General features: G+C 70.9%; 59 protein-coding genes (2 of these 59 cut by a window edge). 25 read left to right on the forward strand and 34 right to left on the reverse strand.

What is annotated here, in order from left to right; genetic code table 11:
• Positions 1–1,006 carry the 3' portion of an MFS transporter gene (locus tag AXZ95_RS00895; RefSeq protein ID WP_018189102.1) on the forward strand. Its footprint begins 251 nt before the window's first position, so only the last 1,006 of its 1,257 coding nucleotides appear in the window; its start codon lies beyond the left edge, outside the window; it ends in the stop codon at positions 1,004–1,006.
• Here AXZ95_RS00895 and AXZ95_RS00900 read toward each other — a convergent pair.
• Entirely contained in the window at positions 990–2,009 is a 1,020-nt protein-coding gene (locus tag AXZ95_RS00900; RefSeq protein ID WP_018189103.1) for an NADPH:quinone reductase, read from the reverse strand. The genes AXZ95_RS00895 and AXZ95_RS00900 overlap by 17 nt on opposite strands.
• Before the next feature lie 53 nt (positions 2,010–2,062).
• A complete protein-coding gene (locus AXZ95_RS00905; RefSeq protein WP_018189104.1) occupies positions 2,063–3,250 on the reverse strand; it encodes a MarP family serine protease in 1,188 nt (395 codons plus the stop codon).
• A gap of 135 nt (positions 3,251–3,385) precedes the next feature.
• Here AXZ95_RS00905 and AXZ95_RS19540 point away from each other — a divergent pair, with 135 nt between their 5' ends.
• The gene (locus tag AXZ95_RS19540) at positions 3,386–3,541 is read left to right on the forward strand and encodes a hypothetical protein (protein ID WP_018189105.1); all 156 of its coding nucleotides are present in this window, start codon (positions 3,386–3,388) and stop codon (positions 3,539–3,541) included.
• A gap of 4 nt (positions 3,542–3,545) precedes the next feature.
• On the opposite strand, the gene AXZ95_RS19545 is transcribed toward AXZ95_RS19540, so the two are convergent.
• Positions 3,546–3,689 carry a hypothetical protein gene (locus tag AXZ95_RS19545; protein WP_018189106.1) on the reverse strand — a complete coding sequence of 48 codons (144 nt, stop codon included), beginning with the start codon at positions 3,687–3,689 and terminating at the stop codon, positions 3,546–3,548.
• A gap of 47 nt (positions 3,690–3,736) precedes the next feature.
• Positions 3,737–4,450, reverse strand: coding sequence for a copper resistance CopC family protein (locus AXZ95_RS00910; protein ID WP_018189107.1), 714 nt, complete (start codon positions 4,448–4,450; stop codon positions 3,737–3,739).
• Between the two features lie 114 nt (positions 4,451–4,564).
• Between AXZ95_RS00910 and AXZ95_RS00915 the strand changes: the two genes are divergently transcribed.
• The 3 genes from AXZ95_RS00915 (at position 4,565) to AXZ95_RS00925 (ending at position 8,253) form a co-directional block, all read left to right on the forward strand.
• On the forward strand, positions 4,565–5,239 hold the full coding sequence (locus AXZ95_RS00915) for a response regulator transcription factor (RefSeq protein WP_231371150.1): 675 nt from the start codon (positions 4,565–4,567) through the stop codon (positions 5,237–5,239).
• 3 nt (positions 5,240–5,242) lie between these two features.
• A complete protein-coding gene (locus tag AXZ95_RS00920) occupies positions 5,243–6,919 on the forward strand; it encodes a hypothetical protein (protein ID WP_018189109.1) in 1,677 nt (558 codons plus the stop codon).
• Between the two features lie 329 nt (positions 6,920–7,248).
• The gene (locus tag AXZ95_RS00925) at positions 7,249–8,253 is read left to right on the forward strand and encodes a hypothetical protein (RefSeq protein WP_231374289.1); all 1,005 of its coding nucleotides are present in this window, start codon (positions 7,249–7,251) and stop codon (positions 8,251–8,253) included.
• Between the two features lie 33 nt (positions 8,254–8,286).
• On the opposite strand, the gene AXZ95_RS00930 is transcribed toward AXZ95_RS00925, so the two are convergent.
• The 4 genes from AXZ95_RS00930 to AXZ95_RS00945 are packed head-to-tail and all read right to left on the reverse strand — an operon-like array spanning position 8,287 to position 10,726.
• On the reverse strand, positions 8,287–8,943 hold the full coding sequence (locus AXZ95_RS00930; RefSeq protein ID WP_018189111.1) for an NUDIX domain-containing protein: 657 nt from the start codon (positions 8,941–8,943) through the stop codon (positions 8,287–8,289).
• A 49-nt stretch (positions 8,944–8,992) separates the two neighbouring features.
• A complete protein-coding gene (locus tag AXZ95_RS00935) occupies positions 8,993–10,033 on the reverse strand; it encodes a YihY/virulence factor BrkB family protein (protein WP_018189112.1) in 1,041 nt (346 codons plus the stop codon).
• Positions 10,023–10,301: a hypothetical protein gene (locus tag AXZ95_RS00940; protein ID WP_018189113.1), complete on the reverse strand. Its 279-nt coding sequence runs from the start codon at positions 10,299–10,301 to the stop codon at positions 10,023–10,025. Before AXZ95_RS00940 ends, AXZ95_RS00935 begins: the two co-directional genes overlap by 11 nt.
• On the reverse strand, positions 10,298–10,726 hold the full coding sequence (locus AXZ95_RS00945) for a phage holin family protein (RefSeq protein ID WP_018189114.1): 429 nt from the start codon (positions 10,724–10,726) through the stop codon (positions 10,298–10,300). The genes AXZ95_RS00940 and AXZ95_RS00945 overlap by 4 nt, the downstream gene beginning before the upstream one ends.
• 85 nt (positions 10,727–10,811) lie before the next feature.
• Here AXZ95_RS00945 and AXZ95_RS00950 point away from each other — a divergent pair, with 85 nt between their 5' ends.
• From AXZ95_RS00950 to crcB, 3 genes are read left to right on the forward strand one after another with little or no spacing between them, the layout of a single operon-like run.
• Positions 10,812–11,339 carry a universal stress protein gene (locus AXZ95_RS00950; RefSeq protein WP_018189115.1) on the forward strand — a complete coding sequence of 176 codons (528 nt, stop codon included), beginning with the start codon at positions 10,812–10,814 and terminating at the stop codon, positions 11,337–11,339.
• Entirely contained in the window at positions 11,315–11,779 is a 465-nt protein-coding gene (locus tag AXZ95_RS00955) for a CrcB family protein (protein WP_231374290.1), read from the forward strand. Before AXZ95_RS00950 ends, AXZ95_RS00955 begins: the two co-directional genes overlap by 25 nt.
• The gene (gene crcB, locus AXZ95_RS00960) at positions 11,776–12,153 is read left to right on the forward strand and encodes a fluoride efflux transporter CrcB (protein ID WP_018189117.1); all 378 of its coding nucleotides are present in this window, start codon (positions 11,776–11,778) and stop codon (positions 12,151–12,153) included. The genes AXZ95_RS00955 and crcB overlap by 4 nt, the downstream gene beginning before the upstream one ends.
• A gap of 33 nt (positions 12,154–12,186) precedes the next feature.
• Here crcB and AXZ95_RS00965 read toward each other — a convergent pair whose 3' ends face one another.
• A complete protein-coding gene (locus tag AXZ95_RS00965; RefSeq protein WP_018189118.1) occupies positions 12,187–12,549 on the reverse strand; it encodes a nuclear transport factor 2 family protein in 363 nt (120 codons plus the stop codon).
• A 47-nt stretch (positions 12,550–12,596) separates the two neighbouring features.
• Between AXZ95_RS00965 and AXZ95_RS00970 the strand changes: the two genes are divergently transcribed.
• Positions 12,597–13,100 carry a hypothetical protein gene (locus AXZ95_RS00970; protein WP_018189119.1) on the forward strand — a complete coding sequence of 168 codons (504 nt, stop codon included), beginning with the start codon at positions 12,597–12,599 and terminating at the stop codon, positions 13,098–13,100.
• A gap of 6 nt (positions 13,101–13,106) precedes the next feature.
• Here the strand turns inward: AXZ95_RS00970 and AXZ95_RS00975 are convergent, their stop codons facing one another.
• Entirely contained in the window at positions 13,107–13,559 is a 453-nt protein-coding gene (locus tag AXZ95_RS00975; RefSeq protein WP_018189120.1) for a MarR family transcriptional regulator, read from the reverse strand.
• 124 nt (positions 13,560–13,683) lie between these two features.
• Between AXZ95_RS00975 and AXZ95_RS00980 the strand changes: the two genes are divergently transcribed.
• The 3 genes from AXZ95_RS00980 (at position 13,684) to AXZ95_RS00990 (ending at position 17,643) form a co-directional block, all read left to right on the forward strand.
• Positions 13,684–14,883, forward strand: coding sequence for an MFS transporter (locus AXZ95_RS00980; protein WP_018189121.1), 1,200 nt, complete (start codon positions 13,684–13,686; stop codon positions 14,881–14,883).
• A gap of 51 nt (positions 14,884–14,934) precedes the next feature.
• The gene (locus AXZ95_RS00985) at positions 14,935–15,894 is read left to right on the forward strand and encodes a hypothetical protein (RefSeq protein WP_018189122.1); all 960 of its coding nucleotides are present in this window, start codon (positions 14,935–14,937) and stop codon (positions 15,892–15,894) included.
• Between the two features lie 90 nt (positions 15,895–15,984).
• Complete coding sequence (locus AXZ95_RS00990) at positions 15,985–17,643, forward strand: chaplin family protein (RefSeq protein WP_243737912.1); 1,659 nt, start codon at positions 15,985–15,987, stop codon at positions 17,641–17,643.
• Between the two features lie 105 nt (positions 17,644–17,748).
• On the opposite strand, the gene AXZ95_RS00995 is transcribed toward AXZ95_RS00990, so the two are convergent.
• The 10 genes from AXZ95_RS00995 to AXZ95_RS01040 all read right to left on the reverse strand — a co-directional run bounded on the left by AXZ95_RS00995 (position 17,749) and on the right by AXZ95_RS01040 (position 26,660).
• Positions 17,749–18,033 carry a hypothetical protein gene (locus AXZ95_RS00995; RefSeq protein WP_018189124.1) on the reverse strand — a complete coding sequence of 95 codons (285 nt, stop codon included), beginning with the start codon at positions 18,031–18,033 and terminating at the stop codon, positions 17,749–17,751.
• A gap of 188 nt (positions 18,034–18,221) precedes the next feature.
• A complete protein-coding gene (locus AXZ95_RS01000; protein WP_018189125.1) occupies positions 18,222–19,262 on the reverse strand; it encodes an NAD(P)/FAD-dependent oxidoreductase in 1,041 nt (346 codons plus the stop codon).
• Positions 19,259–19,786, reverse strand: a complete 528-nt coding sequence (locus tag AXZ95_RS01005; protein ID WP_018189126.1) for an isoprenylcysteine carboxyl methyltransferase family protein — start codon at positions 19,784–19,786, stop codon at positions 19,259–19,261. Before AXZ95_RS01005 ends, AXZ95_RS01000 begins: the two co-directional genes overlap by 4 nt.
• A complete protein-coding gene (locus tag AXZ95_RS01010; RefSeq protein WP_026306993.1) occupies positions 19,783–20,973 on the reverse strand; it encodes a stilbene synthase in 1,191 nt (396 codons plus the stop codon). Before AXZ95_RS01010 ends, AXZ95_RS01005 begins: the two co-directional genes overlap by 4 nt.
• Before the next feature lie 96 nt (positions 20,974–21,069).
• Positions 21,070–22,242, reverse strand: coding sequence for a mannitol-1-phosphate 5-dehydrogenase (locus tag AXZ95_RS01015; RefSeq protein WP_018189128.1), 1,173 nt, complete (start codon positions 22,240–22,242; stop codon positions 21,070–21,072).
• On the reverse strand, positions 22,239–22,676 hold the full coding sequence (locus AXZ95_RS01020) for a PTS sugar transporter subunit IIA (RefSeq protein WP_018189129.1): 438 nt from the start codon (positions 22,674–22,676) through the stop codon (positions 22,239–22,241). The genes AXZ95_RS01015 and AXZ95_RS01020 overlap by 4 nt, the downstream gene beginning before the upstream one ends.
• Entirely contained in the window at positions 22,673–24,301 is a 1,629-nt protein-coding gene (locus AXZ95_RS01025) for a PTS mannitol transporter subunit IICB (RefSeq protein ID WP_018189130.1), read from the reverse strand. Before AXZ95_RS01025 ends, AXZ95_RS01020 begins: the two co-directional genes overlap by 4 nt.
• A complete protein-coding gene (gene ptsP, locus AXZ95_RS01030; protein ID WP_018189131.1) occupies positions 24,298–26,007 on the reverse strand; it encodes a phosphoenolpyruvate--protein phosphotransferase in 1,710 nt (569 codons plus the stop codon). Before ptsP ends, AXZ95_RS01025 begins: the two co-directional genes overlap by 4 nt.
• A 14-nt stretch (positions 26,008–26,021) precedes the next feature.
• Positions 26,022–26,288, reverse strand: a complete 267-nt coding sequence (locus tag AXZ95_RS01035; RefSeq protein WP_018189132.1) for an HPr family phosphocarrier protein — start codon at positions 26,286–26,288, stop codon at positions 26,022–26,024.
• A 63-nt stretch (positions 26,289–26,351) separates the two neighbouring features.
• The gene (locus AXZ95_RS01040) at positions 26,352–26,660 is read right to left on the reverse strand and encodes a hypothetical protein (RefSeq protein WP_018189133.1); all 309 of its coding nucleotides are present in this window, start codon (positions 26,658–26,660) and stop codon (positions 26,352–26,354) included.
• Positions 26,661–26,825: 165 nt separating this feature from the next.
• Here AXZ95_RS01040 and AXZ95_RS01045 point away from each other — a divergent pair, with 165 nt between their 5' ends.
• The gene (locus tag AXZ95_RS01045; protein ID WP_018189134.1) at positions 26,826–28,730 is read left to right on the forward strand and encodes a PRD domain-containing protein; all 1,905 of its coding nucleotides are present in this window, start codon (positions 26,826–26,828) and stop codon (positions 28,728–28,730) included.
• Between the two features lie 121 nt (positions 28,731–28,851).
• Here AXZ95_RS01045 and AXZ95_RS01050 read toward each other — a convergent pair whose 3' ends face one another.
• The 4 genes from AXZ95_RS01050 to nucS form a co-directional block, all read right to left on the reverse strand.
• The gene (locus tag AXZ95_RS01050; protein ID WP_018189135.1) at positions 28,852–29,289 is read right to left on the reverse strand and encodes a hypothetical protein; all 438 of its coding nucleotides are present in this window, start codon (positions 29,287–29,289) and stop codon (positions 28,852–28,854) included.
• A 103-nt stretch (positions 29,290–29,392) separates the two neighbouring features.
• Positions 29,393–30,070, reverse strand: coding sequence for an HAD hydrolase-like protein (locus AXZ95_RS01055; RefSeq protein WP_018189136.1), 678 nt, complete (start codon positions 30,068–30,070; stop codon positions 29,393–29,395).
• A 37-nt stretch (positions 30,071–30,107) separates the two neighbouring features.
• Entirely contained in the window at positions 30,108–30,527 is a 420-nt protein-coding gene (locus tag AXZ95_RS01060; RefSeq protein ID WP_018189137.1) for an SseB family protein, read from the reverse strand.
• Positions 30,527–31,222, reverse strand: a complete 696-nt coding sequence (gene nucS / locus AXZ95_RS01065) for an endonuclease NucS (RefSeq protein ID WP_018189138.1) — start codon at positions 31,220–31,222, stop codon at positions 30,527–30,529. The genes AXZ95_RS01060 and nucS overlap by 1 nt, the downstream gene beginning before the upstream one ends.
• Before the next feature lie 45 nt (positions 31,223–31,267).
• Between nucS and AXZ95_RS01070 the strand changes: the two genes are divergently transcribed.
• Positions 31,268–32,314: a lactonase family protein gene (locus AXZ95_RS01070; RefSeq protein WP_018189139.1), complete on the forward strand. Its 1,047-nt coding sequence runs from the start codon at positions 31,268–31,270 to the stop codon at positions 32,312–32,314.
• A gap of 41 nt (positions 32,315–32,355) precedes the next feature.
• On the opposite strand, the gene AXZ95_RS01075 is transcribed toward AXZ95_RS01070, so the two are convergent.
• Positions 32,356–33,618 carry an MFS transporter gene (locus tag AXZ95_RS01075; RefSeq protein WP_018189140.1) on the reverse strand — a complete coding sequence of 421 codons (1,263 nt, stop codon included), beginning with the start codon at positions 33,616–33,618 and terminating at the stop codon, positions 32,356–32,358.
• A 69-nt stretch (positions 33,619–33,687) separates the two neighbouring features.
• Here AXZ95_RS01075 and AXZ95_RS01080 point away from each other — a divergent pair, with 69 nt between their 5' ends.
• Positions 33,688–34,779 (forward strand): LacI family DNA-binding transcriptional regulator, encoded by a 1,092-nt coding sequence (locus AXZ95_RS01080; protein WP_018189141.1) that lies wholly within the window; start codon positions 33,688–33,690, stop codon positions 34,777–34,779.
• 4 nt (positions 34,780–34,783) lie between these two features.
• Positions 34,784–35,992, forward strand: coding sequence for an amidohydrolase (locus tag AXZ95_RS01085; protein WP_018189142.1), 1,209 nt, complete (start codon positions 34,784–34,786; stop codon positions 35,990–35,992).
• Between the two features lie 74 nt (positions 35,993–36,066).
• On the opposite strand, the gene AXZ95_RS01090 is transcribed toward AXZ95_RS01085, so the two are convergent.
• Positions 36,067–37,407 carry an MATE family efflux transporter gene (locus AXZ95_RS01090; RefSeq protein WP_018189143.1) on the reverse strand — a complete coding sequence of 447 codons (1,341 nt, stop codon included), beginning with the start codon at positions 37,405–37,407 and terminating at the stop codon, positions 36,067–36,069.
• A gap of 69 nt (positions 37,408–37,476) precedes the next feature.
• Here AXZ95_RS01090 and AXZ95_RS01095 point away from each other — a divergent pair, with 69 nt between their 5' ends.
• From AXZ95_RS01095 to AXZ95_RS01120, 6 genes are all read left to right on the forward strand, one after another.
• The gene (locus AXZ95_RS01095; protein WP_018189144.1) at positions 37,477–38,112 is read left to right on the forward strand and encodes a hypothetical protein; all 636 of its coding nucleotides are present in this window, start codon (positions 37,477–37,479) and stop codon (positions 38,110–38,112) included.
• A gap of 106 nt (positions 38,113–38,218) precedes the next feature.
• On the forward strand, positions 38,219–39,265 hold the full coding sequence (locus AXZ95_RS01100) for a hypothetical protein (protein WP_051087264.1): 1,047 nt from the start codon (positions 38,219–38,221) through the stop codon (positions 39,263–39,265).
• Between the two features lie 69 nt (positions 39,266–39,334).
• Positions 39,335–40,270, forward strand: coding sequence for an ABC transporter ATP-binding protein (locus AXZ95_RS01105; RefSeq protein WP_026306994.1), 936 nt, complete (start codon positions 39,335–39,337; stop codon positions 40,268–40,270).
• A complete protein-coding gene (locus tag AXZ95_RS01110) occupies positions 40,267–41,961 on the forward strand; it encodes an ABC transporter permease subunit (RefSeq protein ID WP_018189147.1) in 1,695 nt (564 codons plus the stop codon). Before AXZ95_RS01105 ends, AXZ95_RS01110 begins: the two co-directional genes overlap by 4 nt.
• 14 nt (positions 41,962–41,975) lie before the next feature.
• Positions 41,976–42,449 (forward strand): MarR family transcriptional regulator, encoded by a 474-nt coding sequence (locus tag AXZ95_RS01115; RefSeq protein WP_018189148.1) that lies wholly within the window; start codon positions 41,976–41,978, stop codon positions 42,447–42,449.
• A 37-nt stretch (positions 42,450–42,486) separates the two neighbouring features.
• Positions 42,487–42,906: a hypothetical protein gene (locus AXZ95_RS01120; RefSeq protein ID WP_231374292.1), complete on the forward strand. Its 420-nt coding sequence runs from the start codon at positions 42,487–42,489 to the stop codon at positions 42,904–42,906.
• A gap of 13 nt (positions 42,907–42,919) precedes the next feature.
• On the opposite strand, the gene AXZ95_RS01125 is transcribed toward AXZ95_RS01120, so the two are convergent.
• From AXZ95_RS01125 to AXZ95_RS01135, 3 genes are all read right to left on the reverse strand, one after another.
• Entirely contained in the window at positions 42,920–43,828 is a 909-nt protein-coding gene (locus tag AXZ95_RS01125) for a serine hydrolase (protein ID WP_018189150.1), read from the reverse strand.
• A gap of 159 nt (positions 43,829–43,987) precedes the next feature.
• Complete coding sequence (locus AXZ95_RS01130; protein ID WP_018189151.1) at positions 43,988–45,964, reverse strand: M13-type metalloendopeptidase; 1,977 nt, start codon at positions 45,962–45,964, stop codon at positions 43,988–43,990.
• Positions 45,965–45,980: 16 nt separating this feature from the next.
• Positions 45,981–46,382: a hypothetical protein gene (locus tag AXZ95_RS01135; RefSeq protein ID WP_018189152.1), complete on the reverse strand. Its 402-nt coding sequence runs from the start codon at positions 46,380–46,382 to the stop codon at positions 45,981–45,983.
• Between the two features lie 121 nt (positions 46,383–46,503).
• Between AXZ95_RS01135 and AXZ95_RS01140 the strand changes: the two genes are divergently transcribed.
• On the forward strand, positions 46,504–47,664 hold the full coding sequence (locus AXZ95_RS01140; RefSeq protein ID WP_018189153.1) for a PrsW family glutamic-type intramembrane protease: 1,161 nt from the start codon (positions 46,504–46,506) through the stop codon (positions 47,662–47,664).
• On the opposite strand, the gene AXZ95_RS01145 is transcribed toward AXZ95_RS01140, so the two are convergent.
• The gene (locus tag AXZ95_RS01145; protein ID WP_018189154.1) at positions 47,628–48,686 is read right to left on the reverse strand and encodes an NAD-dependent epimerase/dehydratase family protein; all 1,059 of its coding nucleotides are present in this window, start codon (positions 48,684–48,686) and stop codon (positions 47,628–47,630) included. The two genes, AXZ95_RS01140 and AXZ95_RS01145, sit on opposite strands and share 37 nt — an antisense overlap.
• Before the next feature lie 82 nt (positions 48,687–48,768).
• Between AXZ95_RS01145 and AXZ95_RS01150 the strand changes: the two genes are divergently transcribed.
• Both AXZ95_RS01150 and AXZ95_RS01155 read left to right on the forward strand, forming a co-directional pair.
• A complete protein-coding gene (locus AXZ95_RS01150) occupies positions 48,769–49,032 on the forward strand; it encodes a type II toxin-antitoxin system Phd/YefM family antitoxin (RefSeq protein WP_018189155.1) in 264 nt (87 codons plus the stop codon).
• A complete protein-coding gene (locus tag AXZ95_RS01155; RefSeq protein ID WP_018189156.1) occupies positions 49,029–49,286 on the forward strand; it encodes a type II toxin-antitoxin system RelE/ParE family toxin in 258 nt (85 codons plus the stop codon). The genes AXZ95_RS01150 and AXZ95_RS01155 overlap by 4 nt, the downstream gene beginning before the upstream one ends.
• A 37-nt stretch (positions 49,287–49,323) precedes the next feature.
• Here AXZ95_RS01155 and AXZ95_RS01160 read toward each other — a convergent pair whose 3' ends face one another.
• The 4 genes from AXZ95_RS01160 to AXZ95_RS01175 all read right to left on the reverse strand — a co-directional run.
• On the reverse strand, positions 49,324–51,903 hold the full coding sequence (locus tag AXZ95_RS01160) for a DUF2156 domain-containing protein (protein WP_018189157.1): 2,580 nt from the start codon (positions 51,901–51,903) through the stop codon (positions 49,324–49,326).
• 64 nt (positions 51,904–51,967) lie between these two features.
• Positions 51,968–53,356, reverse strand: coding sequence for a glycine--tRNA ligase (locus AXZ95_RS01165; protein ID WP_018189158.1), 1,389 nt, complete (start codon positions 53,354–53,356; stop codon positions 51,968–51,970).
• A 63-nt stretch (positions 53,357–53,419) separates the two neighbouring features.
• Positions 53,420–54,049: a GNAT family protein gene (locus AXZ95_RS01170; RefSeq protein ID WP_018189159.1), complete on the reverse strand. Its 630-nt coding sequence runs from the start codon at positions 54,047–54,049 to the stop codon at positions 53,420–53,422.
• Positions 54,050–54,090: 41 nt separating this feature from the next.
• Positions 54,091–54,841: the 3' portion of a glutamyl-tRNA reductase gene (locus AXZ95_RS01175; protein WP_018189160.1), read on the reverse strand. It continues 554 nt past the right edge of the window; only the last 751 of its 1,305 coding nucleotides appear in the window; the start codon falls outside the window, past its right edge; the stop codon is at positions 54,091–54,093.

Raw genomic sequence — 54,841 nt, forward strand, 5'->3', positions numbered from 1 at the left:
CACGCTCCTCATCGCCGGGTCGCTCTCCGACCACATCGGCCGGCGGCCGGTGCTGATCGGCGCGCTCGCGCTGCAGGTGGTGGCGATGCTGATCTTCCTGTTCGCTCCCGACATCGGGTGGATCATCGGCGCTCGCTCCGTGCAGGGCGTCGCCACGGGTGCCGCGATGAGCACCTTCACCGCCGCCCTGGTCGAGCTCGCTCCCGAGCGCCAGAAGAAGCTGGGTGCGACCATCGGAAGCACGGCGCCCGTCGGCGGCATCGCCATCGGAGCCTTCCTGACCGGACTCGCGGTGCAGTTCGTGCCGCAGCCCACGATCGTCGTGTTCGTCGCGCTCGCTCTGCTGTTCGCCGCCGGCATCGTCGTGATCGCCGTGTCGCCGGAGACGGTCGAGCGTCGGCCCGGTGCGGTGCGATCACTCATCCCTCGCCTGTTCGTGCCGCGGCCCGCCCGCACGGAGTTCGTTCGCGCCATCCCGCTCTTCCTGGCGACGTGGATGCTGGCGGGCCTCTTCATCGGACTCTCGCCGTCGATCCTGCACGGCGTCTTCCACCTCGACAGCGGACTCCTCAACGGTGCCATCGTCGCCGTGCCGCCCGCGGTCGGAGCCGTCGCCGCCCTGATGCTGACCCGCGCTCCCGCCCGGATCACGGCCGTCTGGGCGATGGCGGCCATCCTCGTCGGTGTGGCGCTCGCCGCCATCGGGATCAGCGCGGGCATCCTCGCGCTGCTCTTCGTGGGGGCGACCATCGCGGGCGGCGGCTTCGGCGCCGGCTTCGCGGCGGTCCTCCGCATCCTGGCCCCGCTCGCGCCGAACGATCAGCGGGCGGAGCTCTTCGCCGGGGTGTTCCTCGTCAGCTACCTCGCCTACGGCGTGCCCGCGCTGGTCGCCGGCGAGCTGATCACCGCGATCGGGCTGCTGCCGACGGTACTCGGCTACGCCGCGGCGATCGCCGTCGCCTCAGTGGTCGCGCTCGTCGTCCAGGCCATCAAGCCACGTCGATGAGTACCTTGCCCACGATGCCGTCCTCGACGGCGTCGTGGGCCGCGGCCGTCCGATCGAGCGGGAAGCGTGTGATCGGGAGGCCGTGCTCCTCGCCGACACGCAGTGCGCCGTCGGCGGCAGCGGCGGCGACGGCCCGCACCGCGGCCTCCTTGTTCTCCGGAGCCACCGTGTAGGTGAGCACGAACTGCCAGCGGAGGTTCTTCGACATGCTCGGGCGGACGGGGATGGTCACCTCCTCCGCTCCGGGGGCGTCTGCGTAGCTCGCGATCGTGGCGTTGCGGCCGGCGACCTTCACGTCGAGAGCCGCGTTGGCGATCACGTTCACCTCCACGACGATGTCCACGCCGCGGGGCGCCAGCGCACCGATGGCTTCCGCGGTGTCCGGGTCGGTGTAGTTGACGACGTGGTGCGCGCCGGCGGCTCGCGCGAGCTCCGCCTTCTCATGGCTGCTGACGGTCGCGATGACCGTGGCGCCCGCCCACACGGCGAGCTGGATGGCGGCGTGGCCGACGGCGCCCGCCCCTCCGGCGACGAGCACGGTGCGGCCCTCCAGCGAGCCGGGGGAGAGCTCCGCCGGGGCGTGCTCGTACGAGGTCAGCGCGCGATGGGCGGTGAGCGCCGGGATGCCGAACGACGCACCCTCGTCGAAGCTGACGTCGTCGGGCAGGGCGACCACCAGCTTCTCGGGAAGCACGACCAGTTCCTGCGCCGTTCCGTCGGGACGCTGGTAGGCGGCATCCCACACCCACACGCGGTCGCCCGCACGGAAGGCCGTGACGCCCGCGCCGACCTCGTCGACGACGCCGGCGCCGTCCTGGTTCGGAACCTGCGGCCGGGGAAGCTCCGCCGGGCCGCTGCCCCGCCGCGCCTTCCAGTCGGTGGGATTCACACCGGACACGTGGATGCGGACGCGCACCTCACCCGGTCCGGGGTGCGGCTCCTCGCGCTCGCCGAGGGTCAGGACGTCGGATTCGCCGGTGGAGGAGTAGCTCACAGCCTTCATGTCACCAGCCAACCACGGCGAACGGCGCGACGGGAGAGCGGCTCAGGCGCGTGTCAGCCCGCCGAGCAGGCTCCGGAGCTGATCGGTGCGGAGCCGACGGACGAGAGCACCGGCCGCAGTTCGGCGAGGGTCAGCGCGTAGCCGGTGTCGGGGTTCGTCGCGCTCCGGGCGAACACGACCCCGGCGACCCGGCCATCGGAGTCGAGCAGCGGTCCGCCCGAGTTGCCGGGACGGACGACGCCGCGCAGCGAGTAGATGTCGCGGTCGACCGAGCCGCTCTGGTAGATGTCGGTGCCGCGCGCGACCACCCGATCGCGGACGCGCTGCGGTGCGATGGTGAACGGCCCGTTGCCCGGGTACCCGGCGGCGAACGCGGCGGCGCCGGCGGTCAGATCCGGGCCGATGTCGAGCGCCGGAGCGGTCAGGTCGGTGACGTCGAGCACCGCCAGGTCGCGGGACGGGTCGAAGGCGACGAGGGTCGCGCGCTCGACGTCGGGGCTCCCGGACATCCGCACGACGATGGAGGAGGAACCGGCGACCACGTGCGCGTTGGTCACGACACGACCGCGCTGCACGACCCATCCACTGCCCTCGGAGTCGACACCGCAGGCGGGCTTGGAGGCGAGCACCGTCACCACCGACTGCTCCGAGGCCGAGACGGCGGCGGGCACGGAGCCGTCCGGCGCCGGGACCGCCTTGATGGTCTCGCCGCCCTCGAACACCTTCGGCAGCCCGGCACCGGCGAGGGCGTCGTCCACCGCGCCGAGCACGGTCGACGACGGCAGCGGGGCCATGCTGTTGAGGGTTGAGACGACCCGGGAGGAGTTCGCCGCCTGGACGACGGTCGCGAGGTTGGTCGCCAGAGCGAACCCGGCGAGCAGCCAGACCACGACGGCCCAGGTGGCCAGGCCCAGCACGGCGCCGACGAGGGAGTCGAGCCAGCGGATGGGGCCGTGACGCAGGAGCTTGCCGATGATGCTCGCCAGGGCGCCCGCGATGGCGTACACGACGCCCGCGCACACGATGATGACGACGGCCGCGACGACGGACCGCTGCGTGACCCCGCCGAACCCGGAGTCGGCGAACCAGCCGACGACGATGGGGGCGATGGTCAGCCCCAGCCAGAGACCGAGCCCGAGACCCACGAGGGTGCCGGCCGAACGGATGGCGCCCTTGCTCCAACCGGCCGCGATCGCGAGGATGCCGAGCACCACGAGCACGACGTCGACAACGATCTCCACGGGGCATACCCTGCCCCAGAAGACTGGACGCCCGCTCAACCGCGGCTCTGCGGCGGCTGGCGATCCCCTGTCGGCGCGGGTGGCGCAGGTCTACCGTTCGAAGCTCCACCGCATCCCGAGACGAAGGAGCACCCCATGCCCGGATCCCGATCCGACGAGCCGATCGCGAACGGCGACGACGAGCGCGAGGACCTCGACGCCGGCGAGCGCCAGTACACGAGCGCCGATCTGACGGCGCACGACTCGGAGCACGGACAGCTTGAGGAGTCGGGCGAGGGCGAGGCGCCCTAGCCGCTCAGAGGCGGCCGTCCTCCTCGTCGCCGTCATCGACGGAGTCGGGCGCGGGCTGGGGAGCCGGGACGATGTCCGGATCCATCTGCTCCTCGGGCACGACGTCCGGGAAGTCCTCGGTCTGCTGGTCGGTCGTCTGTCTGGCCATGCGCGAACGCTACGCCAGCAACTCAGGAGCCGAAAGCCCCATCCGCCTCAGAGATCGTCCTGAGAGCTCTCTAAGTGCGCGTCGTCGTCCGCATCCGTGGCGGAAGGGCGGCGGCGCCGAGAGGTGAGGAGGACGATCACGACACCGATGACCGCCAGCACGACGATGGCGACGGCGATGCCGATCACCAGGCCCAGGTCGGTGCCGGAGGTCTGCGTCGTCGGCTGCGGAGTGGATGCGGCGGCCGTCGCGGTGGGCCCGGAGCCCGCCTGCGGGGTCGGCGCCGTCGGGCCCATCGTTGCCGGCGCTGTCGACCCTCCCGCACCGCAGCCGGGTGTCTCGGAGCCCGCGGCCGCCGCGGCGCCGGACGGCGGCTGGTAGGTGAACGGGTAGGACGACGAGACCGTGTGGCCGTCGGCCGACACGATCTGGTACGTGACTGTGTACTGACCGGCCCCGCCGAGGGCGACCGGCGCGCTGAGCGTGGTGTCGGCGACGGTGGCGCATCCCGTCTCGAAATGACGGGTCCCTGCGTCGGGACCGGTCACGGTGAGCAGGTTCGTCGATCCGGTCCCGGAGAGGTCGAGCACGCGGTCGTTGAAGGTCACGGTCACCGTGTCGAGTGCCGTCGTCACCGTGGAGCCGGCGGCCGGGTCGCTGCCGACCACGTAGTCGTGGGCCGATGCGGCGGACACGGGAGCGAGCGCGAGGACGGCGGCCGCGGCGAAGCCGGCGGCCGCGGCGAGCAGCCTGGTCGTCATGCCGAGAACCCTACGCTGCGGTCCTGCGGGGGTGGCGTACGCGGGGCGAACGGGACCACAACGGGGGCCGCCGGACCAGCGGGAACGCCCGGCGTGTCGCGTTATCCTGGCCGGGTGGCGGAGTCTGGTCGGGCGGGGGAGAGCACCTGGCTCCGGCGCGCGCTCGTGGTGGAGGATCACGCCCTCATGCGCTCCCTGGTCTCCGACGCCTTCCGCGCCCGAGGCTTCGAGGTCGCGTCGGCCGAGTCCGCTCCGGAGGCCCTCGCCCTGGCCGACGCCTTCGATCCGGACCTTCTGGTGACGGACATCGACCTCCGCCAGCGACCGAACGGTGTGGAGTTGGCCACCATCCTGCGGTCCCGTGCACCGCATGTCGCCATCCTCTTCCTGAGCAACCTGTCCCGTGAGGCCGCCTCCGCGCAGGCGCAGAGCACCGTCACCGGCGCCTCGTTCGTCAACAAGGCAGCGGTCGAATCTGTCGACGAGCTGGTGGATGCGGCGGAGGCCGTGCTCGCCGATCGGCCGGTGTCCCGCGACCTCGCCGCCTCGGACGCCCAGGCGCGACTCCTCCGGCTGACCGCCGCGCAGCTGGAGACCACCCGGCTGCTCGCCGCCGGCCTGTCGAACGCCGAGATCGCCCGGCGGCGGGGCGTGTCGGTGCGCGCCGTGGAGAAGAGCGTCGAGCGGGTGTTCGCCGCGCTCGGGCTCGGCGGTGAGCGCACGACACCGCGCGTCGCCGCCGCGACGCTCTACACGACGACGTTCGGCGATCCCGCCTCGGGGCTCTGAGCCGTGCTGCTCACGAACTTCCGTCGCTCCTTCGCACGCGTCTACGGGCCGTCGGCGATCACCGTCTGGTCGTGGCTCATCACGCTCCCGTTCGCGGTGACCGTCATGTCGGGGCTGCAGTACGTCGGCGGCGGGCCGCTCGAGGTGTTCGCGGTCTCGGGTCTCGCCCATGTCATCCTCGGCGGCGTGCTGCTCGCCGGGGCCGCACTGCTTCGCGTCGTGCACGGACGGGCGCGACCCGTCGTGGTCTTCGCGTTCTTCGCCGTGGCGGGTGGGCTCCGGCCCATCCTCTTCCTGGAGGCGGGCGGCCTCCTCTCCATCCCGGTCGCGCCTGGCGACCTGGCCGGCCGGATCGGCATCAACGTCGTCGCCCTCGTCGTCGCCTTCTCGCTGATCGCCGTCGGCGTCGATCTCGTCCGCGAGCACCGCGGGGTCTTCCGGCGGCTGCGGACGGCGCAACGCGCGTCGCAACTCGATGTGGAGAACGCCTCGGAGCGCCTCCGGCAGTTGCGCGCCGACACCGTGGACGGCGTCGTGGCGGCGCTGGAGGAGGCCGCGGCCTCGGCCGCCTCCCGGCCGATGGAGCCGAGTGCTGCCGCCCGGCTGCTGCGGACGCTCGCCGAGGACGTCGTGCGGCCCGCCAGCCATCGCGTCTACGCCTCTCCCGCACCGGACGCGGTGCCGGAAGGCGCAGTGGCGGGAGCGCGGGAGTGGTCGGCGAGCGTCCTGGGCGGGATGCGTGCCGCCCCGCCGATCGCGACCGCCACACTCTTCTCCGCCCTGGTGGTGCCGTTCGGTGTGCTCCTGTTCGGTGCGATCAGCCTCCTCCCGCTCGTCGTCGGTCTCGTGGTGCTCCTGGTGGCCAACACCGTGGTCGCGCGACTCCGCCTCCCGCACCGGCCCGTCCTGAGGTTGCTCTTTCTTCTCGGCATCTACGCCCTGGTCGGGGTACTGCTCGCGCTCAGTGGCGAGACGACCCTCCTGCTCGTGGGGGTGCGGCCGGAGTCCGTCTGGTTCGAGGCGGCGACCTACCCGCTCATCGCCGTGGCGGTGGCCTTCGTGGGCTCTCTGGCCGTCCGCACGCGTCTCGATCAGGCGGAGCTGGAGACGGCGCTGCAGTCCAACGTCGCCACCGCCGCCCGGATCCGCAGCGAGTACGAGCGAGAGCGCGCCTCCCTCGCCCGGCTGCTGCACGCGGGCGTGCAGTCCGAGCTGATCGCCGGTGCGCTCTCGCTGACCGTCTCCGGCGGCCCGAACGACGCCGGCGCACGGACGGCCGAGATCGTCGGCCGTGCGCGCGATGCCCTCCGCGGCGCCAACGACGAGCCGGACGCGGCCGAGCAGGTGCGGACGCTGCTCGACAGCTGGTCCTCCGCCATCGGCCTGACGGTCGGCATCGGCGACGGCGTCTGGGAGCGTCTGGGGGATGCGTCGCGCACCGCCGCGGTGGTCGACGCGATCTCGGAAGGGCTCGCGAACGCGGTCCGGCACGGCGACGGCTCGCCTGTCGCGCTGGAGTTGCGGCCGGCCGCGTCCGGCGGCGTCGAGGTCGTGGTCCTCTCCGGCGGAGCGCTCGCCGCCTCCGAGGCCGGGATCGGTCTCAAGCAGCTGTCGGAGCGCGGAACGGTCGCCCTCCGCGAACGGTCCGGGCGTGTCGAACTGGCGGTCGCCATCCCCTGACCGGATGCTGAACGGCCGGTCGTGCCAGCCGTATCCCGTCACCCCGCGATCCGTTGCGACGCCTACGTTTTCAGAGGACGGACGACGGTGCCGACCCCGGTCCCGGGTGGGGGCCCCTGCGTGACCCGAACGCGCGGGATGGGCCCCCGACCGGGATCCATTCGTCTGCATTGATGGAACATCCAGGCGGAATCGGGTAGAAAGGATCGGTACGCTTTCGCGCCCATCCCCCCGGCGCGATCCTCCGACCGTCTCGCCAAGGAAGTACCAGCAGCTTGCCCCAGTCCACTCCCTCAGTGCGGCCTCGCCGCAGTTTCAGGGCACCCGTCGTGGTGGATGTGGACCAGCAGCATGAACTCTCGGACGACCCGGTCAGCGCGTTCACCACGGCCGAGGAGCTGACCGCGACGCAGACCTTCCCGAGCCGCCGCGCCGCCCTCGAGGCGGAGCGCAGCCGGCCGGCGAAGCGCGAGCGCGTCGTCGTGCGCCCGACCCGCGACCGACGCGACGCTAAAGCCGCCGCCCGTGCGGAGCGCGCCAACCGTCCGCCGCGCCGCACACGGACACCGCGGTCGGCCCGCCCGGCTCGCACCGAGGGCCGGCGCTGGGGCGTCCACGCCGTCGTCATGCTGGCGCTGGCCGCCTTCTTCGGCACTGCAGCACTCCCGGCCTATGCGACGACGGGCGAGGGCTCCACGGTCGGTGCCGCACGGACCGCCCTCGCGGTGCAGACGTTGACCGGCGGCGGTGTGACCCAGGTGGTCGCCCGTGACGGCCTCGACATCCAGGAGAGCCCGCAGGCGCTCGACTCCACCACCAACACGACGGTGTCTCCGACGGTCCAGGCCCTCGCCGTCCAGCTCATGGGAGCGGTCGCGGCCGGTCGCCTGGTCGGCTCGACGCCGAACCACATCCCCGAGATCGCCGACCTCGCCGAAGGCCGCGCGGTCCCCGGCTGCGGGATCGACTACCGCGTTCTGCAGGCCATCTCGATCGCGCTCGACAACTTCAACCAGGTCGGCGTGAGCGACATCAACCGTCGCTGCACCGGCCAGATCGAGGGAGCGGGAACCGAGTCCGCCCACTATGCGGACGGCGGCGGTCACGCCCTCGACTTCTACCTGCTCAACGGCTCGCCCCTCACCGGTGGCGACGCGAAGTCGGTGCAGCTCATCAAGATCCTCGACCCGATCGTGCCGGACGGCACGGGTCTCGGTCAGATCGGCTGCCGCTCCTCCATGGACCTCACCAACTTCAAGCCGTTCGACGACACGTGCAACCACCTGCACATCGACTTCCTCAAGTCGGACGGTCCCGCGCTCCGTTACGGCTGATCGCCCACTCGGCCCGATCGGGCGTTCGCAGACTCAGCCGAAGAGGTTGAGCGCCGCCCACTGCAGCAGGATGACCGTCTTGCCGTCGGCGATCCGGCCGTCCGCGACCAGCTGGAGCGCCTCGTCGTAGGGGACGACGACCGGTTCGATCTCCTCGCCCTCCTCCTCGACACCTCCGCCGCCGACCACCTCGGCGGGCACATAGGGCGCCGCGTAGAAGTGCGCACGCTCGGTGACCGAACCGGGGCTCATGTAGAGGTCGAACAGGTGCGTCAGTTCGCCGATGCTCACCCCGAGCTCCTCCGCGGCCTCCCGCCGGATCGCCTCCTCCGGCGAGTCGCCGTCGAGGAGCCCGGCCGCCGATTCGATCAGCATCCCGTCCGGATGTCCATTGACGTAGGCGGGGAAGCGAAACTGGCGCGTCAGCAGGAGCGTTCGGCCGGCCGGGTCGTACAGCAGCACGGTGGCCCCGTTGCCGCGGTCGTACGTCTCGCGCGTCTGCGTCGTCCACCGTCCGTCGCGTCCGCGGTAATCGAAGGTGGTGCGCCGGAGCACGTGCCAGCCGTCGGAGGTGACCTCGACCTCCCGCACCCGGACGTCCGGGTTGCCGTCGAGGTCGAGCCCTGTCCGGTGGAGTCCCGACCGTCCGCGTGCGTCGGGGAGGTCGTGGCCGGGTCGCTGGTCGCTCATGCTTCGAGACTAGCTTCGCGGGGGACGAGGCCCGGCGCCGGCCCCGGTGTCAGCGGTAACGGCGGCGAAGCTCTCGCGCGGCGAGGATATCGCCCGCGTGCGCCTCACGAGCCTTGAGCAGTGCCTTGTCCGACTTGAGCGGCAGCCGCAGCACGTCGTCCGCCTCGATGCCCGCGACGAGCTCCCGCGCGCGCTCGACCTCCGAGTCGAGCTCGGCGCCGAACAGCAGAGCGTTGTTGGCGATCCAGATCCACAGCAGGAACACGATGATGCCGGCCAGCGCGCCATAGGTGCGGTCGTAGTTGCCGAAGTTGCCGACGTAGAAGGCGAAGAGGGCCGACGCGATGCCGAGCACGATGATCGCGGCGAGCGAGCCCGGCGTCAGCCAGCGGAACCGCGGATGCTTCACGTTCGGCGTCGACGCGTACAGCACGGCGAGCAGCAGCACCAGGACGATGATGACGACCGGCCAGCGGAGGATCGACCATGCCACCTGGAACGCCTCGTCGAGCCCGATCAGGCCGCCGAGGAACGACAGCACGGGGCCGGACACCACGAGCATCAGGGCGAGCAGTGAGATCAGCACCAGCGTGAGCAGCGTGACGCCGAGCTGGACCGGGCGGAGCACCAGGGCAGTGCGCCCCTCGGGCACGCCGTACACGCGGTTGAGCGCCCGGCCGAAGCCGCCGACGTATCCGGACGCCGACCACACGGCGCCGACGATTCCGATGACCAGCGCCCAACCGGTGGCGGGAGAGGACGCAAGACCCTCGATCGGCCCCTTCAGGACGTCGGTCATCCCGGGCGCCAGCTCGTTGACCATCCCGAACAGGGCGTCGATCCCGGCCTGGCTCTGGCCGACGATGCCCAGGATGCTGACGAGCGCCAGCAGCGCAGGGAACAGCGACAGAACGGCGAAGTAGGTCAGTCCGGCGGCGAGGTCGGTGCACTGGTCGGTGCTGAAGCTGCGCATCGTCCGCTTGAGGATGAATCCCCACGGCAGCCGGTACCAGGGCAGACTGTGGCGATCCTCGATCCGCCGGACCGCCTTGGCGCGGTCGCTCCCGACGCCGCCCTGGTCAGCGGGCACGCCCGCGTCTCCGCAGGAGGAGCGCAGCGATTCCCGCCGCCGCCCCGGTCAGTGCGAGGAAGAGCCCGACGAAGAACGTGGGATGCGACCGGATCTGCACCCGGATGTTGAAGGTGGCGAAGAGGTCGTCGAGCGTGGTCGCGAGCTCCTCCCTGGTCACCTCCAGGTCGAGCTTCAGCGAGTTGATGCCGGCGCCCTTGGGGAGCGGCGGGCGTCCGGCAGGGCGCTGGCCCTGGCGGCTCACCGATGGTGTGGTGTCCGAGGTCACGGCTGCTCTCCCTTCAGGGCCTTCGCGTCGGCGCTCAGCTCGCTACCCAGGTCGTCGGGCACCGGCGGGACGCCCTTCTTCAGACTGCTCCAGCCGATGAGGCCGAGAACGACGGCGATCAGGATGAGGATGCCCGCGACGATGAGCGCCGCCAGCCAGGCGGGGAGGATGAGCGCGAAGCCGAGGACGGCGGCGGTCACCAGCACTCCGAACGCGAAGAACAGGAACAGCAGGGCTCCGACGAGAAGCCCTGCGCCGATCCCCGCCGCCTTCGCCTTGGCGGTCATCTCCGCCTTGAAGAGGGCGATCTCCGACGCGACGAGGCGGCGCAGCTGAGCGACGAGGTCCTTCGTCAACTCAGGGAGCGGACGGAGTCCGCGGGTGGTACGGCGGCGCTCGCGCGGCAGCGGAGGCGTATGGGCCATCGGTTCGGGCTCCCTTCGGACGCTGTATGGCCGAACGTACCCCACCCGTCGGTACGAGTGAACCCGGATGGTGCACACTAGGGGCATGAACGGCAATGCGCTCTCCGGCCGGGGTGGCATCCTGGTGGCCGTCGTCCCCGGTCAGCCGATCGCGGTGCTGGAGGAGGCCGCCCGTCTCGCCGACGACTTGGACGTCCCGCTCGTCTGCGCCAACGTCGACCCGGACCGGTACCTCGTCTCGAGCTACGTCGACGGAACGGTGGTCGCCTTGCCGTACGACCCCGATCTGCCCGAGACGGAGGAGGCGCGGTTCGACCCGGACCTGGAAGCGCACATCCGGCGGTTCCTCGACGGTCGCGGCATCCCCTATTTCCTGCAGCAGCTCGCCGGTGACCCCGCGTGGTCGCTGTCGCGGCTGGCGGACGACATGGAGGCGCGCTACATCGTCGTCGGGACGCGCGAGGCCGGACTGCGCGGCAGCCTGCGCGAGTTCTTCAACGGCTCCGTCGGCGTGCACCTTGCGCACCGGCAGCACCGCCCGGTCGTTGTGGTGCCGCTGAATCCGGTGCCGGGTGCCCAGAAGCTCCCGTGGGAAGAGCCGCCGGTCTCGTGACGACCCGCGCGCCCGCGCCCGTGCACCTGCACTGGCGCTCGATCCTGCTCGTGTTCGTGGGTGGTGCGCTCGGTGCCGCCGTGCGGTACCTGCTCACGCTGTCGGTGCCGCCCGTCGCGGGCGTGCCGCTCATCACGTTCCTGATCAATGTGACGGGCGCCTTCGTGCTCGGGTGGCTCCTGCAGTCGCTCGCGTTGCGCGGACCGGACGAGGGCCGGCGGCGCGATCTCCGGCTGTTCGTCGGCACCGGCATCCTCGGCGGGTACACCACGTACAGCTCGCTCGCGGTGGACACGGACGGCCTGATCGCCGCTCAGAGTGTCGGCCTCAGCATCCTGTACGCCGTCGCCACGGTGGCCGTCGGCGCCATCGCGTCCGTCGCGGGCATCGCCCTGGCGTCCGGCATCGCGCGACGCCGGGCCGACCGGAGCGGCCGATGACCGCGCTGCTGGTGGTCGCCGTCGCGGTGGCCGGCGGGCTGGGCGCGGTCGCCCGGCTGGTGCTCGACGGCGTCCTCAAGGCACGGGTGCGGGTCTCGTTCCCGCTCGGCACGACGGTGATCAACGTCACCGGATCGTTCCTGCTCGGCCTGGTCACCGGGCTCGCGCTCGCCCACGGCCTGCCCCCGGAGTGGCGCGCCGTGCTGGGGACGGGCTTCCTGGGCGGCTACACCACGTTCAGCACCGCGAGCTACGAGACGGTCCGCCTGGCGCAGCAGCGACGCTATCGGGCGGCGCTGTTCAACGGCGTCGGGATGCTGGTGCTGGCGCTCGCCGCAGCCGGCCTCGGCCTGTGGCTCGGTCAGCTCGCGTGACGACCGCCGGATCCGGCGGACCGGCGTGCCGGGTCAGTCCTGGTCGGGCTCCTGCTCCATCCACCACTCGGTGAACTCCTCGGCGCGGCCGTCCTCTGCGAGCCGGATGATCCACAGGTTGCTGTAGATCGGGCCGTCGCGGTAGTCGGTCACGCCCTCGACGAAGTACACGGGGCCGTCCTGCCCGACCAGGCGCCACTCGAAGGTGGCCGCGCCCGGGTCGTCCTGGGCGTCGAGCCAGCCCTCCACGATCTCGATGTGACCGTCCCACGGTTCGGCGAACGGCTCGGTGCGGTAGCTGGCGTCTTCGGTGAAGAGTGCGCGGATGTCGTCGGGCTCGTTGCTCTCCCATGCGCGTCGGTAGCGGTCGATCCAGGTGGTGAGCGCGTCGGCCATGTCCCCGTTATACGCCCTGGCCGCTGGGCACCGCTACGCTGGCGCCCATGGAGGAGCCCTTCGCGTCGTGGTCGGAGTTCAATGTCGCGGTCGCCGGGGCGGGCGCCGCCCTCGGCGGTCTGCTGATCGTCGCCCTGTCGGTCAACATCAGGACCATCGCCGAGTCGCGGGGACTCGCGGCCCGGGCGGGAGCATCCATCGCCGGCCTGATCCTGGGCGTCGCGCTGTCGTGCGCGGCGCTCATCCCGGGTCAGGGCACGATCGGGTACGGCGTCCAGGTGCTCATCGGCACCGCGCTGTGCGCCGTCGTGGTGGTGCGTTCCGCTGTGGCGGTGCAGCGGGATGCGGCCCAGACCGGATTCCGCGGCTACACCGCGGAGCGGGTCGCGCTGTTCGCCCTTCCGCCCGCGGTCTACGCGGTGGGCGGGCTCGTGCTCGTGTTCGCGCCGACGCTGCCGCTCGGGCTGGTCCTGGTGGCCGTCGGCACCATCCTGGCCATCGTCACGACCGTGCTGTTCTCGTGGGTCGCCCTGGTCGAGGTGCTGCGCTGACCCGGTTCAGGCGGGCTGCACGCTGAGCTGGGGGAGGGCGTCCACCAGCGGGGCGAGCTCCGGCACCTCGCGAGCGCCGTCGAGCGCGCGCGAGAGCGCGGCGTCGTGGACGGGGCGGGCGGTGTCGAGCAGGCCGTGCCCGTCCGCCGTCAGCTCGGTGTAGATCCCGCGGCGGTCGTCGTCGCACAGGATGCGGGTGAGAAGGCCGCGGTCTTCGAGACGGTTGACGAGACGGGTGGTCGCGCTCGGGCTGAGGGCGCTCGCGCGGGCGAGCTGCTGCATGCGCATGTGCCAGCCGTCCTGGCGGGCCAGCGCGTCGAGCACCGTGTACTCGACGACCGACAGCTGGACCGCCTTGCTCAGCTCGCGCTCCAGCTCCGCCTCGATGTACCCGTGCAGCGCGGCGAGCGTGCGCCAGCCGTGCGCGCGCACCTCCACGGCGTCGTCGGCGATGCCCATGGGGCGCCCCTTCCCGGTCGTCTCGGCAGACGGGTTGCGCGAAGTAGTTGCACGTGCAAGTATTTATAGCGCGTCTGCAACTAACAGAGTAGCGCACCACCCCCGCATCCCGAAGGAGACATCCATGCCCGCTGGCCTGATCGCCCTCGCACTCGGAGGGTTCGGCATCGGACTCACCGAGTTCGTGATCGCCGGGCTCCTGCCCGAGGTCGCCGCCGACTTCCACGTCGACGAGGCGACCGCCGGCTGGCTGATCTCGGGGTACGCGCTCGCGGTGGTCGTCGGCGCGCTCGGCCTCACCGCCGCCGCAACGCGCATCCCGCGCAAGGCGGCACTGCTCGGGCTGATGGTGCTCTTCATCGTGGGCAACCTGCTCTCGGCGATCGCGCCGGACTACGGCGTCATGCTCGCCGGGCGCATCCTCGCCGCACTGTGCCACGGCGCGTTCTTCGGCATCGGCTCGGTGGTCGCCGCCGGTCTCGTCGCTCCGGAGAAGCAGGCGCGTGCCATCGCCGTCATGTTCACCGGGCTCACCGCCGCGAACGTGCTCGGCGTGCCGTTCGGCACCCTCCTCGGCCAGGCCTTCGGCTGGCGGTCGACGTTCTGGGCCATCACGGTGATCGGAGTGGCCGCGATGATCGGCGTCGCCCTGCTCGTGCCGCGCGACGCCGGGGAGCGGCCGACCGGCGGTCTCCGCGGCGAGCTGTCGGCGTTCCGCTCCGGACAGGTTTGGCTCTCGTTGGCCGCGACCGTGCTGGGATTCGGCGGGATGTTCGGCGCCTTCACCTACATCGCCTACACGCTCACCGGCGTCTCCGGATTCCCCTCGTCCGCGGTTCCGTGGCTCCTCATCCTCTTCGGGCTCGGGCTGTTCGCGGGCAACTGGGTCGGCGGCCGCCTGGCCGACCGCTCCATCGACGGGACGCTGCTCTGGCTGCTCGGTGCTCTCGCCGTCGTGCTGGTGGGCTTCGCCCTGGTCGCCGGGATCCCGGTCGGTGCGGTGATCGCCCTCGTGCTCATGGGAGCGTTCGGCTTCGCGACCGTCCCGGCCCTCCAGCTGCGGGTTCTCTCCTACGCCTCCCACGCACCGACCCTCGCCTCGGGCGGGAACATCGCCGCCTTCAACCTCGGCAACGCTCTGGGCGCCTGGCTGGGCGGTCTCACCATCGCGGCGGGTCTCGGCTACACGTCGCCCCTGTGGGTGGGCGCCGCGATGACGGTGGGCGCCCTCGTCGTCATCGCGATCGCAGCCGCGGCATCCCGCCGTTCGTCGCGCGACGAACGCGCCGAGATCGCGACTTCGGACGCATCGCTTCCGTTCTAGTAGACGGCGGAGTACAGTCCCCCTTGTCTCGAACGGTCAGGGGGTGATCGTATGCCGGATGCTGCTCAGCAGCTGCACCCGCGCCAGGTCAGCCCTGCGCGCGTGCTGATCGGCTCTCTGATCGCCGGCGCCGGCCTGACCGTCCTCGGCTTCCTGATGGGAGGCTCGCCGGCCTCTGCGGCCGAACCGGCCCCGCCGTCCTCGCCCGTCTCGGCGGTCGTATCGAACGCGACCGGAGCCGTGGGACACGTCCTCGGATCGGTCACCTCGGCCGTCGCGCCGGCCGTCCCCGAGCCCGTGCAGCAGGTCGTCTCCGCGGTCGTGACCCCGGTCACCGACACGGTCGACCAGGTCGTCGAGCAGTCGCCGGTCTCGAGCACGGTCGACCCGGTGGTGGATGTGGTGGACCAGGTCGTCGCGCAGGTGCCGATCGTCAGCGACATCCTCCCGCCGGCCCCGGTCTCATCGGTCACGCAGCCGGTCACCGGTGGCGTCGACCAGGCGGTGTCGGATGTCGTGGGCGCGGTCGACACGGCCGTGACGCCGCTGACTCCTCCCGCCGCGGCGCTTCCCGTGCCCGACCCGGGCACCACGGTGTCGGACGGTACGGACCTCCTCGGATCCCTTCTCTCGCCTGGTGCGGCGGCCGGTCCGGCCACTGCAGCAGTGCCGGCCGGTGCCGCTCTCGAGCTGCTCGCCGCGACCGGTGCCACGTCCTTCGTCGCGGGCGCGGGGCTCGTCGCCCCGTCTGGAGCCGGCGCCGGTGGTGCGCCCTCAGACGCGCCCGGAGGTCTTCCGGGCGGTGGCCTGCCCGGCGGTGGTCTGCCGGGTGGCGGGACCGCCGGTACGACCGGTGGGTCCGGTGGCCCGGGCGGAGTTGCGCCCGGTGCGGCCGCGACGGCCGACGGTTTCCTCCTGCCCGGCTCCGCGTGGAGCGGGCGCATCGGCGCTGCCGCGGATGACCGCATCCCCGCGGCTCCCGTCGCCGATCACGACATCAGCCCCGACTGAGTGGGTCGCCGCTGCCCTCTGAGGCAGCACGCGACCATTCGCCCGGCATCCTCATGCCCGGGTGCAGACACTCATTCGAAAGGCTTGATCATGAACAAGTACGTATCCAGAGGGATGTGGTTCACCCTCTGCGTCGGCGGCCTGTGGCTCGCCGGAACGGCCGCGGCCAACGCGGCCGAGGCTCCCAGCAGCGACGGCGTCGCGAGCGGCGACCAGGCGGTCGTCGGCGTCACGGTTCCGGTGTCCCTCTCGGGCAACGGCATCTCGGTCCTCGGCGACTCGACGAGCAGCGGCTCCACGGCCGCGGCTCCGGCGGCACCGGCGGCTCCCTCGGTGTCCATCTCGCCCGACTCGATCGGCGGCGTCCTCAGCGGCGACCAGGCGGTGCCCTCGGTCAGCGTCCCGGTGACGGTGGCGGGGAACTCGGTGAGCGTCCTCGGCGACTCCACCAGTTCCGGATCCGATTCGGCTGCCGCTCCGGCGCCCGCCGACTCGGGAGCGAGCGCCACCTCCGATGGTTCGGACGGCGTGGCGTCGGGCATCCAGGCACCTGTGGCGGTGGAGGTTCCGGTGACCGCCGGTGGCAACGCCATCTCGGTCCTCGGCGACTCGACGTCGACCGATTCGTCGGCCACGGCGCCCGCCGCGGGTTCCGGCTCGTCGGCGACGGCGTCGAGCTCCGCCTCGGACGGCGGACTGCTCTCCGACATCCAGGCTCCGATCGACGCCGCAGTGCCGGTGACGGTCGGCGGCAATGCGATCTCCGTCCTCGGCGACTCGCAGTCCTCGGGCTCGGAGACGACCGCTCCGGCTGCCGGTAGCGGGAGCACCACGTCGGGTTCTGGTTCGGATGGCGGGCTGCTGTCCGGTATCCAGGCTCCGATCGATGCTGCTGTGCCGGTGACGGCGGGCGGTAACGCGGTTTCGGTGGTCGGTGACTCGACGACGTCGGGTTCGGACACGGCGGCTCCGGCTGCCGGTAGCGGGAGCACCACGTCGGGTTCTGGTTCGGACGGCGGGCTGCTGTCCGGCATCCAGGCTCCGGTCGATGCTGCTGTGCCGGTGACGGCGGGCGGTAACGCGGTTTCGGTGGTCGGTGACTCGACGACGTCGGGTTCGGACACGGCGGCTCCGGCTGCCGGTAGCGGGAGCACCACGTCGGGTTCTGGTTCGGACGGCGGCATCCTGTCCGGCATCCAGGCTCCGATCGATGCTGCTGTGCCGGTGACGGCGGGCGGTAACGCGGTCTCGGTGGTCGGTGACTCCACCTCGGCCGGATCCTCCACCAGCGCCCCGGCTACCGGCGGTGGGACGACCGGTGGGACCACCGGCGACGGGACCCTCGGCGGCATCGACCTGCCGATCGGTGTGGATGTTCCGGTGACCGTCGGCGGCAACGCGATCAGCGTCGTCGGCGACAGCACCACCACCGGCTCCACCACGACGCCGACCGACCCGACCACCCCGACGGACCCGACTGACCCGACCACCCCGACCACGCCCACGACTCCGACCACCCCGACGACTCCGACCACCCCGACCACGGGTGGCACCGGAGCCGGCACGGTGACGGCGTCCGCGGGCGGGGCAATGTCGCTGGCCGCGGGCAGCGGGTCGGGGGCTGCGGCCCTCGCCTCCACCGGTTCCAACGAGCTGGGTGTCGGCGCCCTGGGCGCCCTCCTCGCTCTCCTCGGAGTGATGCTTGCGTTCGTGTCCGCCAACCGGACGCGCCGCCACCACACCCGGTGATCGACGCCCGCTGATCGCGGGTCGGACGCTTCCCGGCACGTCGACGCTCCCCAGCCGTCGACGTGCCGGGAGTTCGTCGTGTCTGGAATGCGTCGGGAGCGCGGTTCAGAACCCGATCGGTCGCCCGGGCGTCAGCGGTTCGTCGTTGCCCACGAAGACCTTGCCCTCGTTGTAGGCCTTCTCGCGACGCTGCACTTCGGCCAGCAGGGCCTTGTTCAGCATCTCCGACCAACTGCCGTCGCGTTCGTCGAACGAGGTCTGGCGGTAGGCGGCGCGTGCACGATTCCGCATGGCGTCGGTCAGGTAGAAGGTCACCGTCGTGCGCTTCTTGACCGCCTTCTGCGCGGGGGCGGTCGCGTCGTCCACGGGGCCGGGTGCGGATGCGTTCATGTCTCACCTTTCGGCATATCCGATTTCGATGCTCGATTCCAGATACTAATCGGTCTACCCGTGCGGAGACCACATTCCACAGGTGCTAAGCATGCTTTAAATGCCCGAGTATGCAGGCATAACGCTCGACGACCGCCGCCTCCCGAGCGCGGAAGCGTGAGGAGGCGCGCCGGGCCCGGAAGAGGGCGTCAGTGCGAGAGGCGCTCCACGATCGAGCCGAACAGCTCGGGGCGACGAGCGGCGGTCGGCACGATCCGCGGCCGGAAGCGCGAGCGCGCCGCCACGACCAGAGCGGAGGTGAGCATGCGGAAATCCCGTGTCGTCGCCCGCCAGGCCCGCTCGTACTGCTCTGTGTTCCCCATCGTGACCGCGGCGACGGCCGCCCGCGCCTGAGCGAAGCCCACGCGCATCCCCTCGCCGGTCAGGGCGTCCACATAGCCGGAGGCGTCGCCCGCCAGCAGCACCCGCCCCGAGGCCCGCGAGCGCGCCCGCTGCAGCAGCGGTCCTGCCCCGCGAGGGTCGGTCACCACCTCGGCGCCGTGCAGGCGTTCGGCGAGCTCGGGGATGCCCGCGATCACCTCATCCACATCGAGGGGCCGCGAGCCGAGCACGGCGACGCCGACCAGGCGCTCGTCGACGGGGGTCACGTATGCCTCGGCCCCAGCAGACCAGTGCACCTCCACCAGCGACGTCCATGGTTCGACGGCGAAGTGCTTCCGCAGACCGAACCGCCTCCGCGTGCCGGGCTGCGCACGCCCGTCCAGCCGGAGCATGCGGCGCACCGGTGAGTGCAAGCCGTCGGCCGCGATCACCCAGGGTGCACGCAGTGTCTCGCCGTCGCTCAGGGTCAGATCGACACCGCCGGCGTCCTGGCTGAGTCCGGTGACCCTGGCGTGGATGCGCTGAGCGCCCAGCTCGGACGCCCGCTCCGCCAGAGCCTGGTGCAGCACGGTGCGACGAACGCCCCTTCCTGGGCGCTCCGCGAAGCGGTGCTCGACGCGGGATCCCGCGTCGATGTACGCGACGCCGTCGAGCCGCCTCCCGGCGGGATCGACTCCGATCCGGTGCAGTGCGGCCAGCGCTCCGGGCATCAGGCCCTCTCCGCACGCCTTGTCGATCGGCCCCACCCGCGGCTCCACGAGGACGACCTCCAGGCCGTCCACGCGTGCCTCGATGGCGCAGGCGAGGCCGATGGGGCCGCCCCCGACCACGACGACCTGCGGGTTCATGCGCGTGCCGGTGCGGCGAGCACGGTGGCGAGCGCCCGGTTCTCGCAGCGGATGCGCACCACGAGCAGCCAGGCGTTCAGCACGGTGAAGACGAGTGCCGTGATCCAGGCCGTGTGAACCAGCGGGAGGGCGAAGCCCTCGACGACCACCGCCACGTAGTTCGGGTGCTTCAGCCAGCGGTACGGCCCGCCGGTCACCAGCGGCAGGTCGCGGACGACGATCACGCGCGTGTTCCAGCGCGGACCGAGCGTGGCGATGCACCACCAGCGCAGCGCCTGGCTGGCGAGCACCAGCACGAGCATCGGCCAGCCGAGCCACGGAAGGAACGGCCGGTCGGCGAACCAGACCTCCGCCAGACACGCCAGCAGCAGCCCGGTGTGGAGCGCGACCATCGGCGGGAAGTGCCCCTTGCCGAACTCCACGCCGCCGCGGGCGAACGACCACTTCGCGTTGCGGGTCGAGACGATCAGCTCGGCGATGCGTTCTGCGCCCGTCGCGAGGACGAGAACGGTGTACCAGATCACGGGACCGGGTCGATCATGGCGGCCGCGGGAAGCGCGGCGGGGGCGGTGGATGCGGCGGGCGCGCCAGCCTCGACCGCGGCGGGCAGCGCGGCCGGCACGGAGACCAGCCCCGACCGCTCCGCGCCATCCGCCCAGCGCAGCAGGACGAGCTCGCTCGTCACCCCCGGGCCGAGCGCGAACAGCAGCCCGATGGTGCCGGCTGCGTGCGCATCCAGCTGTTCCGCCAGCACGTGCAGCACCGCCGCCGAGGACAGGTTGCCGACGTTCGCGAGCGAGCGCCAGCTGGCGTCGAGGGCGCCATCGGGCAGGTCGAGGGCCTGCGAGAACGCTTCCAGCACCTTCGGCCCACCGGGATGCGCGGCCCAGGCGCCGACGTCCGACACCTCCAGATCGTGGGCGGCGAGGATGCCGCGGGCATCTCCGGCGAAGTTGCGCTCGATGACCTCCGGAACGCCCGCGCTCAGGACGATCCGGAAGCCGGTGCCGCCGATGTCCCAGCCGATCACGTCGGCGGTGTCCGGGTAGATGTGGCTGCGCGAGTCGACGACATCGGGTCCGGCGAGGCCGAGCTTTTCAGCGCGCCGGTCGCCGACCATCACGACGGCCGCGGCGCCGTCGCCGAACAGGCCACTCGCGACGATGTTCGCCATGGAGTCGTCGCTCGCCTGCACGGTGAGCGAGCACAGCTCCACGGACAACAGGATGGCCACCTCGTCCGGGTGGCCAGCGAGGTAGTCGTTGACGCGGGCGATCCCGGCGGCGCCGGCGACGCATCCCAGCCCGAAGCTCGGGAGACGCTTGACGTCGGTGCGCAGGCCCAGCCGCGACACCAGCTGCGCGTCGATGGAGGGGGCGGCGATGCCGGTCACCGACGTGAAGAGCAGGAAGTCGACGTCGGTGGGCACGAGACCGGCGGAGTCGAGGGCCGCGGTCACGGCGCGCTCGGCCAGCGTCGTCCCCTCGGCGATGAAGAAGTCGTTCGACTCCTGGAACGACGCCAGCGAGCTGTAACGCTCGAGGGGCATCACGAGGCTGCGGGTCTGCACACCGGAGGAGGCGTGGATGCGGCGCATCACCTGCTGCCTGGCGGGGTCCGACGTGATCATCGCGAGCAGCGCGGCGGTGATCTCCCCTTGGCTGTAGCTCCGGGCGGGGAGCACCGGGGCCACCGACACGATTCGGCTCACATGCGAAACGTACCACCAGCCCCGCGCGCTGTGATCTGCGGTCGGCGGATGCTCAGGGGCGGCCGGACGGCGGGGGGAGCCGCCCGGCCGCAGCTGTCAGAGCGCCGCGTCCAAGCGCTCCTGCTGAGCCAGGGTCACGGTCTCGACGAGCGGCTCGTGGAGCGGTTCGCCGGGCTCAACGCCCATGACCTCTTCGACGATCGCGGCCGGCTCGGCCTCGTCGAGCAGCTTGAGCAGCTCGACGCTCTGTGTGTCCTCGGGCACATCGAACCGCAGGGCGGAGCCGACAGCCTGGATCAGGGCCGTCGGGATGCCGCCGACGTGCTCCGCGTAGTCGGAGGCCGGACCGATGAAGCGGTCGTTCCTGCCGAGCTTGCGGATCGGCTCCCGCCCGACGCGGGTGACCTCGTCGACCAGGTAGGGGTTCGCGAACCTGCCCAGGATCTTCGCGCGGTACGCGGCGAGCTCCTCCTCCGGCAGCCCGTGCTTGGCGGTGAGCGCCGCCGAGGTCTCGCGCAGAGCGGCCTCCGCCGCCTCCCGGACGGCTGGGATCGCGATGGCCTCGCTGATCGTGGTGGCCCCGTGAAGGAAGCCCGTGTATGCGACGGTCGCATGCCCGGTGTTGACCGTGAACAGCTTCCGCTCGATGTACGGGCCGAGCGAGTCGACGAAGTGGGCGCCCGGGATCTCGGGCGCGTGCCCGGCGAACGGCGAACGGTCGACGACCCACTCGTAGAACGTCTCGACGGTCACGTCGATCCCGGCGTCCGCCGCCTGCGCTGGGACGATGCGGTCGACGGCGGTGTTCGCGAACACCGCACGCGCAGCCAGCTGCTCGCGGGTGTCGTCGTCCGGGAGCCCGTCCATGAGCTCCGCCGCCAGCAGGTCCGAGGCGCCGATCGCGTTCTCGCAGGCCATCACGGCCAGGCGGGGCGCATCGTCCGCCCGAGCGGCCAGACCGCGGGCGATCACGGGGGCGACGAAACGGAGGATGCGGGGGCCGACCGCCGTCGTCACAACGTCGGCCGAGGCTATCTCGGCGACCAGCGCATCCTCTTCGGTCGCGCTGTTGATCGCGCGGAACCCGGTGACGGTCTTCGTCTCCGAGTCCTCACCGACCAGGTGGACGCGATACGAGTCCGCCGCGGCGAGGGCGTCGATGAGCTCGGCATTGACGTCCGCGAACACGACCTCGTACCCGGCTTCGTGGAGCAGGAGCCCCACGAAGCCACGTCCGATGTTGCCGGCTCCGAAGTGGACGGCCTTCACTCGTTCACATCTCCCAACAGCGTGTACAGCGCTTCGGCGTCGGGGGCGTCGAGCAGCTTCTGGACATCGTCCTCCTCCGAGAACAGGATGGCGATCTTCGACAGGATCTCGAGGTGCTCGTTGTTCTGACCGGCGATGCCGACCACGAACCGCACCTCCTCGCCGCCCCAGTCGAGCGGCGAGGAGTAGCGGATGAAGGAGAGCGCGGACCGCTTGATCTCGTCCTTGGACTCGTTGGTGCCGTGCGGGATGGCGAGGCCGTTCCCCATGAAGGTGGAGACGGTGTTCTCGCGCTCCTGCATCGAGTCGACGTAGCCCGGCTCGACGGCGCCCGCCTGCACGAGCAGCTCACCCGCCTCCCGGATCGCGTCCTCCCGCGTGGTCGCGGTGCCCGCGGCCACGACGTTCGCCCGGTCGAGAATCGTGTCGGTCATTTGTTGGCGTCCTCCGTGGTCTTCTGCTGGCTGGCGACGAGGTCCACGACCTCGTCGTACTTGGGGCTGTTCATGAAGTTGTCGACGGACACGTGCACCGAGTTCGGCGACTGCCCCTTTGCACGATCGGTCAGCTCGCGCTGCGTGATGACCAGGTCTGCCGTGCCGTCGAGATTGCTGATCGCCTGGTTGGTGACCGTCACACCCTCGATGCCCGCCTTCTTGATCTTGTTGCGCAGCACGGACGCGCCCATCGCGCTTGAGCCCATCCCAGCGTCGCACGCGAACACGATGTTCTGCACCAGTCGCTTTGTGGCGTCGCCCTGGGCGTCACCGGTGTCGTGCTCGCCCTCCTGGACCAGGCCCTCGAGCACCGAGGACTGCTTGCCCTTGTTGGCCTCGGTCTGAGCGACCGCGGCGGAGAGATCGCCGGCGTTTCCCGCGGCGAGGTCGCGCTTGCGGCTTGCTCGCAGGATGATCGACGCGACGATGAAGGACACGGCCGCGGCCAGCACGACGGAGAGGGTCACCCCGATGAAGCTGTCGGCCGGCGTCTGAAGGAGCACGGCAATGATCGATCCCGGAGAGGCCGGTGCGCGAAGACCCGAGCCGAAGGTCACGTTCACCGCGATGCCGGTCATGCCGCCGAGGATCGCCGCGATGATGATCATGGGCTTCATGAGCACGTACGGGAAGTAGATCTCGTGGATGCCGCCGACGAACTGGATGAGTGCGGCGCCCGGCGCGCTGGCGCGAGCGATGCCGAGGCCGAAGATCGAGTAAGCGATCAGGATGCCGAACCCGGGACCGGGGTTGGCCTCCAAGAGGAACAGGATCGACTTGCCCGTCTGCTGCGCCTGCTCGACGCCGAGCGGGGTCAGCACGCCGTGGTTGATGGCGTTGTTGAGGAACAGCACCTTGCCCGGCTCGATGAGGATGCTCGCGAACGGCAGCAGGTGCGCCGAGATGAGCCAATTGACCGCGCCGCCGAGCACCGAGCTCAGCCATTCGACGATCGGTGCTATGCCGAAGAAGGCGCCGATCGAGAGCAGCATGCCCACGATTCCTGCGGAGAAGTTGTTGACCAGCATCTCGAAGCCGGCCTTGATCTTGCCCTCCCACAGCATGTCGATCCGCTTCATGATCCACGCGCCGAGCGGGCCGAGGATCATGGCGCCGATGAACATCGGGATGGTGGAGCCCACGATCACGCCCATGGTTGCGATGCTGCCGACCACACCACCACGCACGCCGTAGACCATGCGGCCGCCGGTGTTCGCGATGAGGAGAGGCAGCAGGTAGGTGATCATCGGGCTGACGAGGCCGACGTACTGCTGGAAGGTATGGCCGCTCGGGTCCTGCTGGAGCACGGTCGCAGCGCCCTGCCAACCGATCTTCGCCTGGTCGCCGAAGCCACCGAGGATCGGGCTGATTGCCCATCCGGTGCTCTGCAGCCAACCGGTCGCGATGAAGAGCGCGGTGATGAAGCCCCAGGCGATGAATGCCGGGATGTTGGGCATCACCATGTTGGAGAGGAAGGTGCCGAACCGCTGCACGTGGACGCGCGCGCTGTTGGGCTTCTTCGGGGCCGACGCCGTCGCCGACGTCTGTGTCGCCGATGTCATTGTGGTGCCTCGTTTCTGTTGTCGGGGGCTGGTGAGGTGAAACGGTCGGCGGCCTCACGGACCGCCGCCCGCGCTTCGGCCGCGCCATCGGCGGCCAGGGCGGTCTCGGCCAGCGAACGGGCCTGGCCGAGGGTGTAGCGCTTGAGGGAGAGCCGCACGTCGGCGATCGCCGCGGGCGACATCGAGAGCGTCGTCGCGCCGAGGCCGACGAGCACGACGGCGAGCAGGGGGTCCGCCGCCGCCTCACCGCAGATGCCGACGGGCTTGCCCGAAGCCGCGCCTGCCGCGCCGACCTCGCCGATGAGGCGGAGGACAGCCGGATGCCACGGGTCCTGGAACCCGGCGACCGAACCGAGCAGGCGGTCGGCCGCGAGCGTGTACTGCGTGAGGTCGTTGGTGCCGATCGAGGCGAAGTCCGCGATCTGGAGCACACGGTCGGCGAGAAGCGCCGCCGAGGGGACCTCGACCATGACGCCGACGGTCTTCAGGCCGTACTCGCGGCCGAGCTCCGTGAAGTAGCGGGTCTCCTCGACGGTCGAGACCATCGGTGCCATGACCCAGAGGTCCGCGTCGGTCTGCGCGTCGGCTTCGGCGAGGGCGGTGAGCTGCTCGCGGAGGATGTCCTCGTTGGCGCGCAGCGAGCGGAGCCCGCGCAGCCCGAGTGCCGGATTGTCCTCGTGCGCGTCGTTGAGGAACTCGAGCGGCTTGTCCGCGCCGGCGTCGAGCACCCGGACGACCACCTTGCGGCCGCCGCCGAACGCGCTGAGCAGCTTCACGTACTGCTCGCGCTGCTGAGCGACATCGGGCGCCAGGCGCTGGTCGAGGAAGAGGAACTCCGTGCGGAACAGTCCGACGCCCTCGGCGCCTGCGGCCAGCGCGTCCTCGGCCCCCGCGGCCGAGCCGAGGTTCGCGAGCAGCGGGACGGCGGTGCCGTCCGCGAGCGCGCCCGGCTCGACCCCGCCGGCGAGGGCGGCGGCGCGCTCCTCGATGCGACGGAGCGCGTCCGCGCGCTGGGTCTCGGTCGGTGAGACGGTGACCGTGCCGGCCGCCGCATCCACTACGACCTCGTCGCCGTCGGCCAGGCTCCCGGCGCCGGCCGCACCGACGACCGCGACGATGGACTTCTCCCGCGCCAGGATGGCGGTGTGCGAGGTGGGGCCGCCCTCGGTGGTCACGAGCCCGAGCACCTTGGTCAGGTCGAGCAGCGCCGTGTCCGCGGGGGCGAGATCGTGCGCGACCAGGACGAACGGGGTCTCCGACTGCGGCACGCCGGGAGCCGGCTTGCCCTCCAGGGCCGCCACGACGCGCTGCGAGACGTCGTCGAGGTCGCCGGCGCGCTCGCCCATGTAGCCGCCCAGCTCCTTGAGCATGTCGCGGAAGACGGCGAAGCCCTCGAAGACGGCGCGCTCTGCGGTCTTCCCTCCGTCGATGCGGGAGGCGACGTCGTCGGCGAGGGTCGAGTCCTCCGCCATCATCGACTGCGCCTCCAGCACATCCGCCGCCGTGCCCTGGACAGTGGATGCGCGCTCGCGCAGGTCCGCCGCGACCGTGGCGACGGCCTGCTGCACGCGGGCCTTCTCCTCGTCGGGGGTGCGTGTGCTCGGCTGGTCCGACGGCTCGGGCAGCGGGGCCGACATCCGCAGGACAGGCCCGACAGCGACGCCTTGGCCGATGCCGGCGCCGGTGAGGATGTTCGTGTCGCTCATGATGCGTCCGCCGCTCAGGCGTCGTGGTCCGTGGCCAGGATCACCGCGAGGTCGTCGAGGACCGCCTCGCCGTTGTCCGCGTCGGTGGTGAGCACGATCTTGTCGCCGTGATCGATGCCCAGCGAGATCACGCCGAGGATGCTGCCGGCGTCGACGGTCTTGCCGCCCTCCTTGGTCAGCTTCACCTTCGCGCCCGAGCTGTTGACCGCCTCCACGAAGAGCTTCGCCGGGCGGGCGTGCAGCCCGTGCGTCGATCCGACCGTGATGATCCGTTCAGCCATGGTTGTGCTCTCCTTCGTTCCGTGATGGCCTGGTGGCCGCCGCCATTCCGTATGCGGCTCTGCTCATAGTGCCGCCGCCTTGGCGTCGAGAGCCAGGTCCAGGGCGCGCTCGCCGTCGAGGGCGGCCGGGGAGACGGGGGGAAGCACGGCGACGGCGGTGCCGGTGGCGGCGGCCCGCTCACGGATCGCCGGGACGGCCGACTCGAGGTGTGCGCCGACGAGGACGACATCCACTCCGGCGAGGGACTCCAGCTGGCTCGCACTCCCCGGCTGGACCTCGATGATCGCCCCGCGCTCACGGGCGGCACTGCGCAGCTTGACGGCCACGAAGGTGCTGGACGCACCGGCGCCGCAGACGACCACGATCTTCATCGATCCTTGCCTTTCGTGCTGGGTGGAGCTCATGGAACGTCAGCAATGCTCGCTCGCTGTGCGCCCGCGCTCCAGCAGCGTTTCTTCCGGGGGTGCGGAAAATTGGCCGGAAGCGCACGGCGGCACCCTACGGGGTGGTTGACTCGTCGGGAAAGGTGGTCGCTGGTGGCGCTCTCGGCGAAGCAGACGAGGATGCTCGACATCCTCGCGCGTCGTGCTGCCTGGGTGACGGCTGCCGAGCTCGCGCACGACATCGGGGTGACGACCCGGAGCATCCGCAGCTACGCGGCAGCGCTCGGCGATGTCGTCGAGTCCGGATCGAACGGCTACCGGGTGAAGCCCGAGGCCTACGCCGCCTACCTGGCGGGCGACGGCACGTCGGAGACCGGAACGGCGGGCTCCCCGCAGGAACGGCTCGTCTTCCTCGCCCGGCGCCTGCTTGACGAGCCGGACGGGATCGACGTCTACGAGACGGCCGAGAGCCTGTTCGTCAGCGACTCCACGATCGAGTCGGACCTGACGAGGATGCGCGGCCTCCTCTCCGGCACGGAGCTCGCCCTCGAACGCCACGGCGCCGTGGTGCAGCTCCTCGGGCCCGAGATCGCGCGGCGGAAGCTGCTCAGCCGGTTGTTCCGCGACGAGATGCGGCAGAGCGTCGTCGACGTCGCCCGCATCCAGGAGGCGTTCGGATCGAGCGGTCTGGTCGACTTCAAGTCCGACCTCGTCGCGATGCTCGACGCGCGCGGCTTCTTCGTCAACGAGTACGGCATCAACGACGTCCTCCTGCACATGGCGGTCGCTCTCGACCGCGTCGCGAAGGATCGGGTGCTCCCCGCTGTCGAGGAGCCGGAGGCGAGCGAGACCATCCGCTCACTCGCGCATGACCTGGGGCAGCTGATCGAGCGGCATTTCGGCACGGCGCTCGACACGACCGAGCTGCGCTACCTGGCCATCCTCATGCGCACGCGCGTCATCGCACCCGGCGCCGGGCGCGACACGGTGGAGGAGTTCGTCAGCCCGGCCGACCTGGCGGTGGTCCGCGGCATCGTGGACCGCGCATCCACCGAGTACCTCGTCGACCTCCATGACGAGAACTTCATCGTCCGCCTCACCCTGCACGTGCAGAACCTGGTGGCCCGGGCGCACGAGAACACCTACTCGCGCAACCCGCTCACCCGGTCGATCAAGAGCTCGTACCCGATGATCTACGAGCTCGCCGTCTACATCGCCAGCCGGCTGCAGTCGGCCGAGGGCATCGAGGTCAACGACGACGAGATCGCCTACATCGCGATGCACGTCGGCGCCTACCTCGAGCAGCAGTCACGGCGGCGGGATGCGGTCACCTGTGCGGTGGTGTGCCCCAACTACTACGACATGCACATCCTGCTGCGCGACCGACTGGAGAGCACCCTCGGCGACGAGCTCGACATCACCAGCGTCATCACGTCGACCGACGCCGACTGGGACGCCATCGATGCCGACCTGGTGCTGACCACCATCGACCCGCGCGGGCGGCGCGAGAACACGGTCATCGTGCAGCCGTTCCTCACCGAGACCGACGTGGAGCACATCCGTCAGGCCGCGTCCCGCATCCGCCGTCAGCGCCACCGCGCGCGGATCAAGAGCGAGCTGCTGGAGTACTTCGACGAGAGCCTGTTCCTGCGGAACTTCTACGCACGCGACCCGATCACGATGATCCGCGCCCTCGGCGACCGGATGATCGCGGCTGGCGCGATCGACCAGGAGTACGTCGACCAGACCGTCGAGCGCGAGCAGATGTCGTCCACGGCGTTCACCGACTCCCTCGCGGTGCCGCACGCCATGACGATGAGCGCACACCGCACCGCGATCGCGATCGTCGTCAACGACACGGCGATCGACTGGGGCGACGCCCGGGTCAACGTGATCGCGTTCATCGCCTTCTCGGCGGCGGGTCGCGCGTCCTTCCAGACGGTCTTCGACCAGTTCGTCGAGGTGTTCTCCGACCGCGAGACCGTGCTCGGCCTCATCCGCCGTGCCGACACCTTCACCGCCTTCATCGACGAGCTCGTCCGCATCATCGACGCCTGACCGTGTCGCCCCCTACGCACAACCGCCCACCGTCGAGTCCGCAAAAACTGACCGGAAATCGCGTGATTCCGTGCAGTCTTTGCGTAGTCGACGGTGGGCGGCGGAGTGCGAGAAGGAGGTGTTACTGGTTGGCGGTGACGTTGTACGTCACGGAGACGCCAGGAGTCTTCACCGAGACCGTGTAGGTGTCGTTGGTGTAGACGGCGGACGTGTCGGTGGCGCCGGGCTGCTGCGTGAAGCCCTTGCCCTCGAGCGCGGACTTCGCGTCGGCGAAGCCGTTCTTGCCCGACGGCTGGACGGTGACCGACCAACCGTTCTCCTTGTCGCCACGGGCGACGACGACGGTGCCGTCGACGATGGGCACTTCGTCCTTCGGGAAGTCGGAGGGCAGTTCCTCGGACTTCGCGTCCTCGGACGAACCGGCCGCCGACGAGGACGACGACGCGGGCGTGTGCGAGGAGACGTAGTTGGTGTTGCCGCCGCTGGAGCAGGCCGCCAGCGAGCCGATGGTGAGGGCCGCCACGATGGCAGCCGGAACGAACGGATTACGTGTGCGCATATGGATTCCTAGTGCTGTATTAAGTGCGGTTTCGCAACACATCAGCCTACCCGTGAGCGCACCGGGCCGCCTAGTCCGTGTCGGTGAACAGTGGCGGAAGCGGTCAGCCGAGCAGCAGAGCGCTCAGCTGGTCGGCGGAGTGCACGACGGCGATCGCCCCGGCGGCCTCGGCCGGCGAACCGTAGCCCCACTCGACGAGGATGGTGGGCAGACCGTGCGCGCCTGCACCCTCGACGTCGTACTGGCGGTCGCCCACCATGACGGTGTGCTCGAGGTCGACGCCGCGCTCGCCGAGGCGGCGCAGAGCCTCGGCGACCACATCCGCTTTGGCGCTGCGGCTCTCGTCGTCGGTCGCGCCGGTGATGACGTCGAAGTACTCGGCCAGGCCGAAGTGCTCGAGGATGCGGGTCGCCTGCGCTTCGGGCTTGCTGGTCGCGATGGCGAGGGGGATCCCGGCCGCGTGCAGACGCTGCAGCAGGCCGCGCACTCCGGGGAAGACGGCGGAGTCGAACGCGCCGTGGGCGGCGTAGTCCTCGCGGTAGACGGCGAGGGCGTGGCGAGCGGCCGGCTCGGTCATGCCGCCCAGGCTCTGCAGCGAGTCGAGCAGCGGCGGGCCGACGTACTCGAGGAGCTGGGCGGGGGACGGCACCGGCTGACCGATCGTCGCGAACATGCGGGCGAGCGACGACGTGATGCCGGGTGCCGAGTCGGTGAGGGTGCCGTCGAGGTCGAAGAGGACGCAGGTCCAGGTCCGGGTGACGGTGGTGGTCGGGTTGGTCATAGCGGTCCTATGGTATGTGACGTATCTGAAGCGCAGGTCAGCGCTCGCCGAGGGCGGATTCGATGTGGGACCGCGCGACGACCATGGTGTGCGCGGCTCCCGGGTCGAACTGCACGGCGACGAACTCGGCGGTGTGGATGAATCCCAGCGCCTCGAGCGCCGGCACGATGACCGCCTGCACGCGCGCTCCCTCGCCCTCCGCCGACTGGGCGACGGCCGCCCGGAGCGCGTTCATCGACGTGAAGAGCGGGAGCACCGCCTCGCCGGTGGTGGAGCTGATGGTGCGCAGCCGGGTGTCCTGCGGAGTGGAGCCGGTCACATCCACCACCAGGCCGCCCTTCACCGCGGTGGCGAGCAGCGCATCCAGGTTCTCCAGAGTCGGCTCGGCGGCGAGAGCGGTCAGGGCCGTGCGGACCGGGACGTTCTCGTAGCTCTGGGGGAAACGCGGCTGGGCCATCAGAACAGCCTGCTGTCGCTGTCGTCGAGGCCGCGCATGGCGTCGTAGTCGAGCACCAGGCAGCGGATGCCGCGGTCCTCCGCCAGCGTGCGCGCCTGCGGCTTGATCTCCTGAGCGGCGAACACGCCGGTGACCGGGGCGAGGTGCGGGTCGCGGTTCATCAGCTCCAGGTAGCGCGTCAGCTGCTCGACGCCGTCGATGTCGCCCCGTCGCTTCAGCTCGACGGCGACCGCAGCTCCCGCGGAGTCGCGGGCGAGGATGTCGACCGGGCCGATCGCGGTCATGTACTCCCGGCGGACCAGCACGTGGCCGTCGCCGAGAAGGTGGATCTGCTCGGCGAGGAGCTTCTGCAGGTGCGCCTCCACGCCATCCTTCTGCAGCCCCGGGTCGATGCCGAGGTCGTGCGCGGTGTCGCTGATGATCTCGTGGATGGACACGACGAGCATGTCGGCGGTCTTCGCCTGGGTGACGCGCCAGACCTCGCGGATCCCGGCCGCGCGCTGCAGCTCGTCGGGCTCGTCGACGGTCAGCGTGCACGGCGGGCTCATCCAGTTGAGCGGCTTGTACGACCCGCCGTCGGAGTGGACGAGGAGGCTGCCGTCGGCCTTCAGCATCAGCAGCCGTGTCGCCAGCGGCAGGTGCGCGCTGAGCCGCCCCGCATAGTCGACGGAGCAGTTGGCAATGACGAGGCGCACCGCAACATCCTAAGTGCAGCCGGGGACGGTGGTTGGATGGTCGGCATGGCCCACGAGCTCCTCATCGGCACCTACACCGAACGCCTCCCGCACGTCGACGGTCACGCCGAGGGGGTGCTCAGCGCCCGCTTCGACGGGTCGGACGTGACCGATGTGTCGGTCGCGGCGCGGGTGGCGAACCCGTCCTGGGTGACGGCCGCGCCCGGTGGTGAGCACGTGTACGCGGTGACCGAGACGGAGCCCGACGGTGGCCTCGTCGCCTTTGCGCGCGCGGCCGACGGCTCGCTGACGGAGCTGGGCTCGGCGTCGAGCGGCGGGCCGTCTCCGGCGCACGCGGTGGTGCACCCGAGCGGGCGATTCCTTATCGCGGGGACGTACGGCGGCGGCACGGTGTCGGTGTTCGCGCTCGCCGCTGACGGATCGCTCGGAGAGCGCACCGCGTTCGTGCGGCACGAGGGCCGCGGACCCGACCCGGAGCGGCAGGATGCGCCGCACGTGCACCAGCTGAGCGTCGACCCCGTGAGCGGCGATGTCGTGGTCGTGGATCTCGGCATCGGCGAGGTGCGCTGGTACGCGTTCTCGGATGCCGGCGCGCTGACCCTCCGCCCCGAGGCGACCGTTGTGCTCGGTTCGGCGGGCCCGCGGCACCTGGCGTTCCATCCCGACGGCCGTCACGTGGTGCTGGTGAACGAGCTCGATTCCAGCGCCGACGTGCTGCGGCGGGAGGGCGACCGCTTCGTGCGGGTGCAGAGCACGACGACCCGGGCCGACGGGGCCGACGGCGACAACCTGACCGCCGCCGTGTGCATCAGCGACTCCGGCCGCACGGTGCTGGTGAGCAACCGCGGGGATGACGCGGTCGCGATCTTCGCGTTCGACGCCGAGGCGTCGCGGCTGAGTCTGGTGGACTCCGTCGCGGTCGGTGGCCGCACGCCGCGTGACCTCGTGATCGCGCCCGGGGGCGACCGGGTGCTGGCGGCCTGCCAGGACAGCGACGAGATCGCGGTGCTGGCGTTCGACGATGCCGAGCGCAGCCTCCGTCTGCTCGGGACCTCGCCCGTCCCGACCCCGGTCTGCCTCCGCTTCGTCTAGCGCGGCGTCAGGTCGAGCGCTGCATCAGGTCGAGCGTGGCATCAGGCGGGGTCGGGGGAGGCGGCGCGGCGCTCCGTGGGTGCGTCGACCGGGCGCACGGCGGGTGCCGCCAGGAACGCGGCGACCAGCAGCGCGAGCACGAGGAACAGCGCGTTCAGGAGGCCGAAGTGCTGGCCGAGGAAGCCGATCAGCGGCGGACCGGCCAGGAAGGCGCAGTAGCCGATGATCGCGACCGCGGAGACGCGTGCGGCGGGGTTCGCGGCGCCGTCGGCGGCCGCCGACATCCCGAGCGGGAAGCCGAGCGAGACGCCGAAGCCCCAGAGCACGGTTCCGATGACGACCAGCCACATCGGGCCGCCCACGATGAACAGCACGAGGCCGACGGCGCCCATGCCGGCGGTGATCCGGATGGCATTGACGCGGCCGATGCGGTCGACGATCGGGCCGCCGACGACCCGGCCGACGGTCATCGCGACAACGAAGAAGCCGAACACGAGCGCGCCGACGGAGTTGGCCTGACCATGACCGTCGACGACGGCCAGCGAAATCCAGTCGTTCGCCGAGCCCTCGCCGAACGCCATGCCGAGCATGACGACGCCGATGAGGATGAGTCGCCAATCGGCCCACACGGCGAGCGAGGTGCGCATGCGCTCGCCGAACGGGATGCGCTCCTTCTCGGCCGCCTCGTCGCCGAGTTCGGCCTCGCGCGGGATGTAGCGGACGGCCACGATCGCGATCGCGACGATGACCACGGCTGTCCCGAGCAGGTGCCAGACGACCGCGACGCCCAGCGCTGCGGCCGCGGCACCGATCCCTGCGCCGAGCACCGTGCCGAGACTGAAGCACGCGTGCATGAGCGGCAGAAGCGTCTTCCCGATCTCACGCTCGACGGCGGTGGCCTCGACGTTCATCATCACGTCGACCATGCCGTTGCCGAAGCCGAGCAGGATGAGCCCGACGGCGACCGAGGGGATGGAGTGGAAGGTCGTCGCTCCGAAGCCGATGAACAGGATGCCGATGGCGACGATCACGAGGCCGGCGACCATCCCGCGATGCGGACCGAAGCGGACCAGGAGGGGGGAGGAGACGGTGAGGCCGAGGATGGCGCCCACCGACATCCCGAGGATGAGGAGCCCGACCGCCGAGGGGTCCTTGCCCAGTCCCAGGTCGTCGCGGATGCCCGGGATGCGGGCCACCCAGGTCGCGAGGGCGAGCCCGGAGAGGATGAAGATGACGAAGACCGCGTTGCGCCAGGCGGTGAGCTCGCGACGGGAGCGCGTGGTGGTCGAGATCGGCTGTGACATCGGGCGAATTCCTGTGGGTTCGTCTGCTCGAATCGTTTCGATCGAAACGATTCGACTAAGCTATCACACGTGAACGAACCCAGCACAGCCCCTGCGGCCGTCCGGCCCACCCTGGCCGCGGTCGCCCGCCTGGCCGGTGTGTCGAACTCCACCGCATCGCTCGCGTTCTCCGGAACAGGCCCGGTCTCCGACGCCACCCGCGAGCGCGTGCTCGCCGCCGCGAAGCGCCTCAACTACGCCGGGCCCGACCCGCGGGCGCGGTCGCTGCGCCGCGGCCGCTCCGGCATCGTCGGTGTCGTGATGGAGGAGCGCGTGCGCGACGCCTTCCGCGACCCCATCAAGATCGCCCTGCTCGACGGCATCACGGAGGAGATCGGCGCGATCGACGCGGGCCTCCTCATCCTCACCGACGCCGGCGAGGCCGCGCAGCGGATCGAGGACGCCCCGATGGATGCGGTCGTGCTTGTCGGCTGCAGCCCGCGTCTCGACGAGTCGGTGGCGACTCTCCGCCAGCGCGGCATCCCGCTCGTCGCGATCGAGGGAGACCCGGCCGACGGCGTCCCGACGATCGGTCAGGACAACCGGGAGGCGACCCGCGTCGCCGCCCAGCACCTCTACGACCTCGGCCACCGCGACGTCTCGGTGGTGACGCTGTCGCTCACACGTGATCGCGCGCGCGGACCGCTGACACCGGACCGCCTGGCGGCGGCCAGCTCCACCACCGCGCTCGACCGGCTCGCCGGCGCCCGGGACGTCTTCCCGGACGCCCCCGGCTGGGTCACGCGCGGGTCGTTCGTGGAGGAAGGACGCGCCGCCGGCCGTGCCCTCCTCGCCGACGCGCGGCACCGGCCGACCGCCGTCATCGCCCAGAGCGACCTGTTGGCCGCGGGCGTCATCCGTGCGGCCGAGGAGCTGGGTCTGGAAGTGCCGTGGGATGTCAGCGTCGTCGGTTTCGACGGCGTGCGCGTCGACGGCCTCTGGCCGTACGATCTCACGACGCTCGTTCAGCCCGCCGTCGAGAAGGGACGTGCCGCGGGACGGGCGGTCGTCGAGATGCTGGAGGGCGGGGAGCCGATTCCCTCCACATTCACGAGCGTTTTCCACCAGGGCAACACAACGGCGGCTCCACGGGTCTCCTCGGGGGCGCCGGTCGTAGGCTGACGGCATGGATCTCGAAGCCCTCTACCGCGACCTTCACGCCCACCCCGAACTCGCCTTCACCGAGCACCGCACGGCCGGCATCGTCGCCGAGCGGCTGACCGAACTGGGGCTCGAGGTGCACACCGGCATCGCCACGACCGGCGTCGTGGGCGTCCTGCGCAACGGCGACGGCCCGACCGTGCTGCTCCGAGCCGACATGGATGCGCTCCCCGTTCGCGAGCAGACCGGGCTCCCGTGGGCCTCGACCGAGACGGTGACCGACGAGGCGGGCAACGCCGTGCCGCTGATGCACGCGTGCGGCCACGACATCCACATCACCTGCCTGCTCGGTGCCGTCGAGGCGCTGAACGACTCGCGCGGCGAGTGGTCCGGAACCCTCGTCGCCCTCTTCCAGCCTGCTGAGGAGCACGGCGGCGGAGCTCAGGTGATGGTCGACGACGGTCTGTATGAGAAGGTGCCGGTTCCGGATGTCGTGCTGGGGCAGCACGTGCTGCCGTACCCGGCCGGGATGGTCGGCGCGCACCCCGGTGCGGCCATGGCGGCGGTCGACACGATGGAGGTCACGCTCCACGGGCGCGGCGGTCACGGATCCCGGCCCGAGACGACGATCGATCCGGTGGTGATGGCGGCGGCGACGGTCATGCGCTTGCAGACGGTCGTGTCGCGCGAGATCTCGCCGCAGGACACCGCGGTGGTGACGGTCGGCAGCCTCCACGCCGGTACGAAGAACAACATCATCGCGGCCGAAGCCACGCTCGGGATCAGTGTGCGCAGCTTCAACGAGGAGGTCCGGCAGCGCGTGCTGGACGGCGTCCACCGCGTCATCGCGGCGGAGTCGCAGGCGTCCGGCGCCCCGAAGGCTCCGGATATGGAGTGGGGGGAGCGCTACCCCGTCACTGTGAACGACCCCGAGTCGACCGAGCGGGTCAACGCGGCCTTCGCGGCCGAGTTCGGGGCCGATCGGGTGCTGCACCCCGGCGCGCTCTCCGGCAGTGAGGACGTCGGCAATCTCGCGACGGCGGCCGGTGCCCCGCTGGTCTACTGGATGCTCGGAGGGGCCGACCCGGAGACGGTGCTCACCGCGATGGCGGCGGGCACGGTCGACACCGATATCCCGACCAACCACTCGCCGTTCTTCGCGCCGCTTCCGCAGCCGACGATCGACACCGGGGTCCGGGCGCTCGTGGTCGCTGCGCGGGAGTGGCTGGCGTAGGGGCTCACTGGGAGCATCGGCGCTCCCGTGCCGCCTGCGCCGGCGGTGGAGGCGTAGCGGCCGAAGCGTGAGGGTCAGATTGTCGCGCCCGCACGCATCCACGTGCGGGAGCGAGCGCGCAGACCGAGCGTGAGCGCGCGGGCGCCGATGTAGCCGAAGGCGAACGCTGCGGTCAGGGCGGCCAGGCCGGTCGCATCGTGCCCGCCCCAGACGGCGGCGGCGACCGCGAGCGGGACGAACACAGCCACGTTCGCGAGGCCGGTGAGGGCGAGATACCGGGCGTCTCCGGCGCCGATGAGCACCCCGTCGAGCACGAACACGTACCCGCCCAGCGGGGCGCCTGCGCCCACGATCGCCAGCGACAGGGGCAGCAGCGCGGCGACCGACGGATCGCTCGTGAAGACGCGCGCCGCGACAGGGCTCAGCGCGATCGTCACCAGGCCGAGAACCGCGCCCGCGCCGATTCCCCACTGCACGCACCGGCGCAGCACCGCACGGACGTTCTCGAGGTCGCCGGCCCCCAACCCCTTCCCGATGAGTGCCTGCGCGGCGATGGCGAGGGCGTCGAGGGCGAAGGCGAGAGTCGCGAACACGGTCATCGTGACCTGGAAGGCGGCGAGTTCGTCCGGTCCGAGACGGGTTGCGGCGAAGACCGCCAGAAGCATGGCCGCACGCAGGCTCGCCGTGCGGAGGAACAGCCAGCCGCCGGCACGCGCCGTCCGGCCGATGCCGGTGTGATGGGGGAGGAGGGAGGCTCCGACCCGGCGGGCGTGACGGGCGACGATGATCGCGTACACCAGCACCATCGCCCACTGCGCCGCGACGGTGCCGAGCGCCGACCCGCGGATGCCCAGTCCGGCAACGTAGATGAACAGATAGTTGAGCACGATGTTCGCGGCGAAGCCCGCGACCGCGACGGCGAGCGGCGTGCGGGTGTCCTGGAGTCCGCGCAGCAGCCCGGTCGCGGCGTAGACCAGCAACATGGCCGGGAGCCCGAGCATGGACAGGCTCAGGTACTGCGTCGCCTGCTCGCTGACCTCGGACGACGCTCCGAACAGACTCACCAGGAACGGCGAGGCCGCCCACCCCGCGCCGGCGAGCACCACTCCGAGCACGAGCGCGAGCCAGCAGCCGTCCACGCCCGCCGCGACCGCACCGCGCTCGTCGCCCGCTCCCAGCCGCCGCGCGACAGCGGGAGTCGTGCTGTAGGCGAGGAACACCATCAGCCCAACGATCGTCTGCAGCACCGCACTCGCGATGCCGAGACCCGCGAGGGGCGCGACCCCGAGGTGCCCGACCATCGCCGAGTCGGCCAGCAGGAAGATCGGCTCCGCCACCAGAGCCCCGAGAGCGGGAACGGCGAGGCGGAGGATCTCGCGGTCGACCGGGCGGCGGAGAAGGGTGCTCACGACCATCCACGCTAGCCCGCGCCGCCGACGTCGTGTCGTCGGACCGATGTCGGTGGCCCTTCCTACAGTGGAGCCATGAGCCACCTGATGCCGGAACCCCTCGCGACCTGGACCTGGCGGCTCGAGCGCGTGCGCAACGGTCGCACGGTGCTCACCCGGGCCCAGGCGGCGACCGCGCGCACCGACCTCGTGAACGACCGCGCCGCGCATCCGGCCGACTACGCCGACTACGAGGAGGAGTACGCGACGGCTCTCGACGAGCTCGAGGTGCTGTCGCGGCAGGCCAACCGGCACGACGACCTCCTGTCGGTCATGGCAGCGGACCGGCGAGCGGCCGAGCGAGAGGCCGCCGCGAGCGGGACGGCGTCGGCGGGTGGGTCGACGAGCACGTCGGCAGCTCGCTCCCTCACCTCCCTCGCGACCGAGCACGACCGGGTGGCAAAGGGGCTGCCGGAGGCGCTCGACCAGTGGGTGCACCGGCTGATCCGGTACCGCGCGGGCGTGAAGATCATCACACCGATCGAGGCGGCGCGGGCTGAGATCCGTCTGCGCAACGAGGCAGACCTGCAGCCCGCCGCATACCGCACGGGCGTCGCCGCGGCGTACTACAACCGGGTGATCCGTGAACTCGGCGAGATCGCCACGGCGGAGCGTCCGGGCCGACGGGATGCTCCCGGGCTGGCGCGCGGGCTCGGCGCGGCGCTCGTCTGATCGGTTCCCGCATGGGGTCGCGCCGGCCGTGTCCTCAATGGCGGGGCGCGGCTCGGCGAACCGCCACTACGATCGAGCCATACGCGTGAGCTGAACGGGGGGCGCGGTGAGTCCGAACGAGGCGGCAGAACTGCTGGGGGTGTCGCCGGGAGCGACAAGCGACGAGGTGGAGCGCACCTATCAGGCGCGGCTCGCTGAGGCTGGTGGTGACCCGCAGCGCCGTGATGCCTTGACGGCGGCACGGGATGCGCTGGTCGCGGCATCCGCCTGGCAGCCGCCCTACCCGCAGAACGCGCCGACGCAGCCGTATCCGCCACAGAACGGGCCCGCGCAGCCGTATCCGCCGCAGAACGCGCCCGCTCAACCGACGCAGCCGTATCCGCCGCAGAGCGCGCCGACCCAGCCGCAGCCTCCCTTCGCCCCGCAGCAGCCGTACGGCGCGGCCCCCCAGCCGCCGAGCGGAGGGCCATACCCCGGCGCAGCGCAGGGCGGCTACCCGACGCCCGGCTATCCGCAACAGGGCTACGCCCGGGCCGGCCAGCCGCAACCCGGCCGGCCCCAGCCCGGCCAGCCCCAGCCCGGGCAACCCGCGCCGGGCTACGGCCCCGGTGCCTTCGGTGCGTACCAGGGCTACCCGTCCCCGCCACCCCGCAAGCGCATGTCGACCGGCGCCATCGTGGGCATCACGGTCGGCGGGATCGTCGGCGGCCTCGCCATCCTGCTGGTCGCGGTGCTCGTCATCGTCTCGATCGGCGCCAGCACCAGCCGGATCGCGCAGGCCGAGAGCAGTTCCAGCGCCTCGCCGTACGAGAGCGACCCGGGCGACGGCTCGTCCGACGACCCGTCCGAGGAGCCATCGGACCCGGGCTCCGGCGACCCCGGTTCCGAGGATTCCGAGGTCGACGACTACGACGTCGACGGCGTTCACGTCCACTACGTCGACGGCTGGACCTTCGAGCTCACGCCCGGCCAGACCTGCGCCGGCGCGACCGTCACCGCCACGTTCGCCGACACCCCGGAGGGCGAGACGCTCGACTCGTGGACCACCACGGTCGACCTCGAGGCCGGGGTCCCGTACGACCTGACCATCCCCGACAGCGCCTCCGAGTACGACTACGCGGGCATCGAGTCGGTCCAGTGCGGCCAGGCGTGACACGGCGGCGCTGACACGCCAGAAAACACAACTTTCACAAATTACTGAAAAAGGCGTAGCATCCCGCCCATGGATGCAGTGATCGACGTCGCCGGTCTCGAGAAGAGATTCGGCCGCGTACGTGCTCTCGATGGCCTCGACCTGACGGTGACGCCGGGCGAGGTTCACGGCTTCCTCGGCCCGAACGGAGCGGGGAAGTCGACCACGATCCGAGTCCTGCTGGGTCTCGCCCGGGCCGACGGCGGCCACGCCACCGTCTTCGGGGGCGACCCGTGGAAGGACGCGGTCGCTCTGCACCGCCGCCTCGCGTACGTCCCGGGCGACGTGAGCCTCTGGCCCAACCTCTCCGGCGGAGAGGCGATCGACCTCCTCGCGCGTCTGCGCGGCGGCACCGCCGATCATGCGCAGTACGCCGCGCGCAAGAAGCGCCTCATCGACGTGTTCCAGCTCGATCCGACCAAGAAGGGCCGCGCCTACTCGAAGGGCAACCGGCAGAAGGTGGCCCTGGTCGCCGCGTTCGCGACGCCGGCCGACCTGTACATCCTCGACGAGCCGACCAGCGGACTCGATCCGTTGATGGAGGCGGTGTTCGACGCCGAGATCCAGCGCGTCGCGGCGGAGGGCGCCACGGTACTGCTGTCGAGCCACATCCTGTCGGAGGTGGAGCAGCTCTGCGACCGGGTCAGCATCATCCGTGCCGGCCGGACGGTCGAGACCGGGACCCTCGACGAGCTGCGCCACCTGACCCGCACCGAGTTCTCGTTCAGCGCGGAGGGCGTCGCACAGGATGCGCTGGCGGCCCTCCCTGCGACGCACGACCTGAACGTGGTCAGCGGCCGGGTGCGGTTCACGGCGGACAGCGACGCCGTGCCATCGCTGCTCGGCGCGCTCTCCCGGTTGGAGGTGCGCGGCCTCACCGTCGCGCCGCCGTCGCTGGAGGAGCTGTTCCTCCGTCACTACGGCGACGACGTCACCGCCGACGAACGTGTCGGGGCGTCACGATGAGCACGACCACCGCGCCGGACCGTCCGGCGCGCACCGGCGAGGCCGTCCCCCGCGCGACCGCGGGCGCCGTCCTCGGTGCGCTGATGCGCCAGCGCCTGCGCCGCGACCGCTGGCAGATCCTGATCTGGCTCCTGTGCATCGCCCTTCTTGCGATGTTCTCGGCATCCGCCATCGATCAGACCTACGGGGACGCGAACGCGCGCGCGCAGTTGATCCGCCTCGCGATCGCCGACCCGACCATCATCGTGCTCCGGGGGCTGCCGCAGGGCACGTCGCTGGCGGCGGTCGCCTTCTTCGAGATCTACACGTTCCTGGCCCTGCTCGCGGGGCTGATGAACACCTTCCTGGCCGTCCGCCATTCGCGAGCGGAGGAGGAGTCCGGCCGTGCCGAGCTGGTCGGTTCGACGCCCGCGGGGCGCCTGTTGCCGACCACCGCGACGGTTCTGCATGCTCTCGCGGTGAATGTTGCCCTCGCCCTCCTGACGGCTCTCGGATTCATCGGCGGCGGGCTCCCGGCGTACGGGTCGTTCGTCGCCGGCGCTGCGACCGCCGGGGCCGGGTTCGCCTTCTTCGCGGTCGGCCTGCTGCTCGCCCAGCTGATGAGCACCTCCCGCGGCGCCAACGGCTTCGCGGCCGCGGTCGTCGTCCTCGCCTACCTCGTGCGCGGGATCGGGGATGCGATGGGCACGCCTTTCGGCGACGGGACGCACCTGCGTTCCGCGTGGCCCACCTGGCTCAGCCCGATCGGATGGGGCGAGCAGTTCGCGCCGTACACCGGTGACGACTGGCGGCCACTGCTCCTGCAGCTCGGTCTCGCCGTCCTGCTGATCGCCGCCGTGTTCGGGCTGCAGGCCGTCCGTGACTCGGGTGCCGGACTCATCCCGGAGCGGGCCGGTCGCGCGACCGCGCGCCCGACACTCGGCGGCGTTTTCGGCCTCGCGTGGCGGTTACAGTGGCCGACCGTGCTCGGCTGGACGATCGGTGGAGCCCTCGGCGGCCTTCTCGCGGGCGCGCTGGGCAGCGTCATCAACAGCTCGATCGCCGACAACCCGGCGCTCTCGGGCATCCGCGACGCGATCGGCCGCATCGGCGGTGGCGGTTCCGGTCCGCTGACCCAGCTGTTCATCTCCGCGATCTTCTCCATCATCGGTGTGCTCGCGGCGGCGTGTGCGGTGCAGACGGTCATCCGGCTCCGGCAGGAGGAGGCCTCCGGCACGGCCGAACTGGTGATGTCGGCCCCGGTGACCCGGATGCGGTGGCTGTTCTCGTACGTCGCCGTCGGCGTCATCGCCGTGCTGGCTGTGCTGCTCGCGGGGGCCATCGCCTCCGGGCTGTCGGCAGTCGCCGCGGGAGAGGGCGCATCCACCTTCGGCGACTCGTTCGCGGCCGCCGCGGCGCAGGTGCCCGTCGCCCTCGTCTACCTCGGGGTGCTCACGCTGGTGTTCGTGCTCGTCCCGAGCTGGACGGCCCCGGTCGGCTGGGCGGCGCTCGGACTCGGGGCGTTCGTCGGCATCTTCGGCGGGTTGGTCAAGCTGCCGGAGGGCGTGCGGCACCTTTCGCCGTTCGCGGATGCGCCGGTCGTTGTCGGCGACGTCGACTGGACCGGTGGATACTGGATGCTCGGCATCACGGTCGTCGCGCTCGTCGGCGCCGCGGCCCTGATCCGCCGCCGGGATTTCGCGATCGGATAGACGGGACGGTGCCCATGGCCCAGGACGAGGCGGCGCTCGCCGAGGTGATGGAGCACTCCGCTGCCGTACTGACGGCCGCCGGGTTCCCGAAGATGCCGGCGCGCGTGCTGATGGCCCTCACTGTGACGGAGACGCCCGGGCTGACGGCCGCCGAGCTCGCCGAGCGCCTCGAGGTGAGCCCGGCGGCCATCTCGGGAGCCGTCCGCTACCTGCAGACCCTGGGGATCATCCGGCGTCTTTCGCAGACCGGGAGCCGGCGCGACCGGTACGAGATCCCGAGCGACTGGTACGCCCTCATGGTGCGCAACAGCCCCATCTACGGTGTGCTCGCCGACCAGGCGGAAGCGGGCCTCGCGGCGGTCGGAGACCCGGATTCGCCGGCGACCGAGCGGCTGCGCGACATGGCCGGGTTCTACCGCTTCATCCAGGGCCGCCTTCCCGGGATGATCGCCGAGTGGGAGCAGGTGCGCAGCGCCCGCCAGCAGTGACCGCACTCGGTCGGAGCCGCGCCGTTATGCTGTTCGCGTGCCACCGGTAGCCGACCTCGGGATGGCGACGGTGGGCCTGTGCGCCGCAGCCGTCGCGGCCTTCATCGTCGTGGTCGTACGCCGCCGCCGCTCGGCTGCCGAAGCGGCCGACACCGTGGCCCGGGCGACTGCCCGCATCGACGCCCTCACCGGCACGACGTTCGACACCGTCCGCTACCGCGGCGAGGTCCCGCAGCTGGTCTTCGAGGGCGACCTGACGCAGGTGATGACGGTGGATCGGCTCCCGACGGTCGTCCGTGGTTCGTCCATTCTTCGAGCGGGCCAGCCGGGTCACCGCCAGGCTCTGGCGGACCTGCGCGGGGAGACGGTCTTCGTCGCGCGCTTCTCGGCCGAGGGCGAACTGGTGCTCGAGTTCGGCACCGGGTCGCTCGTCATCGAGCCCTCGACGTCGGCGTGAGCCGGGCGGCGATTCAGAACACGTACTCCAGCAGGTCGAGGCCGACCGCGCGCATCCCCTCGATGACCGCCAGGCGCTCGGGCAGGCTCGTGTCGTCGAAGTAGGTCGAGACGGCGTAGGTGACCCCGGAACGCGGGCCGCGGAGCACGCCGACCTCGCTGCGCACGCCCTCATCCGTCCCCGTCTTGTTGACCAGCAGGATGCCGTGCTCCGGGTGGCGGTGGGAATGCGGGTCGAGGCCGAACGCACTGGAGACGAGCGAGAAGTCGCTGTTGAGAGACAGCCACGAGATGACCCGCTGGCTGGTGGCCGGGTTGACGATCTCGCCGCGGGCCAGCGCCGAGAACAGCCAGGTCAGCTCGTTCGCGCTGCCGACGGAGAGCTGCGGGGCGTCGTCCGGGCCGCGGTGGTCGCGCACCAGGTCGAGGAGGGCCGTGCGCGTCAGCCCGAGCGACTCGGTGCGAGCGCTGACCGCCTCGAGACCCACCCGACGGAGGAGCACGTTCGTGGCGAGGTTGTCGCTGGTTGCACCGACGAGGGCGGCCAGGTCGGCGACCGGGAGGGACGGGACGTGCAGGTGCTGCCAGATGCCGGACTCGCCGGCGATGTCGCGGGTGTCGCGGTCGAGGTGCGCCAGCGGACTGAGCTGACCGGACTGCAGGCGTGCCGCCACCTCGACCAGCAGCAGCACCTTGCCGATGCTCGCGGTCGGCATGACGACGTGATCGTCGACCGAGAACAGCACGGCGCCGGTGGACAAATCCGTCGCCCGGGCGGAGACCTGCACCCCCGAGACGGCGAGCCGGCCGAGTGCGTCGAACCCGCGGCTGAAGGTCTCGGTCGATCCCGGCGCGCGGTGACGGCCGCGGCGGGTGGCTGCCTGCCGGGCCCTCCGTGAGGACTCTTGCGCCTGGATCGTCACTGTGTCGCTGGGTCTTTCTTCCGAGTGCGGTGTACCGGAACTGCGGCGACCGTGCACCGGCCCCGCGGTCGGGGCCGCAGGGGTGCCCGCGGCGACGACAGGGACGATGTTACCCCGTGATCGGGGGTCATGGAGCGGCACGTCTCGACGGTCGCCGGCTCACCAGATGGTGACGCGCTCGGCCGGCGGAAGCCACAGCCGGTCGCCGTCGCCGACCTGGAAGGTGTCGTAGAAGGCGTCGATGTTGCGGACGATCTGGTTGCAGCGGAACTCGTTCGGCGCGTGCGGGTCGATCGCCAGCAGGCGGATGACCTCCTCGTCGCGGCCCTTCTGCTGCCAGGCCTGCGCCCAGGAGAGGAAGAACCGCTCGGCGCCCGTGAGCCCGTCGATGACGGGGGGCTCTTCGCCGTTCAGCGAGAGCAGGTAGGCCTTCCAGGCGATGCCGAGGCCGCCGAGGTCGCCGATGTTCTCTCCGATGGTGAGGGCGCCGTTGACATGATGCTCGGGCACCTGGGCCGGGGCGAGCGCGTTGTACTGCTCGATCAGGCTGGCCGTGCGCTCCTCGAAGGCCGCACGGTCCGCCTCGGTCCACCAGTCCTCGAGGCGGCCGTCGCCGTCGAACTTGGAGCCCTGGTCGTCGAAGCCGTGGCCGATCTCGTGCCCGATGACCGCTCCGATGGCGCCGTAGTTGGCTGCGGCATCCCTGTCGGCATCGAAGAACGGGAACTGCAGGATGGCCGCGGGGAACACGATCTCGTTGAAGCCGGGGTTGTAGTACGCGTTGATCGTCTGCGGGGTCATGAACCACTCGTCGCGGTCGATCGGCGAGCCGATCTTGCCCAGCTCGCGCTCGAACTCGAAGAGCGCGGCGGCGCGCACGTTGCCGACGAGGTTCGTCGGGTCGATCTCGAGACGCGAGTAGTCCCGCCACTTCACCGGGTAGCCGATCTTGGGCGTGAACTTCTCGAGCTTGTCGAGGGCGCGCTCCTTGGTCTCCTCGCCCATCCAGTCGAGGGTGCGGATGCTCTGGCGGTACGCCTCGATCAGGTTGGCGACCAGCTCGTCCATCTGCTGCTTGGCTGCGGGCGGGAAGTGGTGCTCGACGTAGATGCGGCCGACCGCTTCGCCCATCGCGCCCTCGACCAGCGAGACGCCGCGCTTCCAGCGCACGCGCATCTGCGGGGTTCCGGTCAGCGTGCGGCCGTAGAAGTCGAAGTTCGCCTCGACGAAGTCGCCCGACAGGTAGGGGGCGGCGCCGTGGATGACCTGCCAGGTCAGCCAGTCGCGCCACGACTCGAGGCGGTCGTCGGTGAGGAGCTCCGCCAGCCCGGCGGTGAACGACGGCTGGCGGAGGACCACCTCGGTCAGCGCTCCCTGCGGGGCGTCCAGCGCCTCCGCCCAGACGTCGAGGTCGGCGGCTTGTCCGTCGGCGGCTCCGCCGGTGAACACGGCCTTGGCGTCGGCCCAGTCGTAGAGGTTGTAGGTCTTCTCCGAGTCGCGGGAGGCGACGTTGTCCCAGTGCTTGCCGGCGATCGCGGTCTCGAGGTCGAACACGCGCTGGGCCCGCTCGGGGGCGTCGTCGTAGCCGGCGAGCTCGAACATCTTCTGGATGTGCGCGACGAAGGCCTCGCGGACGGGCGCGAAGCGCTCTTCGCGGAAGTACGACTCGTCCGGCAGCGAGATGCCCGCCTGCTCGAGGAAGACGAGGTAGCGCCCCGGGTCGCCGGGGTCGTTGTCGACGAACAGCTGGTAGAACCCGCCGAGGCCGCGACGCTCCAGCTTCGCGACGGTCTGCAGCAGGCTCGGGATGCTGTCGACGCCCTCCGCGAAGGTCAGCTCGTCGCGGATCGCCTCCACGCCGAGAGCGTCGATGCGCTCCTCGTCCATGAAGCTCGTGTAGAGGTCGCCGAATTTGCGCTCCTCGGTGCCCTCCGGCGCGTTCTGCGCCTTCTCGACGATCTCGTGGACGGCGGTCTCCGACTCCTCGGCGAGGATCATGAACGAGCCCCAGCGCGCCTTGTCGGCCGGAATCTCGGTGGCCTCGAGCCACTTCCCGTTCACGTGCCGGAAGAGGTCGTCCTGCGGACGGACGGCCGGGTCGAGTTCGTCGGTGCGGATGCCGGAGTCGAGCGTCATGCGCCCAGCCTACGGGTCAGGCGGTGGCGCGGGCCACCGAGCTGAGCCGGAGGAACGAGAGCGCGAAGAGCGAGGCCAGCGCGAGCTCGGCGAGGATCGACACGGTTCCGGACAGGCTGCCGAATCCGGCGAACGACAGCACGATGTTGACGATGGCGAGCAGCCCGTAGCCGGCAGCGAGCACACCGCTCAGCAGCGGCCGGTTGGTCATGCGCCACCAGGGTCTCGCGGCGGCCACCGGCTCACCCGGGCCGCGGAACACCCGCGTGACGAGGTACCACCCGAGCGTCTGCAGCACGGTGAGGACGATGGATGCGGGCTCCGAGTGGAGGGCGTCGAACAGCAGCACGAGCACCAGGGTCACCGCGAGGAGGACGACGATCACGATCGTCTTCTCGCGCGGGGTGGTGAAGCGCATGGTGTTTCCTCCTGGTGTTCAGCATCCAGGATGTCAGGGCGGCCCGGCGCGTCGCCGCAGGCTCGCCGTGTCGCCCGGACGGGGAGGCGTGCCGCGGGCGCGGAATTCGTATGCTTGCCCGGTGACCATCGCACCGTCCGACAGCTCTGCCGGCCAGAGCTCCGCCGACCACAGCTCCGCCGGCCAGACCGCGCCCGCGTGGACCCCGCCTCCCGGCTGGTACGGCGACCCGTACGACGCGCGCTCGCTGCGCTGGTGGAGCGGGGCGGAGTGGACCGCCTACACGTATCCCGTTCAGGCGCAGCCCGTCCAACCCCCTAAGAAGCCCAAGCCGCCGCGCAAGTGGATCGGCCGGTTCGGCGGGTGGATCTTCGCCGGCTCCAGCGTCTTCATCTGGCTCTGGCTGTTCGGCTTCAGCTTCTTGTTCAACGCCATCGCACCGCACGCGGATGATGACGGACCGGCGGTGCTCTCTCCGTTCCTCCTGGTGACGGGAGCGGCGACGGTGGCAGCGGCCATCCTCTACACGATGGCCTACCGGCTGAAGCCCGCCGACGGGCTGTCCGCGTCGCGCCTCGTCATCATCGCGGGCGTCGGTGGCCTGGCCGCGACGCTCGTCGCGGCCCCGATCAACACCCTGATCAATGTGTTGAGCGGCGGGACGTCGTCGCACCCGAGTGGGCTGCCTCTGGTGCTCGCCGGCGTGGTGGAGGAACTGGTCAAGGTGACCGCGGCGATCCTTCTGGCCCTCCGGCTGCCGGTCAAGAACGCCCGGATCGGGCTGTTCGTCGGCGGTGCCGTCGGGCTGGGGTTCAGCGTCATCGAGAACCTCAGCTACCTGCAGGAGGCGTTCGCCCGCGGGCAGGACTCGCCGCTCGGCTTCGGCGTGTTCGTCGGGACGGCGATCGGGAGGGAGCTCACCGGCCCGTTCCTGCACCCGGTGTTCACCGCCCTCCTCGCCGCGGCCGTGTTCGGTGCGACGCGCAATGGCCGCTTCCGGGTGACGTTCGGCGTCGTCCTGGCGTACCTCGGTGTCGCGGCGGCCCATGGGATGTTCAACGGGGCGGCGTGGCTGGCGCAGAACGTGCCGTGGCCGGCGGCGGCTCGCGGGGGCGCCATCCTGCTGTTCGACCTCGTGTTCGTCGTGGCCAGCGGGGTCACCTGGCTGCTGATCGCGCGGAGGATCCGGCGCAGGTCGGAGCAGGAGGCAGCGCAGCAGGAGGCGTCGGACCAGCAGGAGGCGGATCAGCGCGCGGCGACGAACGCGTCCTCGGCGGCGTAGTCGAACCACCGGTCGGTCCGCGCCCGCTCGACGAGGTTCGGGAACACCGCCTCCCACGTCTCCTGCCGACGCTCCGCGGCGAGCACTTCGCGCACGGTCCAGTCGATCGTGGACTCCACGGCTTCGGCGTAGGTCACCGACTGCCGGTAGCCGAGCTCGACGGTCGCCGCCGTCATGCTCAGCAGCAGGGGATGCGCGACCGTCCACGGCGTGCTGCCGACGCCATCGATCGGGGGCCCGGGGAACGCGACGATCTCCACGTCGTGATCGAGTGCCCGGAAGATGATCCGCGCGATCTCCGCGACGCTGAGGTCGTCCCGGTCCACCGCGTTGAGCACGCGCCTGCCTGGCTGCGCGGCGCACAGGGCGACGAGTTCGACGATGTTCACCGTCGATGAGGTGCTGAACCGGTTGGTCCCGTCGTCGGAGAGCACGATCCGCTTCCGGCCGTCGAGGGCGCGCTTGATGAAGTACCACTCGCGGAGCGCAGGGCTGAACGGCCCCTGGATGGCGCCAGGGCGCAGGATGCTGACCGGCAGATCGTCGACGGCGAGCAGCCGACGCTCCATCGCGGCCTTGAGCGGCGAGTATGTCCGCTTGTCGTTGTCGACGGTCGGATCGCTCTCCCGCAGCGGGACGGGATAGCGCGGGAAGTCGTCCGGCCCGGTCACCACATCCAGGTACCCGCCGTCGGCGCCGACGTACACCGAGCCCGTCGAGATCACGACGAGCGATCCGACGTCTCCGGCCAGCTGCGCGAGCTGGTCGGCGTGCCGCGGCTCGTATGCGACGGTGTCGAGCACGAGGTCGTGGCCGCGCGCGCGGTCGAGCAGCGCGTCGGTGTCCTCGCGGTCCAGCCGGATGCTCGTCACATCCAGGTCGGCGAGGTCGGTGTCGCCGCGGTGCGGTCCGCGGTGTGCGAGTAGCACCGACCAGCCGTCGAGCGCAAGGCGCCGGGCGGCCGCGGAGCCGATCTGTCCGGTGCCGCCGATGATCATGGCGGTACGCGTCGTGGCGGTCATGCGGTCACCGTACCCCGGGGAGGCGCTCCGAGGTGGGAAGAACAACTTGCTCGATTTTGTACATTTGTGTACGCTTTGATCTATGAGTCATGTTGCCATCTCGGAAGCTCGCGGCAAGCTCGCGTCGATCATCGACGAAGCGCGATCCGAGCCGGTGTACCTTACCCGCCGTAACCGGCCGGTCGCGGCCGTGATCGACTCGGGACAATTGGAGCGCCTCCTGGAGGACGCTGAGGAGCTCGCCGACATCCGCGCCGTCGACGCCGCGTGGGACGAGACGAGAAACCTCGACGAGGTCGCCGTTCCGTGGGAGGACGTCAAGCGCGATCTCGGCCTGAATCTGTGAGCTACACGGTCCAGCTGCTGCCGGCCGCGGTACGGGCGATCCGTAAGCTTCCACCTGAGGCCCGCACCCGCGTGGCTGCCGCGATCGAGTTGCTCGGTGACGACCCCCGCCCGCCGGCCGCGAAGAAGCTCACCGGGCGGCCTGAATGGCGCGTCCGAACCGGCGACTACCGTGTGCTCTACCGGATCGAAGACAGCATCCTGACCATCGTCATCGTCCACGCCGGCCACCGCCGAGAGGTCTACGAGCGCTGACGCAGCCTGTGACGCGTCGCGAAGGCGCTGCTGCCGGTCACCGGATGAGGGTACGCGCGAGGGTGACGTACTCACGCGCGTTGGCGTCCGGCAGGTACGCCTTGCCGATCGCGTTGCCGATCGCCGGGAGCGCGACCGCGTCCGGGTATGCCATGTAGATCGTCTCGTAGGTGGGGTTGAACTTGCTCTTGAACGAGAACAGGGAGGCGAACCCGTAGGCGGGCTCGAGCGTTCGGGCGAGGAACGCGAGCAGCCGGTCCATCGCCGTCGGATCTTCCGCGTCCTCGTCGTCGAGCGGTTTCGTGGCGAGCGGTGCGCCCGACAGGCTCAGCACCTCGATGCCCTCGTCGCGCATGTGCTGGGCGGCCGAGGCGATGACGAACTCCATGATCCCCGACATCGAGCCGTCCGCACGCCGCATGAAGTCGATCGTGTAGCCGACCACCCGGCCGTCGCGCCAGCTCGGAAGCCAGCTGGTGACGGCCTGGAGACCGCCGTCGGGGTCGAAGGCCAGGTACAGCCGGACGTCCGGATCCTTGAGCTCGTCGATGCCGCCGAGGGTGAATCCCATCTCGGGCAACTCCTTCTCGGAGACCCACTGCTCGCTGACGGCCGTGATCTGCGTCTGGATGAGCGGGGAGAGGTCGTCCCAGGTCGTCCAGAGCGTCGAGATGCGCGCCTTGACGCCGCGGTTGTGGGCCTGCCGCACCTTCTGCCATGGCTTGCCCACGAGGTCGAAGGTCTGCGGGTGCATCAGCGTCTCCTCGCCGACGGACATCGTCGGCCAGCCGAGAGCGTCGAAGACCGGGAGGTACTCGCCGTGGATGCTGTAGAAGACCGGCGTCCAGCTGTTGGCGTCGCAGAACTGGACGAATTCGGCGATGGTCCGCTCCGCACGCTCCGGCCGGCACACCGGGTCGGAGAGGGTGATCGCGATCCCGTTGATGACCCGGTAGGCGATCGCGGACTCGCCGTCGGAGCTGAACCAGTAGACGTTGCCCGGCCAGGTGCCCATGAAGCCGAGCGTTCCGCCACCGCCCTGGCGCAGCAGCGACCGGAAGTGCTCCTCGTCTGCCACGGTGCGTCCGGTGAACGTCGCGCGGTACAGCTGCAGCGTGGCGAAGATGAACACAATCCAGAACACCGGTCCGACCCAGTGGTAGAGCACGACCACGATCGGGGAGGTCGGCACGATCGGCGTGCCGAGCAGCGACAGGAAGCCGGCCGGGACGAAGCGGCGCAGCGCCGAGGAGAACACATCGGCGACCGTGGCGTCCGGCACGAACTCGGTGAGGGAGGCGAGCCCGGCGATCAGGTAGGCCAGCGCGAGCAGCGCGAAGGTGCAGAACACGATGATCGCGAAGCGGACGGCGGCCTCGCGCGGCGACCGGATCTGGAACTGCCGGCGGGTGGCGATCAGCAGCGCGATCGACGCGATCGGAACCAGCAGGGCGGCCAGCAGCCACAGCAGCACCTCGAGGGCGGGAGCGAGAGCGTCGATGCTCTGCACATCCAGGTCGACGTCGCCGCCGAGCGCGGTGAACGGCAGCAGCAGCATGGCCGCGTTGACCGCGATGCCGAGGATCAGGGCGAACCGGCGGCCGCGGCGCAGGCCGATGGCCGTGAGGAGCAGCAGGGCCAACGGCAGGATCGAGAGCAGCAGCGGACCCGGGCCCTGCACCGACACCATGAGCAGCTGACTGCGGCAGTTGCTCGTGTACGAGACGTCGCAGCGCGCCATGACCGCGGCGACATCCACCTCGGGGCGCTCGAACAGCGCGGCGACGAACGAGAGCGGGCCGAACCCGCCGGGAGGGAGCAGGGCGAGCAGCGGACCGAACGCCGTGATGGCGATGATGGCGGCGACCAGCGTGCGCGTCTCGGCGTGCGAGCTGCGGTGCAGCCGACGGAGGCCGCCTCGGCGGAGGAGGACGCCCAAGCCGAGGCCGAGCAGGGCCGCGATGAGCCGGTAGACGTTGTTCTGGTCGCCGTTGTAGAGCACGAAGACGAGCACGACCGCGAAGGTGAGCAGCCGGATGCGCCTGCGCCACAGCGCGCTGGCGAACGCGCTCGCCGTGATCAGCGTGCCGACGATTCCGACCGTCGGGTCGAGGGTGAAATCGAACTCGGTGGCGGTCGCCCACAGCTCGCCGACGTTCGCCGCGCCCCACTGCAGCAGGACGCCGAGGGTGATGCCGAGCACTCCGGTGACCAGGAACGCGAGGACGGTGCGGGCCGTGCCGATCAGCCGCTCCGCCGCGGCCATCACCGTGAGGGCGAGCACGACCGCGATGATCGTCTGCGCGAGGTCCTCCGGCACGAAGAGCGCCGTGAACGGGGTCCACCAGAAGCCGGCCCGGATGGTCGTGGTGACGCCGGCCGCCCAGACGAGCGCGTCACCGCCGACGGTCGCGGCGCTCCACAGCGTCCCGGTGACGATGGAGGTCGCCAGCACCACCACCGCCAGCGCGATGCTGGCCGGAGCGATGCGCCCGTAGCGGGTCAGCATCCGCCCGAAGCCGTCGCCGCGCTGCTCGGAAGCCGCCTCGGCCGACCCCTCGGGCGCGGGGGAGCTCGGGGGCGTCGACGTCGTCCGGTCGGTGTCTGCGTCGCTCATTCGGGCCTCCGTCACACTGGGCTCGGTCCGAGGACAGGCTAGAGGATGTCGGAGCCCGCGCGGGTCAGATCTCGCGGAGTCGTTCGGCCAGGTAGCGGTCGAGTCCCTCGAGCGGGATGCGCTCCTGCTGCATCGTGTCGCGGTCGCGTACCGTCACGGCGTCGTCCTCGAGCGAGTCGAAGTCGACCGTGACGGCGAGCGGCGTTCCGATCTCATCCTGCCGGCGGTACCGGCGTCCGATCGCGCCCGAGTCGTCGAAGTCGACGTTGCGGCGCTTGCGCAGCCGGTCGGCGAGACCGCGGGCGAGCGGGGACAGGGCCTCGTTGCGCGAGAGGGGCAGCACGGCGACCTTGACCGGCGCGAGGCGCGGGTCGAGGCGCAGCACCGTGCGCTTGTCGGTGCCGCCCTTGGCGTTCGGCACCTGCTCCTCGTCGTAGGCGTCGACCAGGAACGCCATGAGCGCGCGCGTCAGACCGAACGACGGCTCGATCACGAACGGCACGTAGCGCTCGTTCTTGTTCTGGTCGAAGTAGCTCAGGTCTTTGCCGGAGTGCTCGATGTGCGTCTTCAGGTCGAAGTCGGTGCGGTTGGCGACGCCCATGAGCTCGCCCCACTCGCTGCCGACGAACTCGAACCGGTACTCGATGTCGATGGTGCGCTTCGAGTAGTGCGCCAGCGACTCCTTGGGGTGCTCGAACCGGCGGATGTTGTCCGGCTTGATGCCCAGATCGGTGAACCACTCCCAGGCGAGGTCGATCCAGGTCTCGAACCACTCCTCGTCGGTGCCCGGCTCGACGAAGTACTCGATCTCCATCTGCTCGAACTCGCGGGTGCGGAAGATGAAGTTGCCCGGCGTGATCTCGTTGCGGAACGCCTTGCCGATCTGGCCGATGCCGAACGGCGGCTTCTTGCGCGAGGTCTGCAGCACCGAGGCGAAGTCGGTGAAGATGCCCTGCGCCGTCTCCGGCCGCATGTAGTGCAGGCCGGACTCGTCGTCGACGACGCCGAGGTAGGTCTTCATGAGGCCAGAGAACTGCCGGATCGGCGTCCACTGGCCGACCTTGTCCGGGTGATCCGGGTCCGGGATGTCGTCGAGGCCGTTCGCCGGCGGGTGGCCGTGCTCGGCCTCGTACGCCTCGAACAGGTGGTCGGCCCGGTAGCGCTTGTGGGTGATCAGCGACTCGGTCAGCGGGTCGCTGAACACCTGGACGTGGCCGGACGCCTCCCACACGGCGGTCGGCAGGATGATGGCCGAGTCGAGGCCCACCATGTCGCCGCGGCCGCGCACGAAGGAGTTCCACCACTCGCGCTTGATGTTCTCCTTCAGCTCGACGCCGAGGGGACCGTAGTCCCACGCCGACCGGGTTCCGCCGTAGATCTCTCCGGAGGGGAAGACGAATCCACGGTGCTGAGCCAGCGTGATGACGGAATCCAGTCTCGACGGTGCGGCCATGGTGCTCCCTGTGCGGTGCGGGTGTGTGGGGGACCCGTCCATCCTACTGAGGAAGCCGCACCGTCACCGCGCCGAGCGGAACTCCTGCTCGAGGATGGCGTAGACGGCGGTGTCCGACCACTCGCCCTTGAAGATCTCGGTCTCGCGCAGGAGAGCCTCCTGGCGCATCCCGAGACGCTCGCACAGGCGGGCCGATGCGTCGTTGCGGGCGTCGAGCTGGGCGAAGACCCGGTGGGCGCCGAGGGTGTCGAAGCAGAGCTCGAGCACCCGCTGGGCCGCCTCGGTCGCGTAGCCGGCTCCGTGGACCGCCGGGTGGAAGACCCAGCCCATCTCGAACTTGCCCCAGGTCGCGTTCTTCAGGAAGAGGCTGATGTCGCCGATCACGCGGCCGCGGCCGCCCTCGGCGTCGGCCAGCTCCACGGCGAACACGATGCCGTCGCCGTTCTCGGCCAGCCGGTTCATGGCGATCCGCTTGCGCAGGTGCTCCGCCGACTCGTCGTGGTCGTGCACCTCCCAGTAGAGGTAGCGGACGACGTCCTTCAGCTTCTGGTAGGCGTGCACGTCCTCCAGATCGCCCGTGTTCAGCGGGCGCAGCAGCAGGCGCTCGGTGCGCAACTGTTCCGCGGCGTAGGGCAGGCCGCTCGCGCCGTGCGGCGGGATGACGGCGGTCGTGGTGGCTTCTTCGTCGCTCACGGTCGCTCCTCGTGCTGTGTGGTGCGGGATGGTGCTGTGGTTCAGGATGCCGCGGACTCGTCGTCCACAGCGGTGAGGCGGGGGCGGGCGCGCTCGGCGTCCACATCCACGCCGAAGACGGCCGCGGCGCCGTCGATGAAGGACTGCGCGTCGCCCTGCCGGGCGAGCTCGCGCGCGCGGACCGACGGGGTGTGGAGCAGGACGCCGGCCAGGTGACGCAGGGCCGCCTCGGTCTGCTCGCTGCCGTCGCCGCGGTTCCTGGCGCGCTCGATCTCGGCGTCGAGGAGGTCGAACACGTGCTTGCGCAGCGCGACGAGCGCCGGGGTGACCTCCTGCTCGGCGGTCCGTGCGCGGTACTCGGCGGCGGCCGCGTCCACGATGCTGCGCGCGTCGTCCGCGGCCTGAAGCTCGGTCAGCGGCGCGTGGATGCTGATGGTCTCGAGGTCGAGCAGCTCGACGCCGAGCAGCTCGGCGACCGTCGGGTCGACGTTGCGGGGGAGGCCGAGGTCGATCACCAGGCGGCGCTCGACCGCGCCGGGGAGGGCGACGGCCTCGGCGAGGATGGGCCGGGTCAGGACGTAGTCGGTGACCGCGGAGCAGGTGACGACGAGGTCGCTCTCCGCCAGCGCGTCGACGAGGCCGTCGGCGGCGACGGGCGCGATGTCGTGGGAGAGGGCGAACTTGGCCGCGCGACCCGACGGTGAGTACACCCGCACATCGGTCACACCGCGATCGCGGAGGGCGGCGAGGCTCGCGCCCGCATACTTGCCGGTGCCGACGAGCAGCACACGC

The sequence above is a fragment of the Leifsonia sp. 115AMFTsu3.1 genome, from assembly GCF_004362795.1.
Classification (GTDB): Bacteria; Actinomycetota; Actinomycetes; order Actinomycetales; family Microbacteriaceae; genus Leifsonia.

Excerpts from the sequence above, each read along its gene's own strand:
- AXZ95_RS00980 (WP_018189121.1), top strand. The coding sequence starts at position 13,684 with ATGCCCGCTGGCCTGATCGCCCTCGCACTCGGAGGGTTCGGCATCGGA.
- AXZ95_RS00995 (WP_018189124.1), bottom strand. The coding sequence starts at position 18,033 with ATGAACGCATCCGCACCCGGCCCCGTGGACGACGCGACCGCCCCCGCG.
- AXZ95_RS01110 (WP_018189147.1), top strand. The coding sequence starts at position 40,267 with ATGAGCACGACCACCGCGCCGGACCGTCCGGCGCGCACCGGCGAGGCC.
- AXZ95_RS00950 (WP_018189115.1), top strand. The coding sequence starts at position 10,812 with ATGAACGGCAATGCGCTCTCCGGCCGGGGTGGCATCCTGGTGGCCGTC.
- AXZ95_RS01090 (WP_018189143.1), bottom strand. The coding sequence starts at position 37,407 with ATGGTCGTGAGCACCCTTCTCCGCCGCCCGGTCGACCGCGAGATCCTC.
- AXZ95_RS01150 (WP_018189155.1), top strand. The coding sequence starts at position 48,769 with ATGAGTCATGTTGCCATCTCGGAAGCTCGCGGCAAGCTCGCGTCGATC.
- AXZ95_RS01000 (WP_018189125.1), bottom strand. The coding sequence starts at position 19,262 with ATGAACCCGCAGGTCGTCGTGGTCGGGGGCGGCCCCATCGGCCTCGCC.
- AXZ95_RS01040 (WP_018189133.1), bottom strand. The coding sequence starts at position 26,660 with ATGAAGATCGTGGTCGTCTGCGGCGCCGGTGCGTCCAGCACCTTCGTG.
- AXZ95_RS00910 (WP_018189107.1), bottom strand. The coding sequence starts at position 4,450 with ATGACGACCAGGCTGCTCGCCGCGGCCGCCGGCTTCGCCGCGGCCGCC.
- AXZ95_RS01105 (WP_026306994.1), top strand. The coding sequence starts at position 39,335 with ATGGATGCAGTGATCGACGTCGCCGGTCTCGAGAAGAGATTCGGCCGC.
- AXZ95_RS00990 (WP_243737912.1), top strand. The coding sequence starts at position 15,985 with ATGAACAAGTACGTATCCAGAGGGATGTGGTTCACCCTCTGCGTCGGC.
- crcB (WP_018189117.1), top strand. The coding sequence starts at position 11,776 with ATGACCGCGCTGCTGGTGGTCGCCGTCGCGGTGGCCGGCGGGCTGGGC.
- AXZ95_RS01055 (WP_018189136.1), bottom strand. The coding sequence starts at position 30,070 with ATGACCAACCCGACCACCACCGTCACCCGGACCTGGACCTGCGTCCTC.
- AXZ95_RS01165 (WP_018189158.1), bottom strand. The coding sequence starts at position 53,356 with ATGGCCGCACCGTCGAGACTGGATTCCGTCATCACGCTGGCTCAGCAC.
- AXZ95_RS01035 (WP_018189132.1), bottom strand. The coding sequence starts at position 26,288 with ATGGCTGAACGGATCATCACGGTCGGATCGACGCACGGGCTGCACGCC.
- AXZ95_RS01135 (WP_018189152.1), bottom strand. The coding sequence starts at position 46,382 with ATGCGCTTCACCACCCCGCGCGAGAAGACGATCGTGATCGTCGTCCTC.
- AXZ95_RS19540 (WP_018189105.1), top strand. The coding sequence starts at position 3,386 with ATGCCCGGATCCCGATCCGACGAGCCGATCGCGAACGGCGACGACGAG.
- ptsP (WP_018189131.1), bottom strand. The coding sequence starts at position 26,007 with ATGAGCGACACGAACATCCTCACCGGCGCCGGCATCGGCCAAGGCGTC.
- AXZ95_RS01115 (WP_018189148.1), top strand. The coding sequence starts at position 41,976 with ATGGCCCAGGACGAGGCGGCGCTCGCCGAGGTGATGGAGCACTCCGCT.
- AXZ95_RS01145 (WP_018189154.1), bottom strand. The coding sequence starts at position 48,686 with ATGACCGCCACGACGCGTACCGCCATGATCATCGGCGGCACCGGACAG.
- AXZ95_RS01060 (WP_018189137.1), bottom strand. The coding sequence starts at position 30,527 with ATGGCCCAGCCGCGTTTCCCCCAGAGCTACGAGAACGTCCCGGTCCGC.
- AXZ95_RS00900 (WP_018189103.1), bottom strand. The coding sequence starts at position 2,009 with ATGAAGGCTGTGAGCTACTCCTCCACCGGCGAATCCGACGTCCTGACC.
- AXZ95_RS01050 (WP_018189135.1), bottom strand. The coding sequence starts at position 29,289 with ATGCGCACACGTAATCCGTTCGTTCCGGCTGCCATCGTGGCGGCCCTC.
- AXZ95_RS00945 (WP_018189114.1), bottom strand. The coding sequence starts at position 10,726 with ATGGCCCATACGCCTCCGCTGCCGCGCGAGCGCCGCCGTACCACCCGC.
- AXZ95_RS01130 (WP_018189151.1), bottom strand. The coding sequence starts at position 45,964 with ATGACGCTCGACTCCGGCATCCGCACCGACGAACTCGACCCGGCCGTC.
- AXZ95_RS00985 (WP_018189122.1), top strand. The coding sequence starts at position 14,935 with ATGCCGGATGCTGCTCAGCAGCTGCACCCGCGCCAGGTCAGCCCTGCG.
- AXZ95_RS01160 (WP_018189157.1), bottom strand. The coding sequence starts at position 51,903 with ATGAGCGACGCAGACACCGACCGGACGACGTCGACGCCCCCGAGCTCC.
- AXZ95_RS01095 (WP_018189144.1), top strand. The coding sequence starts at position 37,477 with ATGAGCCACCTGATGCCGGAACCCCTCGCGACCTGGACCTGGCGGCTC.
- AXZ95_RS01085 (WP_018189142.1), top strand. The coding sequence starts at position 34,784 with ATGGATCTCGAAGCCCTCTACCGCGACCTTCACGCCCACCCCGAACTC.
- AXZ95_RS01070 (WP_018189139.1), top strand. The coding sequence starts at position 31,268 with ATGGCCCACGAGCTCCTCATCGGCACCTACACCGAACGCCTCCCGCAC.
- AXZ95_RS00930 (WP_018189111.1), bottom strand. The coding sequence starts at position 8,943 with ATGAGCGACCAGCGACCCGGCCACGACCTCCCCGACGCACGCGGACGG.
- AXZ95_RS00965 (WP_018189118.1), bottom strand. The coding sequence starts at position 12,549 with ATGGCCGACGCGCTCACCACCTGGATCGACCGCTACCGACGCGCATGG.
- AXZ95_RS19545 (WP_018189106.1), bottom strand. The coding sequence starts at position 3,689 with ATGGCCAGACAGACGACCGACCAGCAGACCGAGGACTTCCCGGACGTC.
- AXZ95_RS01025 (WP_018189130.1), bottom strand. The coding sequence starts at position 24,301 with ATGACATCGGCGACACAGACGTCGGCGACGGCGTCGGCCCCGAAGAAG.
- AXZ95_RS00975 (WP_018189120.1), bottom strand. The coding sequence starts at position 13,559 with ATGGGCATCGCCGACGACGCCGTGGAGGTGCGCGCGCACGGCTGGCGC.
- AXZ95_RS01075 (WP_018189140.1), bottom strand. The coding sequence starts at position 33,618 with ATGTCACAGCCGATCTCGACCACCACGCGCTCCCGTCGCGAGCTCACC.
- AXZ95_RS01020 (WP_018189129.1), bottom strand. The coding sequence starts at position 22,676 with ATGACCGACACGATTCTCGACCGGGCGAACGTCGTGGCCGCGGGCACC.
- AXZ95_RS00970 (WP_018189119.1), top strand. The coding sequence starts at position 12,597 with ATGGAGGAGCCCTTCGCGTCGTGGTCGGAGTTCAATGTCGCGGTCGCC.